The sequence below is a fragment of the Guyparkeria sp. SB14A genome, from assembly GCF_005096345.1.
Classification (GTDB): Bacteria; Pseudomonadota; Gammaproteobacteria; order Halothiobacillales; family Halothiobacillaceae; genus Guyparkeria; species Guyparkeria hydrothermalis.
Genome location: NZ_SWAW01000008.1, coordinates 22,228 through 77,679 on the forward strand (window position 1 = coordinate 22,228; position 55,452 = coordinate 77,679).

Annotated in this window: 55 protein-coding genes and 1 other RNA gene (1 of these 56 only partly in view); 23 read left to right on the forward strand and 33 right to left on the reverse strand. The window is 67.9% G+C overall.

The features are described from left to right. The 3 genes from hemA to FAZ79_RS04980 form a co-directional block, all read right to left on the reverse strand. Nucleotides 1-610 (reverse strand): glutamyl-tRNA reductase (gene hemA, locus FAZ79_RS04970; RefSeq protein WP_136866926.1); only part of this gene is annotated, 610 nt, incomplete at its 3' end. Between the two features lie 48 nt (nt 611-658). Further along, nucleotides 659-1,510 (reverse strand): phosphatase PAP2 family protein, encoded by an 852-nt coding sequence (locus tag FAZ79_RS04975; protein WP_136866878.1) that lies wholly within the window; start codon nt 1,508-1,510, stop codon nt 659-661. Next, complete coding sequence (locus tag FAZ79_RS04980; RefSeq protein WP_136866879.1) at nt 1,507-2,550, reverse strand: glycosyltransferase family 2 protein; 1,044 nt, start codon at nt 2,548-2,550, stop codon at nt 1,507-1,509. Before FAZ79_RS04980 ends, FAZ79_RS04975 begins: the two co-directional genes overlap by 4 nt. Before the next feature lie 430 nt (nt 2,551-2,980). Between FAZ79_RS04980 and FAZ79_RS04985 the strand changes: the two genes are divergently transcribed. Then, entirely contained in the window at nt 2,981-6,559 is a 3,579-nt protein-coding gene (locus FAZ79_RS04985) for an EAL domain-containing protein (RefSeq protein WP_136866880.1), read from the forward strand. Here the strand turns inward: FAZ79_RS04985 and FAZ79_RS11665 are convergent. Continuing rightward, nucleotides 6,556-6,942, reverse strand: a complete 387-nt coding sequence (locus FAZ79_RS11665; protein WP_247709496.1) for a hypothetical protein — start codon at nt 6,940-6,942, stop codon at nt 6,556-6,558. The genes FAZ79_RS04985 and FAZ79_RS11665 overlap by 4 nt on opposite strands. Nucleotides 6,943-6,999: 57 nt before the next feature. Between FAZ79_RS11665 and FAZ79_RS11670 the strand changes: the two genes are divergently transcribed. From FAZ79_RS11670 to FAZ79_RS05005, 3 genes are all read left to right on the forward strand, one after another. Next, on the forward strand, nt 7,000-7,182 hold the full coding sequence (locus FAZ79_RS11670; RefSeq protein WP_247709497.1) for a hypothetical protein: 183 nt from the start codon (nt 7,000-7,002) through the stop codon (nt 7,180-7,182). A gap of 544 nt (nt 7,183-7,726) precedes the next feature. Continuing rightward, a complete protein-coding gene (locus FAZ79_RS05000) occupies nt 7,727-8,170 on the forward strand; it encodes a DNA polymerase III subunit chi (RefSeq protein ID WP_169303589.1) in 444 nt (147 codons plus the stop codon). A gap of 74 nt (nt 8,171-8,244) precedes the next feature. Further along, nucleotides 8,245-11,097: a valine--tRNA ligase gene (locus FAZ79_RS05005; RefSeq protein WP_136866883.1), complete on the forward strand. Its 2,853-nt coding sequence runs from the start codon at nt 8,245-8,247 to the stop codon at nt 11,095-11,097. Between the two features lie 84 nt (nt 11,098-11,181). Here the strand turns inward: FAZ79_RS05005 and mnmC are convergent, their stop codons facing one another. Further along, complete coding sequence (gene mnmC / locus FAZ79_RS05010) at nt 11,182-13,143, reverse strand: FAD-dependent 5-carboxymethylaminomethyl-2-thiouridine(34) oxidoreductase MnmC (protein WP_136866884.1); 1,962 nt, start codon at nt 13,141-13,143, stop codon at nt 11,182-11,184. After that, a complete protein-coding gene (locus FAZ79_RS05015; protein ID WP_136866885.1) occupies nt 13,140-13,553 on the reverse strand; it encodes a secondary thiamine-phosphate synthase enzyme YjbQ in 414 nt (137 codons plus the stop codon). Before FAZ79_RS05015 ends, mnmC begins: the two co-directional genes overlap by 4 nt. A 126-nt stretch (nt 13,554-13,679) precedes the next feature. Here FAZ79_RS05015 and FAZ79_RS05020 point away from each other — a divergent pair, with 126 nt between their 5' ends. Both FAZ79_RS05020 and FAZ79_RS05025 read left to right on the forward strand, forming a co-directional pair. Further along, a complete protein-coding gene (locus tag FAZ79_RS05020; protein ID WP_136866886.1) occupies nt 13,680-14,051 on the forward strand; it encodes a PilZ domain-containing protein in 372 nt (123 codons plus the stop codon). A gap of 63 nt (nt 14,052-14,114) precedes the next feature. Further along, a complete protein-coding gene (locus tag FAZ79_RS05025) occupies nt 14,115-15,200 on the forward strand; it encodes a GGDEF domain-containing protein (RefSeq protein ID WP_136866887.1) in 1,086 nt (361 codons plus the stop codon). 5 nt (nt 15,201-15,205) lie between these two features. On the opposite strand, the gene FAZ79_RS11560 is transcribed toward FAZ79_RS05025, so the two are convergent. The 17 genes from FAZ79_RS11560 to FAZ79_RS05110 form a co-directional block, all read right to left on the reverse strand. Beyond that, nucleotides 15,206-15,706, reverse strand: coding sequence for a hypothetical protein (locus tag FAZ79_RS11560; protein WP_197039056.1), 501 nt, complete (start codon nt 15,704-15,706; stop codon nt 15,206-15,208). 71 nt (nt 15,707-15,777) lie between these two features. Next, on the reverse strand, nt 15,778-16,380 hold the full coding sequence (recR, locus tag FAZ79_RS05035) for a recombination mediator RecR (RefSeq protein WP_136866888.1): 603 nt from the start codon (nt 16,378-16,380) through the stop codon (nt 15,778-15,780). 69 nt (nt 16,381-16,449) lie between these two features. Further along, nucleotides 16,450-16,773 carry a YbaB/EbfC family nucleoid-associated protein gene (locus FAZ79_RS05040; protein WP_136866889.1) on the reverse strand — a complete coding sequence of 108 codons (324 nt, stop codon included), beginning with the start codon at nt 16,771-16,773 and terminating at the stop codon, nt 16,450-16,452. Between the two features lie 20 nt (nt 16,774-16,793). Then, nucleotides 16,794-18,719: a DNA polymerase III subunit gamma/tau gene (gene dnaX / locus FAZ79_RS11465; RefSeq protein ID WP_169303590.1), complete on the reverse strand. Its 1,926-nt coding sequence runs from the start codon at nt 18,717-18,719 to the stop codon at nt 16,794-16,796. 26 nt (nt 18,720-18,745) lie between these two features. After that, nucleotides 18,746-18,842: signal recognition particle sRNA small type (gene ffs / locus FAZ79_RS05050), an RNA gene on the reverse strand. Between the two features lie 276 nt (nt 18,843-19,118). Continuing rightward, complete coding sequence (gene hisC, locus FAZ79_RS05055) at nt 19,119-20,207, reverse strand: histidinol-phosphate transaminase (RefSeq protein ID WP_136866890.1); 1,089 nt, start codon at nt 20,205-20,207, stop codon at nt 19,119-19,121. Nucleotides 20,208-20,210: 3 nt separating this feature from the next. Next, complete coding sequence (hisD, locus tag FAZ79_RS05060; protein ID WP_136866891.1) at nt 20,211-21,512, reverse strand: histidinol dehydrogenase; 1,302 nt, start codon at nt 21,510-21,512, stop codon at nt 20,211-20,213. Then, nucleotides 21,512-22,153, reverse strand: coding sequence for an ATP phosphoribosyltransferase (gene hisG, locus FAZ79_RS05065; RefSeq protein ID WP_136866892.1), 642 nt, complete (start codon nt 22,151-22,153; stop codon nt 21,512-21,514). Before hisG ends, hisD begins: the two co-directional genes overlap by 1 nt. Before the next feature lie 5 nt (nt 22,154-22,158). After that, nucleotides 22,159-23,418: a UDP-N-acetylglucosamine 1-carboxyvinyltransferase gene (gene murA / locus FAZ79_RS05070; RefSeq protein WP_136866893.1), complete on the reverse strand. Its 1,260-nt coding sequence runs from the start codon at nt 23,416-23,418 to the stop codon at nt 22,159-22,161. Nucleotides 23,419-23,446: 28 nt separating this feature from the next. Then, complete coding sequence (locus tag FAZ79_RS05075; RefSeq protein WP_136866894.1) at nt 23,447-23,770, reverse strand: STAS domain-containing protein; 324 nt, start codon at nt 23,768-23,770, stop codon at nt 23,447-23,449. Next, on the reverse strand, nt 23,751-24,410 hold the full coding sequence (locus FAZ79_RS05080; protein WP_136866895.1) for an ABC transporter substrate-binding protein: 660 nt from the start codon (nt 24,408-24,410) through the stop codon (nt 23,751-23,753). Before FAZ79_RS05080 ends, FAZ79_RS05075 begins: the two co-directional genes overlap by 20 nt. A 45-nt stretch (nt 24,411-24,455) precedes the next feature. Beyond that, nucleotides 24,456-25,865, reverse strand: a complete 1,410-nt coding sequence (locus tag FAZ79_RS05085) for a TolC family protein (protein ID WP_136866896.1) — start codon at nt 25,863-25,865, stop codon at nt 24,456-24,458. After that, a complete protein-coding gene (gene mlaD, locus FAZ79_RS05090) occupies nt 25,862-26,320 on the reverse strand; it encodes an outer membrane lipid asymmetry maintenance protein MlaD (protein WP_136866897.1) in 459 nt (152 codons plus the stop codon). The genes FAZ79_RS05085 and mlaD overlap by 4 nt, the downstream gene beginning before the upstream one ends. Nucleotides 26,321-26,324: 4 nt before the next feature. Then, nucleotides 26,325-27,113, reverse strand: a complete 789-nt coding sequence (mlaE, locus tag FAZ79_RS05095) for a lipid asymmetry maintenance ABC transporter permease subunit MlaE (protein WP_136866898.1) — start codon at nt 27,111-27,113, stop codon at nt 26,325-26,327. Beyond that, nucleotides 27,110-27,910, reverse strand: coding sequence for an ATP-binding cassette domain-containing protein (locus FAZ79_RS05100; protein WP_136866927.1), 801 nt, complete (start codon nt 27,908-27,910; stop codon nt 27,110-27,112). Before FAZ79_RS05100 ends, mlaE begins: the two co-directional genes overlap by 4 nt. Before the next feature lie 23 nt (nt 27,911-27,933). Then, the gene (locus FAZ79_RS05105; RefSeq protein ID WP_136866899.1) at nt 27,934-28,422 is read right to left on the reverse strand and encodes a hypothetical protein; all 489 of its coding nucleotides are present in this window, start codon (nt 28,420-28,422) and stop codon (nt 27,934-27,936) included. A 121-nt stretch (nt 28,423-28,543) separates the two neighbouring features. Next, nucleotides 28,544-29,416, reverse strand: coding sequence for a formylglycine-generating enzyme family protein (locus tag FAZ79_RS05110; protein ID WP_136866900.1), 873 nt, complete (start codon nt 29,414-29,416; stop codon nt 28,544-28,546). 191 nt (nt 29,417-29,607) lie between these two features. Here FAZ79_RS05110 and FAZ79_RS05115 point away from each other — a divergent pair, with 191 nt between their 5' ends. From FAZ79_RS05115 to FAZ79_RS05175, 13 genes are all read left to right on the forward strand, one after another. Next, the gene (locus FAZ79_RS05115; RefSeq protein ID WP_136866901.1) at nt 29,608-30,594 is read left to right on the forward strand and encodes a KpsF/GutQ family sugar-phosphate isomerase; all 987 of its coding nucleotides are present in this window, start codon (nt 29,608-29,610) and stop codon (nt 30,592-30,594) included. Beyond that, nucleotides 30,594-31,127 carry an HAD-IIIA family hydrolase gene (locus FAZ79_RS05120; protein WP_136866902.1) on the forward strand — a complete coding sequence of 178 codons (534 nt, stop codon included), beginning with the start codon at nt 30,594-30,596 and terminating at the stop codon, nt 31,125-31,127. The genes FAZ79_RS05115 and FAZ79_RS05120 overlap by 1 nt, the downstream gene beginning before the upstream one ends. Then, nucleotides 31,097-31,750 (forward strand): LPS export ABC transporter periplasmic protein LptC, encoded by a 654-nt coding sequence (gene lptC / locus FAZ79_RS05125; RefSeq protein ID WP_169303591.1) that lies wholly within the window; start codon nt 31,097-31,099, stop codon nt 31,748-31,750. The genes FAZ79_RS05120 and lptC overlap by 31 nt, the downstream gene beginning before the upstream one ends. 128 nt (nt 31,751-31,878) lie before the next feature. Then, nucleotides 31,879-32,385 carry a lipopolysaccharide transport periplasmic protein LptA gene (gene lptA, locus FAZ79_RS05130; RefSeq protein WP_169303592.1) on the forward strand — a complete coding sequence of 169 codons (507 nt, stop codon included), beginning with the start codon at nt 31,879-31,881 and terminating at the stop codon, nt 32,383-32,385. After that, nucleotides 32,375-33,169 (forward strand): LPS export ABC transporter ATP-binding protein, encoded by a 795-nt coding sequence (lptB, locus tag FAZ79_RS05135; RefSeq protein ID WP_247709498.1) that lies wholly within the window; start codon nt 32,375-32,377, stop codon nt 33,167-33,169. Before lptA ends, lptB begins: the two co-directional genes overlap by 11 nt. Nucleotides 33,170-33,757: 588 nt before the next feature. Then, nucleotides 33,758-35,233, forward strand: coding sequence for an RNA polymerase factor sigma-54 (locus tag FAZ79_RS05140; RefSeq protein ID WP_136866929.1), 1,476 nt, complete (start codon nt 33,758-33,760; stop codon nt 35,231-35,233). Nucleotides 35,234-35,255: 22 nt separating this feature from the next. Next, on the forward strand, nt 35,256-35,549 hold the full coding sequence (gene raiA, locus FAZ79_RS05145; RefSeq protein ID WP_136866905.1) for a ribosome-associated translation inhibitor RaiA: 294 nt from the start codon (nt 35,256-35,258) through the stop codon (nt 35,547-35,549). Nucleotides 35,550-35,730: 181 nt separating this feature from the next. Next, nucleotides 35,731-36,213, forward strand: coding sequence for a PTS sugar transporter subunit IIA (locus FAZ79_RS05150; RefSeq protein WP_136866906.1), 483 nt, complete (start codon nt 35,731-35,733; stop codon nt 36,211-36,213). 313 nt (nt 36,214-36,526) lie between these two features. Beyond that, nucleotides 36,527-37,492 carry a hypothetical protein gene (locus tag FAZ79_RS05155; RefSeq protein WP_136866907.1) on the forward strand — a complete coding sequence of 322 codons (966 nt, stop codon included), beginning with the start codon at nt 36,527-36,529 and terminating at the stop codon, nt 37,490-37,492. Next, nucleotides 37,489-38,370, forward strand: coding sequence for an RNase adapter RapZ (rapZ, locus tag FAZ79_RS05160; RefSeq protein ID WP_136866908.1), 882 nt, complete (start codon nt 37,489-37,491; stop codon nt 38,368-38,370). Before FAZ79_RS05155 ends, rapZ begins: the two co-directional genes overlap by 4 nt. An 86-nt stretch (nt 38,371-38,456) precedes the next feature. Further along, nucleotides 38,457-38,858: a PTS fructose transporter subunit IIA gene (locus FAZ79_RS05165; RefSeq protein ID WP_136866909.1), complete on the forward strand. Its 402-nt coding sequence runs from the start codon at nt 38,457-38,459 to the stop codon at nt 38,856-38,858. After that, entirely contained in the window at nt 38,855-39,145 is a 291-nt protein-coding gene (locus tag FAZ79_RS05170) for an HPr family phosphocarrier protein (protein WP_136866910.1), read from the forward strand. The genes FAZ79_RS05165 and FAZ79_RS05170 overlap by 4 nt, the downstream gene beginning before the upstream one ends. A gap of 18 nt (nt 39,146-39,163) precedes the next feature. Next, entirely contained in the window at nt 39,164-39,493 is a 330-nt protein-coding gene (locus FAZ79_RS05175; protein ID WP_136866911.1) for a hypothetical protein, read from the forward strand. A gap of 123 nt (nt 39,494-39,616) precedes the next feature. Here the strand turns inward: FAZ79_RS05175 and hemL are convergent, their stop codons facing one another. The 8 genes from hemL to gatC form a co-directional block, all read right to left on the reverse strand. Continuing rightward, nucleotides 39,617-40,906 (reverse strand): glutamate-1-semialdehyde 2,1-aminomutase, encoded by a 1,290-nt coding sequence (gene hemL / locus FAZ79_RS05180; protein ID WP_136866912.1) that lies wholly within the window; start codon nt 40,904-40,906, stop codon nt 39,617-39,619. A gap of 72 nt (nt 40,907-40,978) precedes the next feature. Then, entirely contained in the window at nt 40,979-41,620 is a 642-nt protein-coding gene (thiE, locus tag FAZ79_RS05185) for a thiamine phosphate synthase (RefSeq protein ID WP_136866913.1), read from the reverse strand. Then, nucleotides 41,617-42,672, reverse strand: coding sequence for a glucokinase (locus FAZ79_RS05190; protein ID WP_211238796.1), 1,056 nt, complete (start codon nt 42,670-42,672; stop codon nt 41,617-41,619). The genes thiE and FAZ79_RS05190 overlap by 4 nt, the downstream gene beginning before the upstream one ends. Continuing rightward, nucleotides 42,669-45,935: a glycoside hydrolase family 15 protein gene (locus tag FAZ79_RS05195; RefSeq protein WP_136866914.1), complete on the reverse strand. Its 3,267-nt coding sequence runs from the start codon at nt 45,933-45,935 to the stop codon at nt 42,669-42,671. The genes FAZ79_RS05190 and FAZ79_RS05195 overlap by 4 nt, the downstream gene beginning before the upstream one ends. A 93-nt stretch (nt 45,936-46,028) precedes the next feature. After that, a complete protein-coding gene (locus FAZ79_RS05200) occupies nt 46,029-46,994 on the reverse strand; it encodes an Hsp33 family molecular chaperone HslO (protein ID WP_136866915.1) in 966 nt (321 codons plus the stop codon). Nucleotides 46,995-47,021: 27 nt separating this feature from the next. Then, a complete protein-coding gene (gene gatB, locus FAZ79_RS05205; protein WP_136866916.1) occupies nt 47,022-48,491 on the reverse strand; it encodes an Asp-tRNA(Asn)/Glu-tRNA(Gln) amidotransferase subunit GatB in 1,470 nt (489 codons plus the stop codon). Nucleotides 48,492-48,510: 19 nt separating this feature from the next. After that, entirely contained in the window at nt 48,511-49,947 is a 1,437-nt protein-coding gene (gatA, locus tag FAZ79_RS05210) for an Asp-tRNA(Asn)/Glu-tRNA(Gln) amidotransferase subunit GatA (protein WP_136866931.1), read from the reverse strand. A 124-nt stretch (nt 49,948-50,071) separates the two neighbouring features. After that, complete coding sequence (gene gatC / locus FAZ79_RS05215) at nt 50,072-50,359, reverse strand: Asp-tRNA(Asn)/Glu-tRNA(Gln) amidotransferase subunit GatC (RefSeq protein WP_136866917.1); 288 nt, start codon at nt 50,357-50,359, stop codon at nt 50,072-50,074. 457 nt (nt 50,360-50,816) lie between these two features. On the opposite strand from gatC, the gene FAZ79_RS05220 reads away from it, so the two are divergent. The 3 genes from FAZ79_RS05220 to mreD are packed head-to-tail and all read left to right on the forward strand — an operon-like array spanning nt 50,817 to nt 53,267. Next, nucleotides 50,817-51,854 carry a rod shape-determining protein gene (locus FAZ79_RS05220; RefSeq protein ID WP_136866918.1) on the forward strand — a complete coding sequence of 346 codons (1,038 nt, stop codon included), beginning with the start codon at nt 50,817-50,819 and terminating at the stop codon, nt 51,852-51,854. Nucleotides 51,855-51,865: 11 nt separating this feature from the next. Then, nucleotides 51,866-52,804, forward strand: a complete 939-nt coding sequence (gene mreC / locus FAZ79_RS05225; RefSeq protein ID WP_136866919.1) for a rod shape-determining protein MreC — start codon at nt 51,866-51,868, stop codon at nt 52,802-52,804. Further along, nucleotides 52,794-53,267 (forward strand): rod shape-determining protein MreD, encoded by a 474-nt coding sequence (gene mreD, locus FAZ79_RS05230; protein WP_169303593.1) that lies wholly within the window; start codon nt 52,794-52,796, stop codon nt 53,265-53,267. The genes mreC and mreD overlap by 11 nt, the downstream gene beginning before the upstream one ends. Nucleotides 53,268-53,302: 35 nt before the next feature. Here the strand turns inward: mreD and FAZ79_RS05235 are convergent, their stop codons facing one another. Both FAZ79_RS05235 and gcvH read right to left on the reverse strand, forming a co-directional pair. Further along, nucleotides 53,303-53,665, reverse strand: a complete 363-nt coding sequence (locus FAZ79_RS05235; protein WP_136866921.1) for a diacylglycerol kinase — start codon at nt 53,663-53,665, stop codon at nt 53,303-53,305. A 73-nt stretch (nt 53,666-53,738) separates the two neighbouring features. After that, complete coding sequence (gene gcvH / locus FAZ79_RS05240; RefSeq protein ID WP_136866922.1) at nt 53,739-54,119, reverse strand: glycine cleavage system protein GcvH; 381 nt, start codon at nt 54,117-54,119, stop codon at nt 53,739-53,741. A 239-nt stretch (nt 54,120-54,358) separates the two neighbouring features. Here gcvH and FAZ79_RS05245 point away from each other — a divergent pair, with 239 nt between their 5' ends. Beyond that, nucleotides 54,359-55,452, forward strand: the 5' portion of a protein-coding gene (locus tag FAZ79_RS05245) for a TonB-dependent receptor (RefSeq protein ID WP_169303594.1). Its footprint extends 949 nt past the window's final position; 1,094 of the gene's 2,043 nt are visible here — the first part of the coding sequence; the start codon lies at nt 54,359-54,361; the stop codon falls past the right edge of the window.

The window sequence follows — 55,452 nt, forward strand, 5'->3', positions numbered from 1 at the left end:
TCAGGCCGGCCGACTGCAGGTGGCGCGCGCACAGCTCGATCGTCTCGCCGGCACCGATCAGCAGCGCGGTCTTTTCCTCGAGCGAACCGAAGATCTGGCGCGCCAGGCTCACGGCGGCGAAGGCCACCGACACGGGGGAGGCACCGATCTGCGTGTCGGTGCGCACCTGCTTGGCCACGGCGAAGGTGTTCTGGAACAGGCGACCCAGGATCGGGCCCAGGGCATTGGCGTCCTGCGCGAGCGTGAACGCGTCCTTGATCTGGCCGAGGATCTGCGGCTCGCCCAGCACCATCGAGTCGAGCCCGCAGGCCACGCGCATCAGGTGGCGAATGGCCGATTCGTCGGTGTGGGCATAGACGTAAGGGGCCAGCGCCTCGGGCGACATCTGGTGGAACGTCGCCAGCCACTCGACCAGCTCGTCGGTGACGCACTCGGCGTGGGTGTAGATCTCGGTGCGGTTGCAGGTCGAGACGATCGCCGCCTCGCGCGCGCCGCCGTCGTCAAGCAATTCCTTGAGCGCGTTGTGCACGCGATCGGGGCCGAACGCGATCCGCTCGCGCACGTCCACCGGTGCGGTCTTGTGGTTAACCCCGAAGGCGATCAGTGACATGGCGGAATTATAGCCTCGCACACCCGAGTTTGACGATCCCCGCGGGCATCACCAGTTACCCCGCCGGCCGATACCGCCCAGCCGCCGGTCGAGCGACCGGCCCAGACGGCCGGGCCAGTAGCGCAGGGTACCGACGAACAGCGCCGCCACCCCGATCAGTGCGACCAGCCAGTTGGCCCACACGCCCTGCGGGTAACCCACGTCCACCCAGGGGGCCCCGAGCGCGCACACCGCGCAGACGAACACCGCGACCGGCACGGGCCAGCGGGCGTGACGCGCCGCCGGCCACCGATCGACCAGCCAGACCGCCGCGACCACCGACACCAGGCCGACGATCGCCCCGGCGAGCACGTCGGTCGGCCAGTGCACGCCGGCAACCATGCGCGAGATGCCCATGATCGAGGCCACCGCCAGCAGCAGCGCCACCCAGGGCCAGCGCGGCCGCAGCCCGAGGATCAGGAGGCCGGCAAAGGTAAACGCCGTCACGGTGTGACCGGAGGGAAACGCCTCGGAACGGATCGAATGCCCAATCAGGTGGAAGGCATCCGACCCGAGCACGCCGGGCGGGCGCAGGATGTCCAGGCCGGGTTTGAGCGTGTGGGTGATTGCCGTGGCGACGATCGCGGCGAACAGCATCAGGATCGCCAGGCGCGGGCGCCAGAGGACAAACGGCAACAACAGCCCGAGCGTGAGCCAGGTATCGGCCAGGGCGTTGATGCCGGCCCAGAACGGCTGGGTTGCCTCGACGCCCCCGAGCGCGTTGAAGACATGAAACAGCGACTCACGGGCACCCGGCCAGACGAACACGCCCGCCAGCAGCACGGCGGCGGTCAGCACGAACGCCCAGACCAGCTGGGTGGCCGTGTCCGGGTCGCGGGCCAACTGAGGCTGGTGGCTCATGCGGATTCCTCCCCGGCGGTTCGTTCCCCGCCCCGCTCGACCGCGTTGGGCATCCTGAAGGCATCGTTCTCGCCGGCGGCATCGAAGCGCGCCGGCAGGTGGTAGGTGCGCACATCACGTGACTCGTAGTAGGTCCGCGACAGCATCTCGGAGAGCACGCCGGTGGTCAGCATCTGCACCCCGATCAGGATGAACAGGATCGAGACCAGCAGCAGCGGCCGGTCGCCGATGTCGTGGCCGAGGATCTTCTCGATCAACAGGTAGAACATCCCCAGGCCGCCCAGCAGGCCGAACCCCGTGCCCAGCAGGCCGAAAAAGTGCGCCGGTCGCGCCGAGAAGCGCATGAAGAAGTAGACGCTGATCAGGTCGATGATCACGCGGAAGGTGCGCGACAGGCCGTACTTGGAGGTGCCCGCGGTGCGCGGGTGGTGGGTAACCACCTCCTCGGCGATCCGGCTCGGTGCCGTCTGGGTGGCCAGCCAGGCCGGAATGAAGCGGTGCATCTCGCCGTACAGGCGCACGCCCTTGATTACGTCGGCGCGGAACACCTTGAGGCTGCAGCCGTAGTCGTGGAGGTTGACGCCGGTCAGTCGACGGATCAGACGGTTGGCCAGCCACGAGGGCACCTTGCGTACCCAGTTGTCCTTGCGATCGCGCCGCCAGCCGGCAACCAGGTCAAGGTCCTCGCGCAGCAGCCGGTCGACCATGCGCGGGATGTCGATGGGGTCGTTCTGCAGATCGCCGTCCATCGTGACGATCACCTCGCCCCGGGCGAGATCGATCCCCGCCTGCATCGCCGCGGTCTGGCCGAAGTTGCGGGTGAGCGGGATCGGACGGACGTGCGAACCGAAGGCCTCCCGTGCCTCGCGAATGCGCGCGACCGTGGCGTCCGACGACCCGTCGTCGACCAACAACAACTCCCACGCTCCGGTATACTCGGCCAATGCCTCGTGCACCCGATCGACCAGTGGCGAGACGTTCTCCTGCTCGTTGAACATCGGCACGACGATGGAAAGCGGCGCGGCAAGTTGGGTTGTCATGGCGTGGGGCACCCCGTGGGAATGACTCGATGTCGGGTGGTGTGGTTGACGCATGTCCAATGCCGGGGCTCGGCGTCCCGGCATTGACCGGCGTGGCAGTCATCGCGCAAGCGAGACGAGACGGCACCCACGTCAAACCGCGGGGGCAGTGTACGGCAGGAACGCCAGCCACCGCCACCACCCGGGCGGGTGCCGAATCCCGATTGCCGTCGCTACCGACCCGTTTTTCCGCAACGATTCGCCCCGGGCACCGGGGGCGATCCGACTTGACCCAAATCCGTAACGGCTTGATCCTCCATCCACGCATGAGCCACGGCCTACCTTCTATTGAACTCGCCTTTTCCGACGCGTCGACCCCACTCGGGGAGGCGCCCTCACTGCTGTTCCGGCCCTACCCGGCCACGTGTCCGCTGATGAGTCCGTCACCACGATGAGCATCCCGGACACCACCCGCCGCATCGAGGCCCTCGCCCGATCGCTCGGCGAACGCCTGGCGCGTGACGAGGCAATCGCCGCCCTGCTCGAGACCATCGCCGCCTGTTACCCCACCCTGTCTCGCAGCGCCGTCTTTCTCAGCGAGGACGGACGGCTGCTCGCGGCAAGCAACGATTTCGACCGCTCCCTGATCCCGGACGCCACCGCCGCCGGCAACTCGGGACCGGGGATCGAGGACATCGAGGACCGCCTGTTTCTCCAGGCGCTCGGCCCGGAGAGCGATACCCCCGGCTACTGGGCGATCGAGACCCAAGCCCCCCTGCCCGAGCCGGACACGCTCTCCGCCCTGACGCGGTGCGTCGATCACCTGTTCGCCAGCCACCGTCCGGACGCCGCCGAACAAAAGCAGCGCCAACGCCAGCGCATCGAGCGGCTCGAGCGCGACCAGGCACTGATGCAGTCGCTGCTTGCCCAGATCGACACCCTGATCCTGGCGGACGACGAGCAGCGCATGCTGGAGGTGGTCTGCACCCAACTGGTGGAAACCGGCCTGTTTCTCGGCGCCTGGGTCGCACCAGCCGATCACGGCACGGCACCGATCGCCACCGGCGGGGCCAGCGAGGTCATCGACCGGCCGGACCCGCAGGTGCAGCGCACCATCGATGACGGGATACGGCGCGCCCATGCCCTGGTGGACGCCGGACGCCGGTTGGTGATCGACGAGCGCATCGCCGCGCCCTTTGCCGCGCTCAACTGGTTCGACACACCACCGCTTGCCGCGCTGGTCCCCCTGTCGCGAGGCGGACGGCTGTGGGCCTTCCTGGTGATCGTCGCCGCGGCCGAATCGGACCTCGACCAGCAGGTAACCGAGGTCCTGGTGCACCTGGGCGAACTGGTCAACCGCAGCCTGGAACAGCTCGACCTGCGCGACCGGCTCGACGAGGAACAGCAACGCAACACCTATCTCGCCTACCACGACCCGCTCACCAACCTGGCCAACCGGCGTGCCGTCGACGCCGAGCTGCCCAAAGCGCTGGCACGGGCCGACCGCCACAACCAGATGCTGGCCGTCGCCCTGCTCGACCTCGACGACTTCAAGCCGATCAACGACCGCTTCGGGCACGCCGCCGGCGACGAGATGCTGATGACGCTCGCCGCGCGCCTCAAGGGGGCGATCCGCGACACCGACACGGCCGCCCGGCTGGGCGGCGACGAATTCCTGCTGATACTCGAGGACATCGAGGACGATGCCGGCCTGACGCGGGTGCTCGACCGCGTCGCCACCACGATTCGTCGACCGATCTCGCTTGAGGACGGGCTCGAGGTGCATGCCAACGGCTCGATCGGCGTGACCCGCTACCCCCTCGACGACAGCGCGCCCGAGCAGTTGATCCGCAACGCCGATGCCGCGCTGTACGCCGCCAAGAACAGCAAGTCGATCCGCACGCAGGACTGGGTCATCTGGGAACGGGAAACCACGCAACGCCACTCGGACCTGCCCGAGATGTCGGAAACCATTCCCGCCTATGGACCGGCGGCCCGGATGTTGCTCGAGCGCATCCAGCCGGAGGTGAGCCGTCTCAGCGAGGATTTCATCGATCGCTTCTACGCCGAGCTCTCCCGGCAGGAATCGATCCGTACCGTGCTCGGTCACCTGTCCGCCCGTGAATACGACGGGCTCAAGCACCAGCAGGCCGAGCACCTGGCCTTTCTGCTCGCCCCGGACCTCGGCGAGGAGCAACACGCCAATCGCGCGCGTCAGATCGGCCACGTGCATGCCCTGGCGGGCGTGTCGCCCAGCGATCTCGTCCGGGCGATCACGGTCTACATGCACGAGTTCAACGAGACCTTCAACCGCGCCCACCTCAACCAGCGCCACCAGAATCGGCTCGAGCGGGTGTTCACCGAGCGGTTGAGCATGGAGCTTTCCCACCAGCTCGCCGCCGGCCAGGCCGTCGACGACGAGTTCCACGCCGCCCTGGTGGAGATCGACCAGCGCCGCCGCAACGAACACAACTGGCCGGACTTCAACGAGCACCTGCTCGATACCCTGACGGGCCTGCCCGGCATCACGGGCGTGGCGATTCTCTCACCCAATGCCGACGGCCGTTTCGTTGCCAACTACGCCGAGGGGGACGACCTGTTCGCCCGATCGAACGACCGGGCCGACACCCATCCCACCCTGGATCTCAAGCGCCCCGAGTCGGCCCATCCAGTTTCGGCCGCCTACCGCCAGGCGCGCGTGGTGCGCATGGACAACACCCTCGACGACCCAGCGGGCGCGCCCTGGGCCACGCGGGCCGACGCCGCGGGCATTCGCAGCACGGTCGCCGTGCCGATCCTCGACAACCGCGACCAGCCCATCGCCGTGATCTGCCTGCAGGGGCGCATCCCCGGCATGTTCGCCAGCGCCCGGCTGCAGGGGTTCGCCGGCCAGTTGATGGCCCTGGTCAGCCAGGCCTGGCGACAGATCCGCAGTCCGGCGGCCCTGCTCTATGCCAAGGGCGATTACGACCGCTGGCGTCAGGCCTTCTACGACGGCGGTTTGGAGATGATCTTCCAGCCGGTCATCGACGTGCAGACGGGTCGCCTGACCACGCTCGAGGCGCTGGCGCGCCTGTATCTGCCCAGTGGCGAGGTCATCCTGCCCAACATGTTCATCCCCTGGCTCAACGACGGCCAGGTGATGCGCCTGTTCGAGATCGGGCTGGACCAGTCACTCGCCTGCCTGCGCGACATCGAGGCCCGCCATGGCCCGTCGTTGTCGGTGGCGATCAACCTGCCGGTGGGGGTGTTGATGGACCCGGCCACGCCCGGGCACGTCCGGGCCGCGCTCGACCGCCACGGGGTCAGTCCCCAGCGAGTGACCCTCGAGTTGCTCGAGCAGGGCGACACCGGCTTCGAGCCGCGCGATCTCGCCCGCCCCATGCAGCGCCTCGGGGAACTGGGCATCAACCTCGCGATGGACGACCTGGGTTCCGGGTACAACAACCTCTTGCGCCTGCGCAGCCTGCCCTTCAACACGGTCAAGGTCGACCAGGGAATGGTGCGCGCCGCCCAGCACGAGCCGGGCCGCGTGCTCACCTTCATCGCCTCGATGATCCAGATGGCCCAGGCCCTGGAACTGCGCACGGTGGTCGAGGGCCTGGAAACGCCCGACCTGATCGAGGCCACCGCCCTGCTCGGCGGTCAGCTCGGCCAGGGCTACGCCATCGCCCGCCCCATGCGACGTACTGAGCTCGCCGGCTGGATGACGCGCTTCGACTTCGTCACCAACCCCGCTCGGCCGCGCACCGCACTGGGTGCCATGGCCGCGCTCTGGGGACTGCGCTCGCTGGGTCGAGCCCACCTGGAAAACTCCGACCGCCACCACCGCCTGCGCGCCGCGGCCGCCTGGTGGGCCACGGAGAACCTCGACCGGCACCGGCATCTCGCCACCGGCATCCTGGCGTTGCTCCAGGAGTTTCACGATTGCGGGATACCGGGGGCGACCTTCGAGGCCCGGTTGCAGGGGTTCATGAACACCCTCGACCAGCTGATCCGCGACACGGCGGCCGAGGAATCCGCCGACTAGTCGCCGCTCGGGGTCGCGGTACGCGTGGCGGTTGGGGCCGGACGAGAGATCAGCAGCGATAGCGTCGCGGCCAGTAGCGCCGTGCCCAGCACGAACAGATGCAGGTTGACCGCCGCGGCCAGCACGGTGCGGGGCTCGTCGACCAATGGCGCGATCAGCAGCGCCACCCCGGCCTCGTAGGTACCGAACCCGCCCGGGGCATGCACCGGCAATACCGTAGTCAGATCCCCGCCGATCGCTCCGAGCACCCCCGCGGCAAACCCGACCGGGGCGAACGCGGCCAGCACCCAGCCGAGCGCGGCAAGCTTGACCAGCCAGTTCGCCCAGGTCCAGAACAGCGTGGCGACAAACCGCCCCGGACGATCGGGCAGGCTGGCGAGCATCTCCGCCCCTTTCGCCGCGAAGCGGCCCTCGCGCCGGACCAGGAGACCATGCAAGCCATGGCGCAAGGCAAAGGCCCCGACGGGCGCGGCCAGCAACAGCGCCACCAGCCCCGCGAGCACGCCCCCCGACAGGCCCAGCAGGTGACCGCCGGCGCCAGACCGATCAGCAACACCACCTGCAGATCGAGCAGGCGAAACCACAACAGCACCGGCACGCTCTCCAGCGGCGAGAGCCGGTAGTAGCGCTGCATGAGCACCGGGAAGGCCACCTCGCCGGCGCGCATCGGCAGCAGGTTGTTCATCAGGTTGTGCCAGTTGGCCAGGCGGAACGCCGACCAGAACCGGCCGGACAATCGGTCCGGGAAGTAGCGCGTGATGCGCAGCGTGCGGATCACGTAGCTCGCCAGCATCAAGACCAGCGCCACCGCCAGGGCCCAGGGGTCGATCGACAGCCAGGGCGCGACCAGCCGGGCCGGCCCCACCCAGATGACCGCCGCCCCGAGCAGCGCCAGCACCGCCAGCCAGCTGACCACGGACAACGCACGGCCGGTGGTCGTGTTCACGATGCGCCCTCGGGGTTTCGATGGCACGTGCGGGCCACCGCCGTGCCGATTTCGACGGCATGCGCCTTGGGCGGCATGGGGTAATTGGGCATAATGTTCGTTTGCTCCGTGGCGTGGCCGGCGGCGGCCCGGGTATTCGAGCCTCAATGCGCAGGATACCGATCGGCGGCCGGCCTCGCAGCACCCACGGACCCGGACATCGAGCGCGCCCGACAACCGAGATGAGCGAGATCGTATTTCACCTGATCGACGACCCGGCCGAGGATGCCTTCTGGTACTTCGCCGCCGAACTCTGCGCCGAACAGGCCGAGGCCGAGCATCCCACCTACGTGGTCTGCGCCAACCTCGCCCACGTCGAGGGCTTCGACGACTATCTCTGGTCCTATCGCGGTGATCGCTTCGTGCCGCACACGGCCGACCCCGAGGACGCCGACCACGCGCCGATCTTCATCGGCTGCGACCCCGAGGCCGGCGGCTTTGCCCGCGTGATCAACCTCACCGGCGCGACGATCCCGCGCGCCGGCGAACGCGAGCGCATCGACGAGGTCATCCCGGCCGGCGACCAGCCCCGTGCCGATGCCCGCGACCGCTGGCGGCAGTACAAGGCCGCCGGCGTCGCCGTCGACCACAACCGCGTCGACTCGGTGCGCCCCGACGACGCCTGATCCCCCGACGAGACCCGGGCACGGCCGCCCCGACTCGAGCCCCCGACCCGACGACAAGCGAACCAGATAACCGCATGGACAAGACCTACGACCCCCGACAGATCGAACAGGACTGCTACACGCGCTGGATGGACGGCGACCGGTTCCGTCCCGACATGCAGGCCGAGGGCGCCTACTGCATCATGCTGCCGCCGCCGAACGTCACCGGCCGACTGCACATGGGCCATGCCTTCCAGGACACCCTGATGGACACGCTGACCCGCTGGCACCGCATGCGCGGCGAGGCCACCCTGTGGCAGCCGGGCACCGACCACGCGGGCATCGCCACGCAGATGGTGGTCGAGCGCCAGCTCGAGGGTCAGGGCATCTCGCGTCACGACATCGGCCGCGAGAAATTCCTCGAGAAGGTCTGGGAGTGGAAGGAACAGTCGGGCGGCTTCATCACCGAGCAGATGAAGCGCCTGGGCGCCTCCTGCGACTGGTCGCGCGAGCGCTTCACCATGGACGAGGGCCTGTCCGAGGCCGTGCGCGAGGTGTTCGTCCGCCTCTACGAGGACGGGTTGATCTACCGCGGCAAGCGCCTGGTCAACTGGGACCCGGTGCTGCGCACCGCCGTCTCCGATCTCGAGGTGGTCAGCGAGGAGGAAGCCGGCCACCTGTGGCACATGCGCTACCCGCTCTCCGACGGCAGCGGCTACCTGACCGTCGCCACCACCCGCCCGGAGACCATGCTCGGCGACACCGCCGTGGCCGTCCACCCGGACGACGAGCGTTACAACGGCCTGATCGGCCAGACCATCACCCTGCCGCTGGTCGGACGCAAGATCCCGATCATCGGCGACGACTACGTCGATCCGGAGTTCGGTTCCGGCTGCGTCAAGATCACCCCGGCGCACGATTTCAACGACTACGCCATCGGCCAGCGCCATGACCTGCCGATGCTCAACGTGCTCACCGAGACCGCCACCATCCGTGAGGCGGCCGAGTGCGTGGGCAAGGCGGCCGAGAACGCCGACACGCACCTGCCCGAGCGCTACCGCGGTCTCGACCGCTACGAGGCGCGCCGACAGATCGTGGCGGATCTCGAGGCCGAGGGGCTGCTGGTGCAGATCGACGACCACAAGCTGATGGTGCCGCGCGGGGATCGCAGCGGCACGGTGATCGAGCCACTGCTGACCGACCAGTGGTTCGTCGACCTGACCCGCGACGAGACGGCCAAGGGCACCCCGGGCGGGAAGAAGGCGATCACGGAGCCCGCGATCGACGCGGTGCGTTCGGGCGACATCCGCTTCGTGCCCGGCAACTGGGAGAACACCTACTTCCAGTGGCTGGAGAACATCCAGGACTGGTGCATCAGCCGCCAGCTGTGGTGGGGCCACCGCATCCCGGCCTGGTTCGACGCCGACGGCAACATCTTCGTCGGTCGCGACGAGGACGAGGTGCGCAAGAAGTACGACATCGCCGCGGACGTCGCATTGAACCAGGACGAGGACGTGCTCGACACCTGGTTCTCCTCGGCTCTGTGGCCGTTCTCCACGCTGGGCTGGCCCGAGCAGACCCCCGAGCTCGAGCGCTTCTACCCCACCAGCGTGCTGGTCACCGGCTTCGACATCATCTTCTTCTGGGTCGCCCGGATGGTGATGATGGGCAAGTACTTTGGCGGCGACGTGCCCTTCCGCGAGGTCTACGTGCATGGCCTGGTGCGAGACGCCCACGGCCAGAAGATGTCGAAATCCAAGGGCAACGTGCTCGACCCGATCGACATCATCGACGGCATCGATCTCGAATCGCTGGTGGCAAAGCGCACCACCGGCCTGATGCAGCCGAAGAAGGCGAAACAGATCGAGAAGCAGACCCGCGAGGAATTCCCCGACGGCATCGAGGAACACGGCACCGACGCGCTGCGCTTCACCTTCGCCGCCCAGGCGACCACCGGGCGGGACATCAGCTTCGACCTCGAGCGGGTCAAGGGCTACCGCAACTTCTGCAACAAGCTCTGGAACGCCAGTCGCTTCGTGCTGATGCAGTGCGAGGGCGAGGACACCGGTCTCGGTGACGATCCGGTCACGTTGGGCACCGCGGATCGCTGGATCATCGGCGAACTGCAGACCTGCGAGGCGACGGTCACCAAGCACCTGGAGACCTACCGCTTCGATCTGGCCGCGCAGACGCTCTACGACTTCACCTGGAGCACCTACTGCGACTGGTACCTCGAGCTGACCAAGCCGGCCATCAAGCACGGCGACGAGGCCGCCAAGCGCGGCACCCGCCGCACCCTGGTGCGCGTGCTCGAGACCCTGCTGCGCCTGCTCCACCCGTTCATCCCGTTCATCACCGAGACCATCTGGCAACGGGTCGCCCCGCTGGCCGGCACCCGGCGCGCGGCCGACGACAGCATCATGACCGCCCCGTTCCCGGTCGCCGACGAGTCGAAAATCGACGCCGAGGCCGGCGAAGCGATCGAGTGGCTGCAGGGCTTTATCCTCGGCGTGCGCCGCATCCGCGCGGAGATGGACATCGCCCCGGGCAAGCCGCTGCCGGTACTGGTGACCGAGGCCAACGACAGCGACCGGGCACGGATCCGCGAGCTCGAACCGCTGCTGACCACCGTCGCGCGGATCGAGTCGATCGAGGAGCTTGACGGTGAATTGCCGGAATCGGCGATGGCCTTGGTGGGCAAGATGCAGGTGCACATCCCGCTGGCCGGCCTGATCGACGTGACCGCGGAACTCGAGCGACTGAACAAGGCAGTCGAGGGCATCGAGAAGCAGATCGAGAAGGCGCGCGGCAAACTGTCGAACGCCAACTTCGTCGAGCGCGCCCCGGAGGTGGTGGTCAACCAGGAGCGCGAGCGACTGGCCGGCTTCGAGGCCGAGCTCGAGGAACTGGCGGCCCAGCGCGAGCGGATTCGCCGCCTGGCCGACTGACGCCCCGGCGCTCGGCGGCGTTCAGCGGCCCTGAACGATCGTCGTCGGCTAGCCCGGATATTTCATGAAATATCGGGGCTAGGTTCAGCCGCTCCGCCCCCGGTTTGACCGCGCCGCCTTGCGGGCCGCCCGCTCATCGAAGCGCGCGGGCTTGAGGCCCTCGGCCAGATCCCGCGGCAATGGCGAGGGGGTGTCCTCGATGCAGGAGGCGAGGTACTCGGCCAGCCAGGCCGACCAGGTCAGCCCGCGCGCCCCGTGACCGGTCGACACCCACAGCCCGTCGGCGAGCCGACCGACAATCGGTAGCCGATCCGGCGTGGTTGCTCGCAGGGAGGCACGTCCCTGCAGGGCGATCGTAGAGACCCCATCGGCCAGCGACGGGGCAATGGATGCCAGCCGTTGACGGTTTTCCTCGTGCTCGGCCTCCCGTTCCTCGAGGGCCCGATCACCGGGAAGAAAGCTCGCGCCGAACAGGCGTTCGCCACTCGGCAGGTCGAGCGAGTATCCCTCGCGCATCAGGGGCCGGCCGCGCGTCGGCCCGCCGGCCCGGTCGGCATCGACCCGCCCCCAGCTGACCTGTCCGCGGCAGGGCTCGATCCAGCGTGACAACGACGCGATCAACCCGCCGGACGCCGGACCCGCCGCCACCACCACCTCGCCGAACGGGCCATGGGTTGCGCCGTCCGATGTCCGCAACCGCCAACCGCCCGCCTGGTCCACGATGCCGGTCACGGGGCGGTCGAGGCGCGTCTCGATGCCCGGTTCGGCCAGCCAACGGGCAATCACCCATCGTGGGCGCAACCAGCCGGCGGTCGGGAACCACCACCCCGGGGCATCGACGTCGGCCACGCCGCTCAGTGCGGCCAGGGAATCGGCCTCGCACCACTGGGCAAACCCCGGGTCGGGCTGCAGGGCCGCGGCGATCCCCGCCTGCTTGATGGCGTGTCGCTCGCCGCGGGCCAGCTTGATCACCCCGTTGAAGGCCGCCGTCTCGCCATCGACCAGCCCATCCAGCTCCGCGCGCATGAAGCCCATCCCGGTCGCGGTCAGTTGCGACAGTCGGTTCCAGTCGCGACTGATCACCGGGGCCACCAGACCCGCCGGGTTGCCGGAGCCGCCGCCCGCCGGTTCGTCGCCGGCCTCGAACACCACCACGTCCCGCCCCCGCCGTGCCAGGGCCCTGGCCACGGTGGTGCCGGCCATGCCGGCCCCCAGCACGGCAACGGGTCCCACGCCCGGACCGCTTTTCTTCCTGGGCGCGCCGAATGCAGCCGGATCGCGTCGGGCGCAGAGCATGTCGCGCTTGCGCCCGAAGCCGGGGCGCTTCTCCGTGACGAACCCGGCCGCGGCCAATGCCTCGCGCACCCGGCGGGCGGCGGAAAAGGTGGCAGCCGTCGCGCCCGGCGCGGCACGGCGCGCGAGCTCCGCGATCAACGCCTCCTGCCATAACTCGGGATTGCGGTCGGGGGCGAAACCGTCCAGGTAAAAGGCGTCGAACCGGCCGTCGATGCGTGGCAACTGGTCGGTGGCATCGCCCCAGATAACCGTCAGCCGGATTCGCCCACCGGCCAGAAACCGTCGGTGAAACCCGGGCACGGGGTCGGGCCATTGCGCGTGCAGCGCGGATTGCAGGTCGTGGAATCGGGCCTCGGCCCCGGCGGCGAATCCCGGGTGGCCGGCGAGCCAATCGCTTGCGAGGCGCCGTTGGGCATGGGCCAGGCGCGGCAGATCGTCGCGGGCCACGGGATGCTTTTCCAGGCTGACGAAGTCGAGCGAGGCGTCGGCCGGTGCGAGTTCGAGGAACAGCAACGCGGTGGCCAGAAAGTTTCGGCCGGTACCGAAACCGGTCTCGAGGATGCGCGTGCCCTCCCCCGCGGCGAACCGGGTAGGCAGCTCGTTGCCGGCCAGGAACACATGCTCACTTTCGCCAAAGCCGCCGGCACGAGAGAAATAGACGTCGCCGAACGCCTCGCTGCGCGGCGTCTCGTCGTCGTTCCAGGTCAGCGCGGCCGGCTCGAGTGGCCAGCCGCTGGCAGGTGCGGTCATTGCCGCTCGGGAAGCTGGGTGATCACGAGGCGCCGTCGATGCGGATGGGTCCGGTGCTCCCACAAGAACACGCCTTGCCAGGTTCCCAGCATTAGGCGGCCGTCGGCCATGGGCAGCGACAGCTCGTGACCGGCCAGCAAGGTGCGAAAGTGGGCGGCCATGTCATCCGGGCCCTCGTCGTCATGGCGATAGGCCGGATCGCCGTCCGGCGCGGCCCGACTGATCAGGGTCTCGAGGTCGGTTCGCACCTCCGGCGACACGTTCTCCGTCAGGATCAGCGAAGCGCTGGTGTGCTGCAGGAACAAATGGCACAGGCCGCTGCCCTCCAGCTCGGCCTGGACCTGGCTGGTGATGTTGGTAAAGCCCCGCCCGGGGGTGCGAATTTCGATCACTGTCGGCATGCGCGGCATTCTAGCAGCTGATCCTGGCCATTCACGTCACGCCAGGGATTTGCGGTGGCGCCCTGGGCAGTAAGGCAGTATCCTCTAGCCAGTGCGGTTCACTGCGCCCAGTTCGTCCAGGAGTATTACAACGGAATGATCACGCAACGCCGCTTTGCCCGTGTCGAAATCCCGCTGCCGGTGCGCGTGCGCTGCCCGGCAAAGACCCTGCGCGGCACCATTCTGGACGTCTCGCTCAAGGGCATCCTGATCGAGCTCGAAACGGCCGGCAGCCTGACCGACGATTGCGTGGCCGAACCGCTGAACATCGAGATTCTCTCCGACCCGGACCAGACGGTCCTGGTCGAACTCACCGCGCGCATCATTCGCGAATCCAACCGCTGCGTTGCCCTCGCCTGGTCGAGCATCGAGCTGGATGCGCTGACCCATTTGCGCGAGTTGCTGCAGGCAAACGGCGTCGAGGAGCATCAGCTCTCGCGCGAATTGTCCGAACTGCTGGACGATTGAAGCGTCGCACGGGCCGGGCGGTCCGGCGCGAGCCCGGCAAGACATAACCAACCGGAACGTCACATGTTCGACTACACCCACGACCGCGGCCAGGCCAGTGAAATCATGCGGATGGTGCTTTCCCAGCTCGCCGAGCTGGGACTGCCGCCGACCCCGGTCTACATCACGCTGTTCTACGAGCGCGCCCTCAAGCGCGACGCCAGTCTCACCAAGGACATGGACGACGCGATCAACAGCAGCAAGGGCCTGACCCAGGAAATTGCGCAGGACCTGTTCGACACCCACGTGCTCAACGGCGCGCTCAAGCAGATGACGCGTGCCCAGGACATCATGCTGCGCGTGATGCGCAACATGATGTTGCAGATGCTCAATACCGGCAATGAATTCTCGAACTTCGCCTCGACGCTGGGCGATTTCGTCCGCCAGATCGATCGCAGCGAATCGGTCGAGGCCCTGCGGGCACTGACCGAGGAAGTGATGGAAGATACCCGTCACGTCGAGAAGAGCGCGCTGGAATCCTCCGACCAGATGAACAGCGCCGGCGACCAGATCGCCAAGCTCCGCAAGGAGCTGGAAAACGCCCGTCGTGATGCCCGCACCGACCCGTTGACCGGCCTGCCCAACCGTCGCGGCCTCAACGACCTCCTGCAGAAGCAGATCACGGCCGCGCTCTCGGCCGGTGAGCCCGGCGCGTTTCTGCTCGCCGACATCGATCACTTCAAGCAGATCAACGACAACTACGGCCATCTGGTCGGCGACAAGATCCTGCGTTTCATCGCGCGCACGCTCAAGGAGCACGTCAAGGGCCAGGATCAGGTGCTGCGTTACGGCGGCGAGGAGTTCGCCATCGTCCTGCCCGACACGCCCACCGACGGGGCCATGGCCGTGGCCAACAAGCTGCGCAACATCATTTCCCAATCGAAGTTGCGCCTGGCCGAGAGCGGCCGCGAACTCGGCGAGCTGACCATCTCGATCGGCCTGACCAACGTGATCCCGCAGGATTACGCCGACAGCATCATCCAACGCGCCGACGACGCGTTGCTGGCCGCCAAGCGCAAAGGACGCGACCGGGTCATCCACAACCCCGCCGACCCCGACGCCACCGGCCCGGACACGCTGATCGACGAGCAGAACAACACCACGATCTAGCCCCGCTAGAACGCGTTCCGCACGTCCTCTTCACTGCACAGGTCCTCGCGGCCAACCACCGTGCCCCGCTCGATGCGATAGAGGACCAGGCAGTCGGTCTCGGTCACCAGGGGCTCGGACACCCCCTCCTCGCGTATCAGCACCACCGGATAACGCCGGTCGCGCAGCGCCGGCAGCGCGAACAGGCGGCTGATCAGCCCCGGCATCCGGCTGATGTCCGAGAGGTAGACGACCGTCCCATCGATCAATCGCGCACCGACCACGTCGTCGAGTACCGGCGACAACGACTCGTCGGCCTGCTTGGAACGCGAAAACACGATCGCCTCGGTGGACTGACCGGGCAGCTGGTGGGTCTTGCCGTGCTGGTCATCGAGTTCCCAGCGTGGAAACGGGTCGCCGGCCTCGATGCCAATTGGCGTGGCCATCTCGGTTGCGATGGCGTTTGTCGTGAAGAGCGGGACGCTGAACAGTAACGTCGCGACGAATGCCGCAAAGGGACGGGGCATGGCCGTTTCTCCGAATGAACCAGGAGAAACTTATACTACATCCACATCTCTTATGACGTGAGGGGCTCGTCTCAGGACTCGGCCTCGCGACGGCCCTTGAGCGCCAAACTCAGCGTGCTTGCGTCGATGTACTCTAGCTCGCCACCCATGGGCACGCCCTGCGCGAGGCGCGTCACCCGAAGACCACGTGCGCGTGCAAGCTCGGTGACGTACCCGGCCGTCGCCTCGCCCTCGATCGTTGCGCTGGTCGCGAGGATCACCTCCTCGATCCCGGGTTGGTCGAGTCGATCGGCGAGCTGGTCGAGTTTCAGCTCGTCCGGGCCGATCCCGTCGAGCGGCGAGAGCCGCCCGAGCAGCAGGAAGTAGCGTCCCTGGTAGGCACCCGAGGACTCGATCGCGATCCAGTCGGCCGGCGACTCGACCACGCACAGCAGCCGGTCGTCGCGCTGGCTGTCGGCGCAGATCGGGCAGATCTCACCCTCGGTGAACACCCGGCAGGAACGGCAGTGACCCAGCTTCTCCAGCGCCTCGCCGATGGCCTCGGCAAGATGGCCCGCGCCGGCGCGATCGCGTTCGAGCAGGTGCAATGCCATGCGTTGCGCGGTCTTCTGTCCCACCGTGGGCAGGCAACGCAGCGCGTCGATCAGTTGCTGGAAACTGGGCGAAAATTGCACGGGCGACACTCCGTAACGAGAAACGCCCGAACCGCAATGGATCGGGCGATGAGATCAGGTCAGGCCGATTCAGAACGGCATCTTGAAGCCCGGCGGCAGGTTCATGCCGGCCGTCATACCCGACATCTTCTCCTGCTGCTCCTGCTCGATGCGCCGGGAGGCGTCGTTGATCGCCGCGGCAATCAGGTCCTCTAGCATGTCCTTGTCGTCTTCCAGCAGGCTCGGATCGATCGAGACACGCCGCGCCTCGTGCTTGCCGGTCATGGTCACCTTGACCATGCCGCCACCGGACTGGCCTTCGACTTCCATCTTGGCCACTTCTTCCTGCATGCGCTGCATGTTTTCCTGCATCGCCTGCGCCTGCTTCATCAGGTTGCCGATTCCACCTTTCATTTGCGGATGTCTCCTGCTCGCTAACGTTCGTTGACGGTGCCGTGTCCACCCAACGGGCGCACGGACTCCTGGATCAGTTGGGCCCCGGCACGCTCGGCCAGGACCTGGGCCGCCGGGTGCTCGCGCAGCGACGTCACGCGCGCCTGGGCCTCGGCACGCTCGTTGCGCTCACGCACCTCGGCCGGGGTTTCCATCGCGCCCGACGGCGCTGGGGCCGGCTGCCCGGCTTGGCCGCCGAGATCGTCCCCGACATGGCCGTTGCGTTGCGGTTGCCCTGCGGGGTCGGGCTGGCCGTGGGCCGGTGATGAATCGGCCGGCTCGGTCGGTTCGGCGTTAGCCGAGGCATGCACGGTGGGTGGCACCGGGGCCGACACCGCCGAGGTCTCGCCCACCATGAACCGCACCGGCTGGGTCACGCCCAGCCGTTCGAGCTGCGCGACCAGCCGTTCCTGTGTCGCCTTGGAGGCCATCGAGCGGAACCCCGGGTCGATCACCAGCACGACCGTGTCGTCCTCGTTGGTCGCGTGGCAGCGTTCGGCCAGGCTGCGGGCGGGCATGGAAAGCTGGCCGACGATCTCGAACCAGTTCTCCGGCGTGATCGAGCGCCCGCCGGCCGCTCGCGCCGGGGGCGGCGTCGGAGCGTCGGCCACGCCCTCCCCGGCCATCGACTTCACCGGCGCTTGAGTTGACTGAGCCGAAGCCGCTGCCGGGTCATTGACCGCACGCGCCGCCTCATAGGGCGCGGACGGACGGTCCGAGACCATGGTTGGAACCTCGCCGGGCGGCTGCATCGCGGTGGGCGACGACGTCGCGGGCGCCGGTGCCGAGGCGGACGACGGCCGCCTCGTGTCCGTGCCCTGGGTGGACGATGCGCCTTTCGTGCCGCTCCCCGGCTCCACGCCGGGCTCGAAGGCGAGCATGCGCAGCAGGGTCATCTCCAGCCCGATCCGCGGCGACGGCGCCCAGCCGATATCCCGGCGACCGGAAAGCGCGATCTGATACCAGAGTTGCAGGGTGGCCGCATCGACGTTCACCGTCGGGACGTCGGTCGGCAGCCATTGCGCCAGGGCCGACTGGTGCACTGCCTCGGCGAGCTCGGCCAACAGGCGAGCCGGGTCCACCGAACGCTCCAGCGCCTGATCGACCAGGCCGAACACGCCATCGGCATCGCCCGCGGCCAGGCGTTCGAGCAGGCCATGCAGCAGGCGACGGTCGGTGACGCCCAGCATGTCGGCGACTGCCTCGGTTTCGAGGCGCCCGTCGCAGAAGCCGATCGCTTGATCGACCAGGCTCAAGGCATCGCGCATGGAGCCGCCGGCGGCGTCACTGACCAGTCGCAGCGCTTCCGGGTCGGCCTCGAGGCCTTCCCGGTTGAGGATATCGGCGAGGTAGGTCTGGATATGCGCCTCGGGCAGCGCGCGCAGATTGAACTGCAGGCAGCGGGACAGCACCGTGACCGGCAGCTTCTGCGGATCGGTGGTCGCGAGCAGGAACTTGACGTGTTCGGGCGGCTCCTCGAGCGTCTTCAACAGGGCGTTGAAGCTCGCTTGCGAGAACATGTGCACTTCGTCGATCAGGTAGATCTTGAAGCGCCCCTTGACCGGCAGGTAGACGACGTTTTCCAGCAGTTCGCGGGTGTCGTCGACCTTGGTACGGGAGGCGGCATCGACCTCGATCAGGTCGACGAAGCGACCCGAGTCGATCTCGCGGCAGGCGGCACACTCGCCGCAGGGCTGGCTGGAGACGCCCTGCTCGCAGTTGAGTGCCTTGGCAAAGATGCGGGCGACCGTCGTCTTGCCCACCCCGCGGGTGCCGGTGAACAGGTAGGCGTGGTGGAGACGATCGCGATCCAGCGCGTTGGTGAGGGCCTGGAGCACGTGACCCTGGCCGACCATGTCGTCGAAACGCCGGGGGCGCCACTTGCGTGCCAGTACCAGATAACTCATAGCGCGGGATCCAATTGGGTGGCACCCTGCATCCGCCGGTCTCCGGCGCCCGGATCGACCGCTACCGTTGCTCCCTTCCGGGCCTGGCGGGATTCACGGAGATCCGTCGCGAAGGGACGAACACAGGGCACCATTGGGTGGCGCCGCGGCCAGATCGACTGGCCAAAACGCGGACGAAGAATAACACGCGTACCAGTCCGAAAACAGGCCATCAGGGAAGCCCTACACGAATCAGATACCACTCTGCGCGTCTTGAAGCCGGCAAATGCACGGTATTCGTCCGCCGCGGAAGAGTCATCCTCGTTCCAAGGACGACAACGCCGCCGGTGCGGGCTCAAGGCACGCCCTTCGGAGCTCGGCAGAGCGGCATCCGATTCGTTCAGCGCTGCCCTAAGCAAATCATCCGCCGGCCAGCACCTCGTCGAGCGCCGTGAGCAATGCCGCGTTCTGCGACTCGTTGCCGATGGTGATGCGCAGGTGATCACCGATGCGCGGCCGGTCGAAATGGCGCACGATCACGCGTCGCTCGCGCAGCCCGGCGGCCAGCTCGGCGCCCGCTCGACTGGCATGGCGCGCCAGCACGAAATTCGCCGCCGAAGGCAGCACCTCGAAACCCCGTGCCTCGAGATCGGCCGTCAGCTGCTCGCGCATGCTCACCACCGCATCGCGCGTGTCGCGGAAATAGGCCTCGTCGGCAAACGCGGCGATAGCGCCGGCGCTGGCCAACCGGTCGACCGGATAAGAATTAAAGCTGTCCTTGACCCGGGTCAGACCTTCGATCAGACCGGAGTCGCCGATGGCGAAACCCACGCGCAAGCCCGCCAGCGAGCGCGACTTGGACAGGGTTTGGGTGACCAGCAGATTGGGATAGCTGTCCACCAGTCCCACGGCGGACTCCCCACCGAAGTCGACGTAGGCCTCGTCGATGACCACCGCGCAATCGCAAAAATGCGCCGCGAGGCGCTCGACCTGGTCGATGGCGAGAAGCCGGCCGGTCGGGGCATTCGGATTGGGCAGGATCACGCCGCCGACGGATGCCGGGTCGACGGCGCACATCGCCTCGACGTCCACGGCCAGCTCGTCATCCAACGGAACGATCTGCGGCTCGATGCCGAACAGCCGACAATAGACCGGGTAGAACGAGTAGGTGATGTCGGGGAAGACGATCGGTCGGCCACGCTGGAACAGCGCCCGGAACAGGAACCCAAGCACCTCGTCCGATCCGTTGCCGACGAACACCTGTGCGCCGGTCACGCCGTGGTACTCGGCGATGGCCTCACGCAGCGCCTGACTGCTCGGGTCCGGATACAGGCGCAACCCGGCATCGGCCGCCTCGCGGATCGCCTCGATCACGCACGGCGACGGGGGGAACGGGTTTTCGTTGGTGTTGAGCTTGACCAGGTCGTCGATCTTGGGCTGCTCGCCCGGCACGTACGGGCTCAGCGTTGCCAGATCGTCGGACCAGAATCGCCCTGCCGGCTCGCTCATGACCTACCCCTCGGACTCGCGACGATAGTCGGCCGATTGCGCGTGCGCCTCGAGGCCTTCGGCCCGGGCCAGGCAGGCGGCCGTCACGCCCAGTTCGGCGGCCCCGTCGGCCGAGCAGTGGATGATGCTCGACCGTTTCTGGAAGTCGTACACGCCCAGCGGCGACGAAAATCGCGCCGTGCCCGAGGTGGGCAGCACGTGGTTGGGGCCCGCGCAGTAGTCACCCAAAGCCTCGGCGGTGTAGCGCCCGACGAAGATCGCCCCGGCGTTGCGGATCTCGCCCAGGCGATCCTCGGCCCCCTCGAAGGACAACTCGAGGTGCTCGGGGGCGATGCGGTTGACCAGCTCGATGGCGTGATCGATGTCGGCCACCTCGATCAGCGCGCCGCGGGACTCCAGCGCCTTGGCGATGATTTCCGCGCGCGGCTGCTGGGGCAACAGACGCTCGATCGAGGCCGTGACCGTGTCGAGAAAGTCCGGATCGTGGGCGAGCAGAATCGACTGGGCCTGTTCGTCGTGCTCGGCCTGCGAGAAGAGGTCCATCGCGATCCAGTCGGGATCGGTGTGCCCGTCGCAGACGATCAGGATTTCCGACGGCCCGGCGATCATGTCGATGCCGACCCGGCCGAAGACCTCGCGCTTGGCCGCGGCGACGAAGATGTTGCCCGGGCCGACGATCTTGTCGACCGCGGGGATCGTCTCCGTGCCATACGCCAGTGCGCCGACCGCCTGCGCCCCGCCGACGGTGAACACGCGATCCACGCCCGCGATGCGGGCGGCCGCCAGCACCGTGTCGTTGACCACGCCATGCGGCGTCGGCACGACCATGACGACCTGCGCCACCCCGGCGACCTTGGCGGGGATGGCGTTCATCAGTACAGACGAGGGATAGGCGGCCTTGCCGCCGGGCACGTACAGGCCCACCCGGTCGAGCGGCGTGACCTGCTGGCCCAGCACGTTGCCGTTCGCCTCGGTGTAGCTCCAGCTCTCGCCCTTCTGGCGCTGGGCGTAGGCGCGCAGCCGTTCGGCGGCCAGCTCGAGCGCCTCGCGCACCTCGGCGGGGATCGCCGCGAGCGCGGTATCGAGCCGTTCGGCCGAGAGTTCCAGCGCACCGGCCGAGTCCACCTCGAGGCGATCAAGGCGGCGGGTGTGTTCGACCACGGCGGCGTCACCGCGCTTGCGCACGTCCGCGAGGATGTCGCGCACGATGGTCTCGACACGATCGTCGGCCACGCCGGACCAGTCGAGCAGCTCGTCGAGCTGGCGATCGAAACCCGCGGCGCGGGCGTTCATGCGACGGATCATCACTTGCCCTCCAGGTACTGCTCCACCCGCTCGACGAAATCGCTCACCCGTGCATGCTTGAGCTTCTGCGCCGCGCGATTGACGATCAGTCGCGAGGAAATCTCGGCGATGTGCTCGAGCGGTTCCAGGCCATTGGCGCGCAAGGTGTTGCCGGTGTCGACCACGTCGACGATGCAGTCGCCGAGATCGACCAGCGGCGCGAGCTCCATCGAGCCGTACAGCTTGATCAGCTCGATCTGGCGGCCACGGTCGGCGAAATAGGACTCGGCCGAGCGGGTGTACTTGGTCGCCACGCGAATGCGCCCGGCCCGATCGAGCGCGCCGGGCTTGCCGGCGACCATCAGCTTGCACTGGGCGATCTTGAGGTCGACCAGCTCGAACAGCCCCTCACCACCGTGCTCCATCAGCACGTCCTTGCCGGCGACACCGATATCGGCAGCGCCGTGCTGGACATAGGTGGGCACGTCCGAGGCGCGCAGGATCAACAGGCGCACGCTCGGATCGCTGGTCTCGAGGATCAGCTTGCGGCTCTTGTCCGGGTCCTCGAGCGGCTCGATGCCCACGGACGCCAGCAGCGGCAGGGTTTCCTTGAAGATGCGCCCCTTGGAGAGCGCGACGACGATCTGGTCGGATTGGGACATGGCGATCAGCTCGTGATCCGTTGGATATTGGCGCCGAGGCGGGAGAGTTTCTCCTCGATGGACTCGTAGCCCCGGTCGATGTGGTAGATGCGATTGACTAGCGTTTCGCCACGGGCCACCAGGCCAGCCAGCACCAGGCTGGCCGAGGCACGCAGGTCGGTCGCCATGATGGGCGCGCCGGAGAGGGCCTCGACCCCGCGGATGACCGCGGTGTTGCCCTCGATGTGGATATCCGCGCCCATGCGCTGGATCTCCTGGACGTGCATGAAGCGGTTCTCGAAGATGGTCTCGACCACCGTCGAGGTGCCCTCGGCCACCGCGTTCATGGCGACGAACTGCGCCTGCATGTCGGTGGGAAAGCCCGGATGCGGCGCGGTGCGGATGTCGACCGCCTTGGGCCGACGACCGTGCATGTCGAGACGAATCCAGTCCTCGCCGACCTCGATCTCCGCACCGGCCTTCTCCAACTTCGCCAGCACCGCGTCGAGCAGTTCGGGACGGGTATCGCGCACCAGGATGCGCCCGCGGGTCATGGCCGCGGCGACGAGATAGGTGCCGGTCTCGATCCGGTCGGGAAGCACGCGGTAGCGCACGCCCTGCAGGCGCTCGACCCCGTGGATGCGGATCACGTCGCTGCCCGCCCCGCGCACGTCCGCGCCCATGGCGTTGAGGAAGTTGGCGAGATCGACCACCTCGGGTTCGCGGGCGGCGTTCTCGAGCACCGTCTCGCCCTTGGCGAACACGGCGGCCATCATCAGGTTCTCGGTACCGGTGACCGTGACCTGGTCGAGCACGATGCGCGCCCCGACCAACTGCTCGGCGGCCGTTTCGATGTAGCCACCCTCGACACGGACGTCGGCGCCCAGCGCCTCGAGGCCCTTGAGGTGGATATCCACCGGCCGCGTGCCGATGGCACAGCCGCCCGGCAGGGAGACGCGCGCCTTCTTGAACCGGGCCAGCATCGGCCCGAGCGTCAGGATCGACGCGCGCATGGTGCGGACCAGGTCGTAGGGTGCCTCGAGGGTGTCGACCGTGGTGGTGTCGACCTCGACACTCATCTGGTCGCCCACCGTCAGCGTCGCGCCCATGCGACCGAGCAGCTCCATGGTGGTAGTCACGTCCTGCAGGTGCGGGACGTTCTCGATGGTCACCGGCGAGTCGGCCAGGAGCGAGGCGGCCATCATCGGCAGCACCGCGTTCTTGGCGCCGGAAATGCGAATCTCGCCGTCAAGTGGCGTGCCGCCGCGGATCAGGAGCTTGTTCATGTAATCGGATCGGGTCTCGGGCCGTGGGCTAATCCAGGCCGGTCTCAAGCGGCATCAAGCCCTCGAGACCGTACACCGCCATCATCTGGCGCATGGCCTGGGGCGCGTGAGTGTATCGCAGACGGATGCCTTTTGCCTCGGCCTGGGCCTGAATGGCGGCCAGCCAGGCCAGTCCCGCGGTGTCGATCCGCTTGACCTGGCCGAGGTGCACGTCCACCGCCGGACCGACGACGTCACCGGGCAGATCGACCGATTGGCGATCGAACCCCGCGCGCAGCAAGGCCCCGCTCAGGCGAATGACGCCCGGTTCGACCCGCAGGGACCAGCCGCGTTCAGTTCCGGCCGTCTTCATTCTGCTCCCGCAGGGTGCTGATCAGCCCGTCGATGCCGTCACGCTGGATCTTCTGCGCGAAGCTGCCACGGTAGTTGTTGACCAGGCTGATGCCGTCGACCACGACGTCGTAGGACTTCCACTCGCCGTCGACCGGCGCCATGCGGTAGGCCACGGGCACGGTTCCCAGATCACCCCCGGAGACCTCGGACTCGACCACCAGCTCGTCGTCCGCCCCGCCCGGCTTGGTGCCGACGATCTCGATCTCCTGGTTGCCGAGCGCCGAGAGGGGGCCCGCGTAGGTGCGCACCAGCAGACGCTGGAACTCCTTGTTGAACTGGGCGCGCTGGGAGGCGGTGGCCTGGCGGTAGTAGCGCCCCAGGACCAGACGGGTCATGCGCTCGGAATCGACGTGCGGCAACAGCAGCCGGTCGACGATCTCCAGCAACGCCTCGGGGTCGGCCTCGACCGCCGCCTGGTTGTCACGGATCTCGCTGATCACCGCCTCGGCCGTGGATTCCACCAGCTCGCGGGCATCCGCCTCGGTGGGTTCGGCGCGCGCCGTCACGCTCAGACCGGCCAGCAACAGGCCGATCAACCCAAGGCTGGGAAACGATACGCGCGAGTGTCGGGCAAACGGGGACAGGGCAATGCTCATCATGGATTTTTGGTCTTCTTTGCGGATGGTGTCCAGGGGCGATCGCGCTTATTGCGGATAATCGCCGGTCGCGATCGCCAGCTGGGCGACGCTCATGTTGAAGTCGTTGATGGCGCGGAAGTAGTCCGCCTGTGCCTCGGTGTTGGCCTTGACCGCCTCGGCCAGTTCCTCGCCGCCGACCAGGCCGGCCTGATAGTCCATGAAGGTCGAGACCATCCACTTGCGCGTGTTGCCCTTGGCGGCATCGAGCGCGCGGATCTGGCGCTCCAGCCCGTGGGCGGTGTGGTAGGCCTCGGCCACCTGGAAGGGAATGCCCTGGCGGGCGAGCTGGGCCTTGGCCACCACGCCCTGCAGCTGCGCCTCGGCATCGCTCACGTTGGCGCGCATCACGCCGGGGTTGAAATCCCACTGCAGGCCAACGACGGGCGCGGCGTAGGCCTGGTTGAGCGGCTGGTTAATGTAGGGGTTGTTCAAGCGATCCCGTCCCGGGGTGTACGTCGCCCCGGCGATCACGCCGGCATACAGGTTCGGATAGCGCTCGCTCTTGCGCGCCGCGACGTAGTTGCGCATCGCCGCCTGGCCGTTCTCGGCCATGGCCATTTCCGGGCGCTGGGCCAGGGCGCGGTCGGCCAGCTCGGCCAGTCCGCCCTCGGGCAAGGTCACCGGCTCGATGCGTGGGTCGGCCACCTCGATGCTCGAGGTGATCGGCACGCCGATGATGGTCTTCAGGCCGTCGATCGCGATGGCCTCGACGCTGCCCGCCTCGGCGAGATACCGCTCGAGCTGGGCCGCGCCGCTCTCCAGCGCGTAGAGCTGGCTCATCGGCACCTCGCCGGCCTGGGCATCCTCGCGCATGTCCTCGCGCGTGCGGTCGACCTGTCGCTTGACGCCCTCGAGCATGCGCCGCGTATCGCGCGCGGCCAGATAACCCCAGTAGGCACGACGAACGGTCAGCCAGGTCTCGCCGCGGGCCAGGGCCACCTCGGATGCCTTCACGTCGCGGTTGAGCCGCGCGGCGTTGCCATAGTTCTCCAGCTTGCCGAAGGTGTAGAGCGGCTGGATGATCGAGGCGGTCAGGCCGCTGGTGACGGTCAAGCCCTCGTCGAGCTCGTTGCCGTCGTCACGCAGGGTGCAGGACTCGCCCGCCGGACAGGTATTCGTGCCATTGGTGAAGATGCCGTCCTCGGCCTTCGGCGCGAGCCCCATGAACAGGTTGGCCGAAACGCGCACCCCGCCCTCGCCCTTGACGCGCTCGATCAGCGCCTGGGCGCGCGCAACGTTGGCCCGCTGCTCCTCGATGCGCGGATCGGCGTGCAGGGCCATGTCGGTGGCCTGTTCGAGGGTAATCGGCTCGCCCGGTGGTGTCTCGGCCCGCACCGTGGTGGAGGCCAGCCCCGCCAGGGCCGCCGTCAGGAGCAGCGCACCGCCCCACTCAATGAATCCATCTCGCTTGTTCATTCTTTTGCCTTGTCGAACAGGAACTTGGAAACCACGCTCTCGAGGATGATGGCCGACTGGGTCATCGTGATCCGGTCGCCGTCCTCCAGCGATTCGATTGCCCCGCCGGGGGAAATCTCGACGTATTGCGCCCCGAGCAACCCGGCAGTGTAGATGTTGGCGAAGGAATCGGTCGGCAGGTTGTCGTACTTGTCGTCGATCACCATGCGCACCTCCGCCTGGAACGTCTCCGGATGGATCTCGATCGAATCCACCCGGCCGATGGTCAGGCCGGCCAGCTTGACCGGCGACTGCACGGTCAGCCCGCCGACGTTGTCGAAACGGGCCGTGACCTCGTAACCGCTGACGCGACTGGCGCCGAAATTACTCCACTGCAGGGCCATCACCATCAGTGCGGCGATCCCGGCGAGCACGAACAGCCCGACGACCAGCTCGACTCCACGTTGCACATTCATTCCATCACGCCCCAAACATGAAAGCCGTCATTACAAAATCCAGTCCCAGCACGGCGAGCGAGCTCAAGACCACGGTCTGCGTGGTCGCGCGCGCCATGCCGCTCGCCGTGGGCTCGGCCCGGTATCCCTCATAGACCGAGATCAGCGCAATCACCGCACCGAAGGCCAGCGACTTGATCGCCCCGCCGCCAACGTCGTCCCAGGCCTCCATCTGCTCTCGAATCTGGCCCCAGTATGAGGCCTGGTCGACGCCCAGCACCACGACCCCGATCAAGTAGCCGCCGACGATACCCACCAGCGAGAACAGCGCGGCCAGCAACGGCACCGAGATCATCGCCCCCCAGAACCGCGGGCCGATCACGCGACGCAGCGGATCGACCGCCATCATCTCCAGCGCGGCGAGTTGCTCGGTGGTCTTCATCAGGGCGATCTCGGCGGTGATCGCCGAGCCGGCCCGCCCGGCGAACAGCAAGGCGGCGACCACGGGCCCCAGCTCGCGCACCAGCGACAGGGCCACCATCACACCCAGCGATTCGCTCGCGTTGAAGTTCGACAGGATGTTGTAGCCCTGCAACCCCAGCACCAGCCCGACGAATCCGCCGGCGACCAGGATGATCACCAGCGAGAGCACGCCGGCGGCATAGACCTGCTGCAGGATGTCCCGCGGCCGGGTCCAGGTGGGAATGAGCACCCAGGCAAGCTCGACGGCGAACAGTGCCATCGACCCCGCGTGCTGCACCCCGTCCAGGAACAGCCGCCCGAGCCGGGCGATCGCGTCGACAACCGCTTTCATCGATCGCCTCCCAGCCCGAGGTCCGCCGCCAACGGCGCCTCGTCCTCGGCGGCGTTGAGCGGCCCCTCGGCCGCCCCGTCCAAGAACTGCGCCAGGGCCGGTTCGTGCTCGCGCTGGGCGCGCACCTCCTCGGGCGTGCCCCGGCCGATCACCCGCCCGCCGGCAATCACGATCACCTGGTCGGCGATGCTCAGTGCCTCGCTGACATCGTGGGTGACGACAATGCTGGTCAACCCGAGCGCGTCGTTGAGACGACGGATCAGGCGCAGCAACACGCCCATGCTCACCGGGTCCTGCCCGGCGAACGGTTCGTCGTAGAGCATGATCTCGGGATCCAGCGCCATCGCTCGAGCCAGGGCCGCGCGGCGTGCCATGCCGCCGGAAAGCTCGGCCGGGTACTTCTCACGCGCCGAACGCAGGCCGACCGCCTCGAGTTTGAACAGCACGATGCGTTCGATCAGTGCCTCGTCGAGTCGCGAATGGGCCCGCAGGGGAAAGGCGACGTTCTCTCCCACGGTGAGATCCGTGAACAGGGCGCCATTCTGGAACAGCACGCCCATGCGCCGACGCAGCGCATACAGCGCCTTGCGGCGGACACGCGAGACCTCGATGCCGTCGACCAGCACCCGGCCGTGGGCCGGACGGACCTGCCCGCCGATCAGGCGCAGCAACGTGGTCTTGCCGGTCCCCGACGGCCCCAGCACTGCCGTGACCTGCCCGCGCGGAAACCGCATGTCGACGTCATCGAAGATCACCTGCTCGCCGCGGGCAAATCGCACCCCGTCAAGCTCGATCATCGCGGCCGTGTCGCGCCGCTCGCTCACCGTCCCATCAACTCCACCAGGGTCCGCAGGCGGTCGACCGTGGCGACCGAAGGCGGCTCGCCCTCGACGAACAGGGCCGCCTCGGCGGGCGCCTGGTCGAGGAAGGCCGAGAGCCAGGCATGCAGGTCCGCCGGCTGGTCGCTTGCCGGCACCAGGCCGACCACGGCCGGTTGATCGCCCCCCTCGGGGCGCCAGACCGGGGTGTCGTCACCCAGGCGGACGATGGCATGGCGACCGGCGTCGGCCAGCGACTGCCAGGCTGCCGACCAGGCGGCGTCTTCGACCACGACGAATACCGCGTTGGGCGAGTCGTCCAGCTCGGCGAGCACGGTCTCGACATCCGGGTCGTCACCGGCCACCCACAGGGCGTCCTGCTCGTTGAGCAGGTAGGCCACCCGCCATTCGGCCGGCATCTCGGGATCGAAGAAACTCGACTCGAGTGCCGGCGAACGCCGCTGGCGCAGACCCAGATGTATCGCCTTCATCGCCGTTGCCTACCTCGGGAATTCATTCGACGCACCCGCTCCGAGCGCCCTCGGCTGGGCCGTTCGGGATGCGGGACACGTCGTTCGGATCACATGCGTGACCGCGCATGATACACGGCGCTCAGGCCTCGATCTCGCGCACCAGGCGAAATCCGAGGTTGAGGTCGAATTCGTCCTGATGGCGACGCGCCCGCGAGCCGCTGCGACATGCCCCCGGCGGGTCGAACCACGAACCGCCGCGCACCGCGCGCAGGTGACGGTATTTGCGGTCGATGCTCCGGTACGGGCGGTCGCCGGGACGCGGCCCGCCGGGATAGGCGTCGTGCCAATGATCCTGGGTGAATTCCTGCACGTTGCCGTGGACCTCGTAGAGCCCCCAGGCGTTGGGCGGCAGGCTACCCACCCGCACCGGCTTGCCGATCCCGCAAAGAAACAGCCCGCGAGTGCAGTGCAGGCCGCCGGCACAATTGACTTCCTCGCGACGAATCCGGTCTCCGAAGCAGAACATGGTGTCGGTGCCGGCGCGCGCCGCGTATTCCCACTCGGCCTCCGTGGGCAGCCGATAGCGTTGCCCGGTCGCCTCGCTCAACCAGCGCGCGTAGGCCTCGGCATCGTGGGCCGAGACGTTGTACATGGGAAACTCGGGGTCGTTCCAGCTGTAGGGACGCGGGCGGCGATGCCCACTCGCCTGCAGGAAGGCCAGGTATTCGCGGCGACGGATGGCACCGCGGGTAATCGCGAACGCGCGATCGAGGTAGACCTCGTGGCGTGGCTGCTCGAAGGCCCGCGCCCCGTGCTCGGTCACGCGGCTGCCCATCCAGAACCCGCCGGCCGGGATCACCGCCACCTCGGGGGCCGGCTCGCCGCCGGCCTCGCCGTCCCGGAAGAACACCTCAAGACCAAGGCGATGGGCCGTCTCGCGCTGCCGCTCGATCACCTTGTCGACAGGATCCACCTCGATGGTCCGTTCGCTCGCCGTGGCTATCGGCTGCATGCGCTCACCTCCAGGACGTTGGGATTGACCGGCGCGGGAACCGACGAGGCCCGGCCGGAGTCGACAGACAGCCGCCAACGAGTGGGCAACGCCGAGCAGGACGCCGGCAGCGATACGCTACGGGCCGCCCGTCCGCAGCGGACTGATATACTCCGAAACCCGAAAATCTTAGCATGCCAACCGGATACCCCATGGAGCCCAACGCCCTGCATCCCGACAACCTGCTGCGCATGGCCCGCGAGGTGATCGACATCGAATGCCAGGCCATCGACGCGCTCCCCGCGCGGCTCGACCAGGCGTTCGTCGACGCCTGCCGCCTGATGATCGACTGCGAAGGCCGCGTGATCGTTACCGGCATGGGCAAGTCGGGGCATATCGGCGGCAAGATCGCCGCCACCCTGGCGAGCACGGGCACCCCGGCGTTCTTCGTCCACCCGGGCGAGGCGAGCCACGGCGACCTGGGCATGATCACCGATCGCGACGTGGTCATCGCCCTGTCGAATTCCGGCGAGACCGGCGAGATGCTGGCCATCCTGCCCGTCATCAAGCGCCTCGGCGTCGGCCTGGTCGCCATGACCGGCCGGCCGGACTCGACCCTGGCCCAGGCTGCCGACGTGCACCTCGACGTCGGCGTCGACCGGGAGGCCTGCCCGCTTAACCTGGCCCCCACCGCCAGCACCACCGCGACCCTGGTGATGGGCGATGCGCTGGCCGTGGCCCTGCTCGACGCGCGCGGGTTCCAGCCCGAGGATTTCGCCCTCTCCCACCCCGGCGGCTCGCTGGGCCGCCGCCTGCTGCTGCACGTGCGGGACGTGATGCACACCGGCAAGCAGTTGCCGCGCGTGGGTCCGCGCCAGAGCGTCAAGCAGGCCCTGCTGGTGATGTCCTCGGGCGGACTCGGCATGGCGGCCGTGGTCGACGAGGGCGACCATCTGCTGGGACTGTTCACCGACGGCGACCTGCGTCGCCTGCTCGATCGCAGCGACTTCGACCTCGACTGCCCGATCGAGAAGGTCATGACACCCGATCCGCGCACCTGTCCGGCCAACGTGCTCGCCGCCGAGGCCATGGCGATGATGGAGCGCGACAAGATCAATGGCCTGCTGGTCGTCGACGAGCAGAAGCGCCTCGTCGGCGCACTGAACATGCACGACCTGTTGCGGGCGGGGGTGGCGTGATGTCGGACAAGAACGACACCTGGATCGAGCGGGCCCGCCGGGTCCGCCTGCTGGTACTCGACGTCGACGGCGTGATGACCGACGGCCGCCTGCACCTGACCGAGGACGGCGAGGAACACAAGATATTCCACAGCCGTGACGGCCACGGCATCAAGGTGATCCAGGAACTGGGCGTGGACGTGGCGATCATTACCGGGCGGTCCTCGCCGGCGGTCAGCCGACGGGCCAAGTCGCTGGGCATCCAGCACGTGGTGCTCGGCGCGACCGACAAGGGCCAGGCGATCGAGGAACTGGCCCAGTTGCTCGAGATCGAGCTCGACGAGATTGCGGCGATGGGCGACGACGTCCTCGACCTGCCCATGCTCAACCGGGCCGGCCTGTCGGCGACGGTCAGCGATGCGCCGATGGTAATCCGCAGCCGCGTCGACTGGATCAGCCCGGTGCCCGGCGGCTGTGGCGCGGTCCGGGCATTGATCGACACCTTGATCGACGCGCGCGACCAGTGGGCCGACGTGCTGGCACGGTACCGCTGATCGTGCGCTGGTCGGCCTCGTCTCGCCTCAACCGTGTCTTCCTGGGCGTTGCCGGGCTTGGGGTGCTCGCCTGGCTGGCCTGGCACAACCTGGCGGACGAGCTGGTCCCACCCAGCGACGATGGCGGTGGCTACGCCCAGCGTCTCGATCAGGCCAGCAGCTGGCAATACGACGAGCAGGGGCGGCTCGCCTACCGACTCGACACGCCGCAGGCCATCCAGCTGGATCGGGCCGATGGCGACCGCTACGAAATGGACGCCCCCACCGCCACGCTGATCGACGAGGCACCCAATGCGCCGCCATGGACACTGCGCGCCGATGCCGGCACGGTGAGCGAGCGCGGCGAGACGATCGAGATGACCGGTTCGGTCCACGCGCAGCGCGCGCCCTACCAGGAACGCGGGCGCCTCGAGCTGACCACCGAGCAGCTCTGGCTCCACCCCGCCGAGCGCCAGGCACGCACCGACGTCCCGGGGCGCCTGAGCGAAACCGCCCCGGACGGGTCGCCGCGCTGGCACAGCGACGCCGACCGGCTTGCCCTCGACTGGGGCAACGAGGTTCTGACCCAGACCGGGCAGATCCGCGACGAAATCCAGCCCGGCTCGACCGGGAACACCGACTAGGCCGGCCCGTCGGGCACGGTTGCCCCGAGACGGCCGGAAGGCAGGAAGGACACACCATGCAGATCACAGCGACATCCCTCCACGCATCACGGGCTCGCTCCCCTCGGCTGACCGCCCGAGCCAATCGAGTGGCCATTGGGCTGGCCATCGGACTGTCCATGGGGCTGGGCTCGTCGACGGCACTGGCCGCCCAGGCCGACCGCAACCAACCGGTCAAGGTCCAGGCGGACAAGAAGGTGACCAAGTACCAGGAAGGCACCAGCGTCTACACCGGCGACGTGGTGATCGATCAGGGCAGCCTGCACGCCACGGGCCAGCGCGCCACGCTCTACCTCGAGGACGGCGAGCTGGTGCGCGCGGTGCTCGAGGGGCGCCCCGCCACCTTCCGCGAACGCGACGAGGAAGGGAACTGGGTCGAAGGCGAGGCGCTCCAGGCGGACTACCGCACCGCCGAGGGCACGGTCGTGCTGACCGACGAGGCCTGGCTCAAGCGCAGCGGCGACGAGATCCGTTCGGATCGCATCACCTACGATCTCGCCACCGAGGTGGTCGAGGCCGGCGAGGAAGGCGGCAAATCGCGGGTCGAAATGACCCTGCAACCGCGCAACAAGGAAGGCGGCAACGGTGGCGACTGAGGCATCCATGTATCACGCCGAGACGCGCACAGAGTCCCCGGCCACCGGACAGCCGCGCACGGCCCTGCTCGAGGCGCGCAGCCTGTCGAAGAGCTACGGCGCCCGTCCCGTGGTGCGCGATGTCTCGCTGCACGTCGAGGCCGGCGAGATCGTGGGGCTGCTGGGGCCAAACGGCGCCGGCAAGACCACCAGCTTCTACATGATCGTCGGCCTGGTCGGGGTCGACCAGGGGGCGGTCTTCCTCGATGGCCGCGACATCACGCACACGCCCATCGACCGACGCGCCCACCTCGGGCTGGGCTACCTGCCGCAGGAACCGTCGGTGTTCCGCAAGCTGTCGGTGCGCGAGAACATCCTCGCCATCCTCGAGCTGCGCCGCGATCTCGACCGGGCCACGCGTCGACAGGCGCTCGACGAGTTGCTCGAGGAACTCAACATCACCCACATCGCCGACTCGAAGGGCCAGTCGCTCTCGGGTGGCGAGCGACGCCGGGTGGAGATCGCCCGCGCGCTGGCGGCCAATCCCCGCGCCATGCTGCTCGACGAACCGTTTGCCGGCATCGATCCCATTTCGGTGATCGACATCCAGCGCATCATCGAGCACTTGCGGGACCGCGGCATCGGCGTGCTGATCACCGACCACAACGTCCGCGAGACCCTCGGCGTGTGCAAGCGGGCCTACATCGTCTCCGACGGCAGCATCCTGGCACACGGCACGGCCGACGAGCTCCTCGCCAACCAGTCGGTGCGCGACGTCTACCTCGGCCAGGACTTCACCCTCTAGGGAAACTCTGCACGATTCGATGACGTCTCTGCGGGACCTCCAAGGGTCCAGATGCAAGGCGCAGTCCGCCGTAAAGGGCCGTCGCCCTTTACAAGGGCTGAACCGGATCGGCAGGACGCCGATCCGGCCGGCGCAAGCCGGCCCGAAGGGCGGGGTTCATGGACGAACCCCGCGACGCCGCAGATGGGCCCTTGAAGGCCCGCCCGGACGGGGCGCGCGGGATTTGCCCGCACTCGTCGTTGCCGTCCCTCGACGGGCAGCAAGCCCGTCTTCGGATCGGCGCCTCGATTGCGAACAAACCCGCGAGCCAGAGATGCCATCGAATCGTGCAGAGTTTCCCCAGGGAAACCCTGCACCGGACCATTCGTTCGAAATGGCGATCCGCTCGACCGACGAGCGGCGCGGCGGATCGGGCAAAACCGTTGGCACAGTGCGGTATCGATCGGCTAAACTCGACGCCATGCAAATTGCGTGCGCACGTCACCCTTACCCCCCGGCTCCGACCTGGCTTCCCGCCCGGTTTGCCGCTTCCACGATTCGTCCCCACCCTACCCTCGTTTTGACCCCCGGAGGCGCGACATGGCCGGCATGAAGGCAGGTCTCGAGCTTCGCCTGGGCCAGTCGCTGGCCATGACGCCGCAGTTGCAGCAGTCCATCCGCCTGCTGCAGCTCTCCACGCTGGAGCTGAGCCTGGAGATCCAGCAGGCGCTGGACAGCAACCCGCTCCTGGAAGTGGCCGAGGACGAGCGCGAGGAGGACGAGGCGACCGAGGCGACCACCGCCGAGGAACAGGACCCCGGCGCCCAGGCCGGCGAGGAACTGCTCGAGGATCGCAAGGACAAGTCGGCCGACGAGGACCTGGTGGTCGATTCTTCCTGGGACGACTACTACGAGTCCGACGGCAGCACCGCCCTGAGCGCCAGCGCCCCGGGCGAGGACTACGACCCCTTTGCCACGCAATCGACGGGTGAGGACAACCTCCGCGACCATCTGCTCAGCCAGGTCCATCTCGCCTCCCTCTCGGACACCGACCGTCGCATCGCCACCGCGCTGATCGAGTCGCTTGAGCCCTCCGGCTATCTCGAGGAACCGCTGGACGAGATCGTGGCCATGCTCGCCGAGGACCTGCCGGGAATCGACACCGAGGAGGTGGAGGCCACGCTCCATTACATTCAGCAGCTCGACCCGGTCGGGGTGGCGGCGCGATCGCTGGCCGAATGCCTGACCATCCAGATCGACCAGCATCACGCCGACGACCCGGCGGCCGACGATGCCCGCGCCCTGCTCCAGGACGACTGGCTCGAGGCCATCGCCCGGCGCGAGCTGCCGCAGGTGATCAAGGGGCTGGGTATCAGCCGCGAGCGGCTCGAGGCCGCCCTCCGCCTGATCCAGGTGCTCGATCCCCGCCCGGGGCTGTCGATCGGCGACACCGCCGCCGACTACATCAAGCCGGACGTGATCGTCACCCACCGCGAGGATGGCTGGCATGTCGACCTCAACCCCGAAATCGCCCCGCGCCTGCGCGTGAACCAGACCTACGCCAGCCTCATCGACCGCTCCAGCCGCGGCAAGGACGCGACCTACATCCGCAACCACCTCCAGGAGGCCCGCTGGTTCATCAAGAGCCTGAGGAGCCGCAACGAGTCGTTGCTGAACGTGGCGCGGGAGATCGTGCGGCGCCAGATCGAGTTCTTCGAGCAGGGCGAGATCGCGATGAAACCGCTGGTGCTGCGCGAGATCGCCGAGACACTCGAACTGCACGAATCGACGGTCAGCCGGGTCACCACCAACAAGTACATGCTCACCCCGCGGGGCGTGTTCGAATTCAAGTATTTCTTCTCCAGCCACGTCGGCACCAGTGACGGGGGCGAATGTTCGGCCACCGCCATCCGCGCCCGCATCAAGAAGCTCGTCGAGGAAGAAAATCCCAAGAAGCCCTTGAGCGACGCCAAGATTGCGACCATGCTTGGAGACGAGGGGATCGACGTCGCGCGACGCACGATCGCCAAGTACCGCGAGGCGATGGGAATTGCCTCGTCAACAGACCGCAAGCGACTGATATAACGCACTTATTAAGGAGCGGCACATGCAGATAGACATCACCGGTCATCACGTCGACGTCACCGAGGCACTCAAGGCCCACGTCCACGACAAGTTCACGCGCCTCGAGCGTCACTTCGACAAGCTGGTGGATATCCACGTCATCCTGACTATCGAGCGCAAGGAAGCCCAGAAGGCCGAGGCCAACCTCCATGTCAGCGGGCAGGACATGCACGCCGAGGCCGTCACCGACGACATGTATGCCTCCATCGACGCCATGATCAACAAGCTCGACCGGCAGATCGTCAAGCACAAGGAAAAGCTGACCAGCCACCGCTGAGCTGGCCCCGCCGGCATGATCGCCGGCGGGCTGACGGAAGGAAGCCGACCGACAACGGCCTCCGTCTCGTCCGGATCGGTGTTGCACCGCAGGCGCAACACGCTATGATGCGCGCCGATTCAACCATTCCCGCCCCGACCCGCGAGCGATCCTCGCGGACCGTCGACCGACAGGGTGCTTAATGAATACTGCCGAGCTGTTTCCGATCCACCACATCCGGATCGACGAGCTGTACCAGAGCCGCAAGCGGGTTCTGGAGGTGCTCTCCGGCCTGCTCGCCGACGACGAACTCGGTGGCCAACAGGCCACCCGCATCTTCGAGGCGCTGGTCGCCCGCGAACGGCTGGGCTGCACGGCAATCGGTCATGGCATCGCCGTCCCCCACGGCCGGGTCGACGACATCCTGACCCCGCGTGGCGCATTGATCCGGCTGCGCGAAGGCGTCGATTTCGGTGCCCCCGATGGCGCACCGGTCACCCTGGTCATCGGCCTGGTCATCCCCGAGGATTGCCCGGAGCAACACCTGGAGATTCTCGGCCGCCTGGCACGCCACCTCAACGATGCCGACGAGCGCGACACCCTCATGGAGGCGCAGAGCGCCGAGCGTGTCCAGGCACTGATGGTAGAGTGGCTCAAGGACAGCGCGGAAGCGACCGCGAGCTAAGGGAAGGTCTGCACGAATCCGATACCGCTCTGCGCGCCTTGGGTCGGGCAGATACAAGGCGACCGTCCGCCGCGGAAGAGTTATTCTCTCTCCAAGGACGGCAACACCGCAGGTGCCCGACCCAAGGCGCGCAGAGCGGGGCTTGTCGAGCCGCCCGTGCTCCGCGTTACGATGTCTTGACGTGACCACCGGTACGCCGGCGACATCGCGCCTCGATCACGAACGGCTCGCCAAGCCAGAGTGGCATCGGATTCGCGCAGACCTTCCCTAAGCCGGGCCCAGGCCCGACCATCGGCTCTCGAACGGGCAGGCCATGATCCCGAGTTTCACCTACCAACACCTCCCCTCCAATGCGGGTGACGCCGACTGGCAGCAGGCACTGCCGGCCGACTGGGACGCCCCGGTCGCCGACGATCAGCGCCTGCTCGGCCCGGCCAACCCGTGGATCCCAACGCGCGTCGCGTTGATTTCACCTTCGCTACGCCACTACCTGCAATGTGGCGAGGAATGCCTCGAGCGCGCCAACGGTCCAGTCTCGGCGATCAGCGCCCCCCGGGTGATCATCCTCAGCCAGGCCCACGCCGACGTGCTGACCGACTGGCTCGACCGCCACGCCGCCGCGCCGAGCACGACGGCCGAAATCCACATCCTGAGCACGCACGAGGACGACGAGACGATTGCCCGTCGCCTGCGTCGCCTCTGCGGCCGCACCGACGAGGACTGGCGTCACGGAGTGTTCATGGAGATCAGCGGGCTGGGTGTATTGATCCGGGGGGCGGCCGGCATCGGCAAGAGCGAGGTGGCACTCGAGCTGCTCAGCCGCGGGCATCGGCTGGTGGCGGACGACGCCCCCTGTTTCATGGCCCACGGCGAGGAAGTGACCGGCTCCTGCCCCGATCGCCTGTTCGGCCTGCTGGAGGTGCGTGGCATCGGCATCGTGGATATCGGCGAGCTGTTCGGCAGCAACGCGCTCAAGGCACGCAAGTACCTGCGCCTGATCGTCGACCTATACCCCGCCGATGCCGGCCGGCGCATCGGCGCCGACGAACGGTTGTTCGGCGACCGGGGCAACGAGCGGGTCGCCGGACAAAGCATCCCGGTGTGGCGGCTGCCGGTGGCCCCGGGTCGCAACCTCGCCGTGCTGCTGGAGACGATCGTGCGCCAGCGCAACCTCGAACGCCAACGTGGCGGCCAGCCGACCAGCCCGCGGATCGCCAAGCTGTTCGCCGGGGGCGTGATCCCCGCCCGGCCCGATGAAAAGCCGGAGCCCTGGTCATGAACCGTGCCGTGCCCCGGCTGATACTCGTGACGGGCCAGTCCGGTTCCGGCAAGTCCGTGGCACTGGCCGCGCTCGAGGACAGCGGCTTCTACTGCATCGACAACCTGCCGCCCGACCTGCTCGATCACCTGGCCGAGAGTTACCTCGAAGGCGGCATCGTCGCCCGCGGCATCGCGATCAGCATCGATGCCCGCGCCCCCGAAAAGTCGCTCGCGAACCTGCCCGACCGGATCGACCGCCTCAAGGAGCGTCTGCCGCAACTCGAGATCAGCAGCCTCTTCCTCGAGGCCGACCGGCAACGCCTGATCACCCGGTTTTCCGAGACCCGGCGGCGCCACCCGCTCTCCTACCAGATCGAGAACCTGGTCGAGGCGATCGCGCGCGAGGGACAGCTGTTGATGCCGATTCGCGCCTACGCGGACCTGGTCATCGACACCAGCCTGACCACGGTCCACCAGCTGCGCGAGGACGTGCGCTCTCGTCTGATCGGCGAGAAGGAGGCCGGGCCCCGAATCCTGATCCAGTCGTTCGGCTTCAAGTTCGGCATCCCGCTGGATTCGGACTTTCTCTTCGACGTGCGCTTTTTGCCCAACCCGCACTGGGACACCTCGCTCAGACCGCACAGCGGGCTCGACCAGGCCGTGGTGGAATACCTGGAGCAACACCCGGTCACCCACGAGACGCGCACCCGCATCGGTGAATTCCTCGCCCACATGCTCACCCAGGCAAGTCGCAGCGATCGCAGCTATCTGACCTGCTCGATCGGCTGCACGGGCGGCAAGCATCGCTCGGTCTACCTGGTCGAGCAGATCGCTCGCGACCTGCGACCGGCGTTCGCCAACCTGGTGGTTCGACACCGTGATCTCGGCAACCACTGAGGCCATGCGGTCAGCCGCCCTGCCCCGCGCCGGTTTTTCGGTATGATGCACGCTTTGCCGAGCGCGATTGAGGAATCACTCCCGCAATGACCGTCGGAATCCTGCTGATTTGTCACAACGATATCGGGGGCCAGTTGATCGAGACGGCCACCGACATGCTCGAACGTCTGCCCACCCGGCTCGAGCACCTCGACGTGCGTCAGGACGACGACCCGATCGACCTGCTGAATGCCGCGCGTCGCCGCGTCACCGACCTCGACAGCGGCGAGGGGGTGCTGGTGATGACCGACATGTACGGCTCGACACCGTCGAACATCGCCCACCGGCTGCTGGACCAGCACGAGGTGCAGGTGCTCTCGGGCGTGAACCTTCCCATGCTCGTCCGCGCCCTGAACTATCCGCGCCTGCCGCTCGACGAGATGACGGCGAAGGCCTGCAGCGGCGGGCGCGAGGGCATCATCCAGGAAGGAGCGACCGACCGGCCATGAGCGAGAGCGATCCGACCGCAATCACGCGGGATCTGACCCTGCGCAACCGCCGGGGCCTGCACGCCCGGGCCGCGGCCCGATTTGCCGCCACGGCCGAGCAGTTCGAGAGCGACGTCGAGGTCGAATTCAACGACCGTCGCGTCAACGGCAAGTCCATCATGGGCCTGATGATGCTGGCCGCCGCCTGTGGCAAGACGATCACCGTCACCGCCACCGGCGACGATGCCGCCCGGGCCATCGAGGGCATCGCCGACCTGGTCGATGCCCGTTTCCACGAATCCGAATGACAGAGCACGGAGTAAAACATGCAGCGTAGAGGCAACTCAGCGAAAGACGGCTACGTCGGGATCGACAACGATCGCGACGGGGGCATGACGTTCCACGGTCGCCTGGTGCTCGACGCACGCGTCTTCGGCCTGATCCCGGAAGACGAGACCTGCGAGGGCTGGGAACTTGGCCGCCTGCAGGGCCTGGCCGACCGCGTCAATGCCGAATGGGACAAGCACGGCGGCGGCATCCCGAGCCTGCTGCCCGACGACCTGCGAAAGCGCCACGCCGAAATCTACGAGCGTCAGATGCAAAAGGCCCACGAAGCGGGCTGGGATCCGGACGCCAATCTCGAAGACGAGCAGTAAAACGACCGGGTTCCCGTCGCCCGCGACGGCCCCATAAATGTCAAAAGGCCGCCGGAATCCATGATTCCGGCGGCCTTTTTGCGTCTTGCGCGCCCACCCCGCGAGGGGGCGGGATCGGCGCGATCAGCCCGCCATGCGGGCCAGAACGCGTTCGGCGGCGGCGATGGTGGCGTCGATCTCCGCCTCGCCGTGGGCCATCGAGACAAACCCGGCCTCGAAGGAGGACGGCGCGAAGTAGACCCCCTCGTCGAGCATGCCGTGGAAGAAGGTCTTGAAGGCCTCCTTGTCACAGGCGGTCGCGTCGTTGAAGTTGGCCACGCGGTCCTTGTCGGTGAAGAACAGGCCGAACATGCCGCCGACGTTCTGGGTGATCATCGGAATGCCGTGCTCCCTGGCCGCCGCGGACAGGCCATCGCAGAGCGCCTGGGTGCGACGCGCGAGCACGTCGAAGAACCCGGGCACGCGGATCAGCTCGAGCGTCTTCACGCCCGCGGCCATCGCCATCGGGTTCCCCGAGAGCGTGCCGGCGTGATAGACCGGCCCCATCGGCGAGATCATCTCCATGATCTCGCGGCGACCACCGAAGGCGCCCACCGGCATGCCGCCGCCGATCACCTTGCCCATCGTGGTCAGGTCCGGCTTGATGCCGTAATGCGCTTGCGCCCCGCCCAACGCGACGCGGAACCCGGTCATCACCTCGTCGAAGATCAGCACGGCACCGTAGTCGTCGCAGACCTGGCGCAGGCCCTCGAGGAAGCCCGGCTCCGGCGGGATGCAGTTCATGTTGCCGACCACCGGCTCGACGATGATCGCGGCGACCTCGTCACCCACTTCCTCGAAGACCTTCTTCACCTGGTCGAGGTTGTTGTACTCGACCGTGGTGGTCAGGTCGGCGAACGCCTTCGGCACGCCCGGCGAGCTCGGCACGCCATGGGTGAGCGCCCCGGAGCCGGCCTCGACCAGCAGCGAATCGGAATGGCCGTGGTAGTTGCCCTGGAACTTGACGATGCGGTCGCGGCCGGTAAAGCCGCGCGCGAGGCGAATGGCGCTCATGGTCGCCTCGGTGCCCGAGGACGTCAGGCGCACCATGTCCATCGACGGCACCAGCTCGCAGAGCAGATCGGCCATGCGCGTCTCGCTGACCGTCGGCGCCCCGAACGACAGGCCGCTCTTGGCCGCCTCGCGGACCGCGTCGATCACCTCGGGATGCGCGTGACCCAGGATCATCGGCCCCCAGGAACCGACGTAGTCGATGTAGGCCTGGTCGTGCTCGTCGAAAAAGCGTGCGCCCTCGGCGCGCTTGACGAAGACGGGATCGCCGCCGACCGAACCGAAGGCACGCACCGGCGAATTCACCCCACCGGGGATGTGGGCCTGGGCGCGTTCGAACAGCTCGTGGTTGGATGCGGTCATCTGGGGATTCTCCGGATCGTGATGAGTTCTTGAAACCTAGGAAATGGGGACACGGCGTTTGCGGGTGTCGGATCAGGCCGCCACCATGGCCCGCGTCAGCGACTCGGCGGCGGTGCGGATATCGGAGGCGGCAAACACCTCGCTGATTACCGCGATCATGTCGGGGCGATGCACCATCAAGTCCGCCACGTTGCTCGCCGTGATGCCGCCGATGCCACACACGGGGCGGCCGAGGGTCTCCCGGGCCCAGCCGAGTACGTCGGCGGGCGCCCCGGGGGCATGCGGCTTGGTCGGCGACGGGAACATGGCCCCGAAGGCCAGGTAGTCGGCCCCTTCCGCCGCGGCACGCTCGGCCCGAAGCCGGTCAGCATAGCAAGACACGCCGATGATCGCATCGAGCCCGGCGGCCTCGAAACGCGCCCGCGTGTCCATCAGCGCGTCGTCGTCACGCCCGAGGTGCACGCCGTCGGCCCCGACCTCGATCGCCAGGGACACGTCGTCGTTGACGATGAACACCCGGCCGTGACGACGACACAGCTCGGCAAGCGCCGCGGCCTCGTCTCGGCGTCGAGCGACCTCATCGCTCTTGTCGCGGTACTGGACGATGCGCGCCCCGCCCTCGATCGCCTCGGCCACCGCGCTGACGAGCGCCTCGCGCTGGAACCGGGTGGTGTCGGTGATCACGTACAGTCCGCTCAGGTCGTCACGGCTCATCGTTCATCCCGTGTGTGGTTGATTTGCTGCTCCGCCAGCCGCCTGGCCCCGGTGATTCCCAGTTCCCCGTCGGCGACCACCCACAGCGGCAAACGGCCCAGCATGGTCGCAAACCGGCCCTTGTCGAGAAAGCCCTCGAGCGTGTACTCGCGCAGAAACGGCAGGACATGCCCCACCAACCCGCCGGCGATGAACACCCCGCCCGTCGGCAAGGCCTTGAGGGCGATATTGCCGGCCTCCGCGCCGAGGATGCGCGCGAACAACCGACAGGCGATCACCGCGCACTCATCCGACCCGTCGCGTGCCCAGGCCGTGATCCGGGCATTGGGATCGGCGGCGGCCGCGAGCTGCTCGTCGGCATCCGTGGCGCAGCGCCCCAACTGGGCGTGACGGGCGAAGGCGTACAGCGACGAAAACCCATCCCCGCTGAGGATGCGCTCGTAGCTGACGTGCCCACCGAAACGCCCGCGCAGATAGGCCAACAGCGCGGTCTCGCGCTCGTCATTGGGGGCAAAGTCACAGTGCCCGCCCTCGCTGGGCATGGGGTGATGACGACTGCCGTCATGGAAGAACAGGGCCTCGCCCAGGCCGGTGCCCGGTGCGATCACGGCGGCATGGCCCTGTGCATGGCCGTGGGCATCCCCGATCGCGGCTTCCGGGTTGAGGTTGACGCGCGTGTCGACCGGGCTGGCGAGCGCACCCAGCCCGACGGCAATCAGGTCATTGACCAACCGCACGGGACAGCCACCCAGCTGCTCGCCGATGGCCGCAGCGGAAAGGGTCCAGGGCAGATTGGTCGCCCGCACACGCGCCTCGGCCCCCTCACCATCGACGGGCCCGGCCACACCGAACGCCGCGGCCTCGATGGTCCGCCCTTGCGCCCCCCTCCGTTGGCCGGCGAGGTCGAGAAAGGCCGCAAGCAGGGTGGCGAAATCCGCGTGGTCACGACTGGGCAGCGTGCGCACGAAGCACGCCGTTGCCGCCCCGGGCTCGAACAACGCCAGGCGCGCCCGTGTGCCGCCGATATCTCCGGCCAGGATCATCCGGTTCATTCCTTCGCCTCCCTCTGCATCCCGGCACCGCCGGCCGCCCCGGCCTGCCCGGCGGCATCCGCGGTCAACAGGTAATCCAGCGCCTTGCCCACCCAGTGGGCGACGGCCCGTGGCGACCGGCGGTAGAACGCCTGCCAGGCATCCGCCCTCGCGTCGTCGTAACGACCGGCATCGTCGGGGTGCTCGGCCATCCAGGCCAGCCGCACGGCGTGGCCGATCACCACGTCGAGCACCAGCGGTTCCTCGATCACCAGATCCTCGCCGGCCGTCAGGATCTCGATCAACGCGACGATCGCCTCGACCGTCAGCTCGCGGTACTCGGGCGCCTCGATCCGGTTGAGTCGATGCTCGACGGCCAGCGCGAAATTGTGTTCCCTCGCCGTCGACTGCCCCCGGTAGACCTGGCTGTCTAGGACGTTGCGCGAATCGTAGCGGTTGCCGATCACCAGCGCCGGGACGTGGCCCAACAATTCCCAGACCCCCTCGTAGAACCGTTCCGGCAAGCGACTCATCGCTCCGCCGATCTGGCGCTGGTGATACCAGTCGACCCCGCGTTCATTGGCTTCGCCCACGTCGTGCGCGAGCGGCCGGTCGACCAGCGGCGGGCACGGCGTCTCGCCCGACGGCGAATCGCTCGCCACACCGCCACCATCGCGTCGATGCAACGCCTCGAGCCGTTCGGGCCGATCACGCCAGTCGATCGCCTCGCGCAGCCGCTGCCGCAATTCCTGTGGTGCCATGGACACGAGCTCGTCCAGCGCCTGCGCCGGTGAGGTGCCGGACTCACGCGCCCGCAAGGCGACCAGGATCTGCAGCAACGGCCCCGTGCGCAGCGTGAGCACGTGATCAAACAGCTCCGGCGAGGCCCGCAGCCAGGCCCCCAGGTGGATGACCAGTTCCTGCGTCAAGGCCCGTTCACGGGCATCGTCACCGCAGTAGGCGTGGATCCGGCGCAGGATCTCGCGGTTGGAAATCGGCGCGTCGATCACCGCCCGTCGGCTGTAGGAACGCCCCACGGCCACGCGCTTTTGTCGCACCACGAGATCCATGAGGGCCACCTCGAGAAACCCGTCGACCACCCCGACGAGATCGGCGGCCAGTCGCATCACGCGCCACGCCGCCACGCGTTGGGCCAGGCGCAACAGCGCCATGCCGTGCGCGTGCCAGTCACCCACCCGGCCATCGATATCGGCAAACCGCCGCTCGGACGACACATCGGCGGCGCGCAGCCAACGGAGCAAGGCGAGCCGCTCGTCGAGCGCGACGGCCTCGCCGAAGGCGGCCGTCAGCGCATCGACCGACGGCGATTCGCCCAGCGACGCGGCCAGACCGTCGACGTCGCCCCCCCACTCCCAGCGGCCGGGAACGAACGGCTCGGCCGGCCGAGCCGGCGGCAGCTCGCCAGGCAACACCCACCGTGACGCGGACTCGACCAGGGTATCCAGGTGAGCGAGCGTCACCGGCATCCCGTCCAACGCCCCGTTCTCCAGTTCGCGGCAGAAGGACAGCACGGCCTCGCCTCCCGCACCATCGAGCATCCACTCGTCCACCGGGATCACCCAGATCGGGTGGCTTGCCCCATTCGCGTGCCGGGCAAGGTAGGCCAGGCTGGTCCGGATCTCGTGGACCAGCAACTCGGCATCCCGGCCGAGCAGGAAGGTGTCGCTATCGAACAGCGCCGGCAGCACGGCGGTCTCGCCACGGTCGGTTGCGACGACCCGGGCCGCCGACAGACCCAGCAGGCGCCGGGCCGGACGGCCGGTCAGCGCCAGGTGGCCATTGGCCCCGAACGAGGCAAGGCGCTCGACCAGGGTGTCGGCGGTGATCACCGACGTGCGTTGCCGGCCCTCACGCGTCACATGGCTCACGCCCGCCGCCGCGAGTCGATCGGCGACCGTCTCGGTCCGTGCCAGCAGCGCCACGCCGATCTCCTGCGTGGTCGGTCGCTCGGCACCACGATGCCGCCCGATCGGGTCGATGTCCGCCGGGCGGATGCACCCGGCAAGCAGCAACCGCCCGACCACCCACAGGCTCTGTGCCCAGACGAGTGGTCGGTTCTCGTTTGCCAATCGGTTGACCGAACCGGGCCGCTTCCGCTCGGCCTCGATGGAATCGGCCGGCACGAAGTAGAGCTCGGGCAACACCGGGGCCCCGCCCTCGCAGACCGCCACGGACTCGATCTGGCGGTGGACGGCCCGGGCCGACGCCAGGTCGCCGGCGAAACAGGCGTTGATCAACCGGTAGGTGAAAAACAGCGGCCACTCGCACTCGATGCGGGCGAATGCCTCGAGCTCCTCCGGCTCGTAATGCAGCTTGGATTCGTCCTCGATCGCCGTCTGATGGCCGTCGCGCAGAAAGCGCTTGTAGCCGTAGCATCCCGCCAGGCGGGTGTCGATGCGCTCGATCACCTCGGCGGCCTTCTCACCGGCGGCAAAGGCGGGAAAGCCGGTCACGGCGAGCAAGGCCGAGTCGATTTCCTTGGAGGCCGACTCGCGGGGCAGGATCGAGTCCAGACACTGCCTCACCCGGGCGATGTCGTCCGGCACGACCAGCAACCGGCTACGCGCATCGCCATTGGCGCCGAACAGGTCGAAGCCGTCGGCGGCCTCCAGCGCGGCCAGCACCAGGCCGAGCGAACTGGCGTTGAGTTCCCGTACGCCGTGGTTGATCTTGTTGCCGCGTTCCCAGATGCCGTAATCGGGCACCACGTAGGCGCGCGAGAGGTACCAGACCAGGTTCTGGACGAAATCGACCTCGTCGCGTCCCTGCACGATGGTCAGACCGGAGGCGGTCATCTGCACCAGCATCAACAGGTACAGCGAGGTGGCGTCCAGTTGCAGGTGCCCCCAGTCCTCGTCACCCACCACGGCCTCGCCGGTCGCCGTGTCGTACTTGGCATGCAGCGCATCGATGGGGTCGAGGCTTGCCTTGAATCGCTCGACCCGATCGGCCTGCCGCATCATGGCCATCAGCAGGCCGCGCATGTTGCGCACCACCGCCTGCTCCAGCTCGAAGGCACGCGACGTCTCACCGGCACGCCGGCAGGCGATGCCCAGTGTCCAGGGGCCGAGGATGCTGTAGACGTTGTCCCGTACCCAGGCATCGGTGTAGTCGCCGTGGGCGGTCACCGCGGTGCTCGCGGGCAGGAGGCCCGAGATCGGGTGCTGGCGATCGAGGATGTGACGACGGACCTCGACGAACAGCGCATCGAGCGACACGCCGTCCTCGGCAGGTGAACTGGGCAGGGCGTGACCGGACGTCATGCGATACACCGGGTGGTCGTTATGGACAGGCCGGGAAACGCATCCAGTATGGCCGCGTTCACGACGACCGGCCAGCGCTCGACAACATCGGCGTCAGTGACGGGTGGACTCGGGCGGCTCGACGCTGTCGCTGGTGAGCAGCTGCTCGACGTCGACCCGATCGAAGCGATACAGGCTGCCGCAGAAGTCGCAACGGATCTCGATGACGTCCGGCGTTTCCTCGCTGTCCAGCGTGGCCTCGAGTTCCTTGCGGCCGAGACTGGTCAGCATCTGGCCGACGCCCTCGCGAGTGCAACCGCAGTTGAACGCCACGCGGGCCACGTCGTGGATGCGCAGCGCCTCCTGGTGGAACAGCCGGTGCAGCAACTCCGGTGCCGAGACCTGTCGCATCTCGCGACGTCCCTGGTCACCGAGCAGGGTGTCCACGAGCTTGCCGACATGCTCGAACCCGCGGGCCGCCGCGCCGGCCGTCGGCACGATCCCGCCGGTCTCGGGCATCTGCTGGATCAGCATGCCGGCGGTCACCTCGTCATCCGCGGCCAGGACCAGCCGGGTGGGGAGTTGCTCGGACTGCTGGAAATAACCCTCGATGGCGTTTTCCAGGCCGGCGCCCGCGATCGGAACCAGCGACTGATAGCGCGCGCCGTCCTCGGGTTCGATCGTCAGCACCAGCTGACCGCGGCCCAGTTGCTCCTCGAGGTGATCGCCCGCCTCGGCGAGGCGCTCGTCGTCCCACTTGGCCATGCAGCGAAAGCGCCGGTCGGAGGTGACCTGCACCACCAGCAGGCTGATCGGGCCGCGGCCGGCAAACTGGAGCACCAGCCGCCCCTCGAACTTGAGGCTGGCCACCATCAGCACGGCCCCGGCCACCGCCTGGCCGAGCAGGCTGGCCACCGCCGGCGGGTAATCGTGGTTCTCGATCGCCGCCTGCCAGGTGGTCTCCAGGCGCAGCGAGACGCCCCGCACCCGCCCGTCCTCGAAGGAAAAGCGGAACAGCTCGTCGCCCTGCGGCAAACGCTGCCAGTCGATCGATTCGGCCTTGCCGGTCATTTCGCTCATGAGACTCTCCGGTTGGCGTGCGTCGGCTCAGTCGCCGTCCAGGCGGCGCTTGAGCACCTCGTTGACCGCCTGCGGGTTGGCCTTGCCCTTGGCGGCCTTCATCACCTGGCCGACGAAGAAGCCGAACAGCTTGTCCTTGCCGCCGCGGTAGGCCTCGACCTGGCCGGGGTTGGCGGCGATCACCTCGTCGACCATCGCCTCGATCGCGCCGGTGTCGGAGATCTGCTTCAAGCCGCGCGCCTCGATGATCGCGTCGACCGAGCCGCCCTCCTCGGCCAGGGCCTCGAAGACCTCGCGCCCGAGCTTGTTCGAGAGGGTGCCGTCGCCGATCCGCTCGAGCAGGTCGGCCAGCTTGTCGGCCGGGACCGGGCAGTCGCCGATCTCGAGCTCGAGGCGGTTGAGCAGTGCGGCGACCTCGCCCATCACCCAGTTCGCGGCCAGCTTGGGATCGGCACCGTCGCGCGCAATCACCGCCTCGAAGTACTCGGCGGTCGCACGGCTGGCGGTCAGCACGCCGGCGTCGTAGGCACTCAGGCCGTACTCGGACTGGTAGCGGCCGGCCTTGGCGTCCGGCAGCTCGGGCAGCTGGGCGCGCCAGGACTCGATCGTCGCCTCGTCCAGCACCACCGGCAGCAGGTCCGGACAGGGGAAGTAGCGGTAGTCGTCCGCGTCTTCCTTGGTGCGCATCAGGCGGGTCTCGTCGCGGTCCGGATCGTACAGGCGCGTGCACTGGACCACCTCGCCGCCGGTCTCCAGCAGGTCCACCTGGCGCTCGATCTCGAACTCGATCGCCCGCTGCAGGAAACGGAAGGAGTTGACGTTCTTGATCTCCGCGCGGGTGCCGAAGGCCGTCTCGCCCTCGGGGCGCACCGAGACGTTGGCATCGACGCGGAACGAGCCTTCCTGCATGTTGCCGTCGCAGATACCCAGGTACTGCACGATCGCGTGGATCTTGCGGGCGTAGGCGACCGCCTGCTCGGGGGTGCGCATGTCCGGCTCGGAGACGATCTCGATCAGCGGGGTGCCGGCCCGGTTGAGATCGATGCCGGTCATGCCGTGGAAATCCTCGTGCAGCGACTTGCCGGCGTCTTCCTCGAGGTGGGCGCGGGTGACGTTGATGGTGTGCTCGCGCGCCTGCTTGCCCTCGCCGGTGGTGACCGTCACCTGGCCGCCGACGACGATTGGCCGGGCCAGCTGCGTGGTCTGGTAACCCTTGGGCAGGTCCGGGTAGAAGTAGTTCTTGCGGTCGAAGCTCGAGACGCGCGAGATCTCGGCGTCGATGGCCAGGCCGAACAGCGAGGCCATGCGGACCGCGCCCTCGTTGAGCACGGGCAGAACGCCCGGCAGCCCGAGGTCGACGGCGCAGGCCTGGGCGTTGGGCTCGGCGCCGAAGGCGGTCGACGCGCCGGAGAAGATCTTGGAACGGGTGGCCAGCTGGGCGTGGATTTCCAGCCCGATGACCGCTTCCCAGCCCGAAGGGATGACGTAGTCAGACATGTCGTTTTCTGCCCTTCGCTTAGTGGTTGGAGGAATCGCCGCCCAGCGTCGGCATGCGGGTGTGCCAATCGACACGCTGCTGGTACTGGTGGGCGACGTTGAGCAGGCGCGCCTCGTCGAAGTGACGGCCGATCAGTTGCAGACCGACCGGGCGCCCCGCGACGAAACCGGCGGGCACCGACATGCCCGGCAGTCCGGCCAGGTTCACCGGAATGGTGAAGATGTCCTCGAGGTACATCTTGGCCGGGTCGTCGCTGTGCGCGCCGCGGTCGAATGCCGGGGTGGGCGTGACCGGCCCGGCGATGACGTCGCACTGTTCGAAGGCACGCTGGAAGTGATCGGTCACCAGGCGGCGGGCCTTCTGCGCGCGGCGGTAGAAGGCGTCGTAGTAGCCGGCGGACAGCGCGTAGGTGCCCACCAGGATGCGGCGCTTGACCTCCGCGCCGAAGCCCTCGGAGCGGCTGCGCTCGTAGAGATCCTGCAGGTCCTTCGGATCCTCGCAGCGATAGCCGAAGCGCACGCCGTCGAAGCGCGACAGGTTCGAGGAGGCCTCGGCCGGGGCGAGCAGGTAGTAGGCGGCCAGCGCGATGTCGGCGTCCGGCAGGTCGATCTCGACCGTTTCGGCACCGGCGGCGCGCAGCTCGTCGATCGCCGCCGTCACGGCGTCACCCACGGCCGGGTCGAGCGCCTCGGAGAACCATTGCCTGGGGATGCCGACGCGCAGGCCGGCGATCGAGTCGTTCAACGTGGCGGCGTAGTCGGGCACCTCGCGGTCGGCGGAGGTCGAATCCCGCTCGTCGAACCCGGCCATCTCGCCGAGCACCGTGGCGCAATCCTCGGCGGACTTCGCGATCACCCCGCCCTGATCGAAGCTCGAGGCGTAGGCGATCATCCCGTAACGCGAGACGCGGCCGTAGGTGGGCTTGATACCGGTCACGCCGCAGAAGGCGGCCGGCTGGCGGATCGAGCCGCCCGTGTCGGTGCCGGTGGCGAACGGCACCAGCCGCGCGGCGACGGCCGCGGCCGACCCACCCGACGAGCCACCCGGTACCGCGTTCGTGTCCCAGGGGTTGGCGACCGCGCCGAAGTGACTGTTCTCGTTGGACGAGCCCATGGCGAACTCGTCCATGTTCGCCTTGCCCAGCAGCACGGCACCGCTCCGGGTCAGGCGTTCGTGGACGGTCGAGTCGTAGGGCGCGACCCAGTCGGCCAGCATGCGCGAACCGCAGGTGGTGCGCGTGCCCTTGGCACAGAAGATGTCCTTGTGCACGTAGGGGATACCGGCCAGGCGACCGGTCTCCGAGGCGGGCTCGACCGGCTCGGCCCGACTGACCAGGCTATTGAGCGACGGATCGATCGTCTCGATGCGTGCGGCGAATGCCGCGGACAGGTCGGCGGCGGTGTACTCGCCGGCGGCCAGTCCCGCGCGCAACTCGGCGATCGAGGCATTGATCAGGGCGGCATCCCCGCCACGATGCGGAATATCACTGGTGGACACGAAAACTAATCCCCTTGCAGGCAATGTGGGTCGTTGTCGGCATACATGACGACCGGGCCGGGCGCGGCCGGCCGGGTTCGACTCATTCGATGACCTTGGGCACCAAAAACAGGCCGTTTTCCTGTGCCGGGGCGGCGGCCATCAGGGTCTCGCGGTCGTCGGTCTCGGTGACCTCGTCGGGGCGCAGCCGCTGCACTTGGTCGAGCGGATGGGCCATCGGCTCGAGGTCGTTCAGCCTCGGGTCGTCAAGGCGGTCGGCCTGCTCGAGGATCCCGTTGATATCCGAGCGCAGCGCCTCGGCCCAGTCCGGCTCGACGGCGATCCGGGCGAGGTGCGCCACCGCTTGCAGTTGATCGTTGGTCAACGACATGGTCGTCATCCCTCAAGGAACGTGATTGGCGTGTAACGTGAAATTGGTGAGATTGGCACGTAACGTGGCTTGACGTATCCGCCCCCACCCGGCCGCGCGGCCGTTCGCCAAGGCATTCGCCCGACGGCGATGGGAACCCGCCGGCGGGTCGCCTGTCGAAAGGCGCGTGCCGGCGGGTGGAAATCCGGCGCGAAGCCTACCACAGCCGCGCCTGCCTGCCGAGTTCGGCACTTGCCTGAAAGCGCGCATGTTGCTACCGTAACCGCTTATTTTTCGCGGCTCATCGCGGTCGGTCGACGGACCGATACCGAGGGAGGTTGCCTGCCGGCCAGGCAGGTCCATCGCGCCGCGCGAACGGGAAAGGACTCAGGCGCTGCCGTCTCGCCGCGGCAGCGCGCTCACGAACCGCTCCCCGGTTCGACCACATAACAATAGACATCATTCGGTTATATCCCCCATGTTCAAAGGCTTCCGCGGCATCTTCTCCACCGACCTGTCCATCGACCTGGGCACGGCAAACACCCTGATCTACGTGTCCGGCAAGGGCATCGTCCTCGACGAGCCCTCGGTGGTCGCCCTGCGGAACGATGGCGGTCAGACCGTGATCCAGGCCTACGGCAACGAGGCCAAGCAGATGGTCGGCCGCACGCCGAAGTCGATTCACGCCGTGCGCCCCCTGCGCGACGGGGTGATCGCCGACTTCCACGTCACCGAGAAGATGCTGCAGCACTTCATCAAGAAGGTGCACTCCTCGCACTGGTTCCGCCCCAGCCCGCGCGTGCTGGTCTGCGTGCCGGTGGGCGCGACCCAGGTCGAGCGCCGCGCGATCCGCGAATCCGTGCTTTCGGCCGGCGCCCGCCGCGCCTTCATCATCGAGGAACCGATGGCCGCGGCGATCGGCGCCGGGGTCGACGTCGACGAGCCGCGCGGCTCGATGGTCGTCGACATTGGTGGCGGTACCTCCGAGGTGGGCGTCATCTCGCTTGACGGCATCGTCTACTCCTCCTCCGTACGCATCGGTGGCGACAAGTTCGACGAATCCATCATCGCCTTCGTCCGTCGCCACTACGGCATCCTGATCGGCGAGGCGACCGCCGAGCGGATCAAGAAGGAAATCGGCTCGGCCTACCCGGGCAAGGAACTGCGCGAGATCGACGTCAAGGGCCGCAACCTGGCCGAGGGCGTGCCGCGCAGCTTCACCCTCAACTCCAACGAGATCCTCGAGGCGCTGCAAGAGCCGCTGTTCGGCATCGTCCAGGCCGTGCGCGCCGCCCTCGAGCAGACGCCGCCGGAACTGGGTGCCGACATCGCCGAGCGCGGCATCGTGCTGACCGGTGGCGGGGCCCTGCTGCGGGATCTCGACAAGCTGATCATGGAAGAGACCGGTCTGCCGGTGGTGGTCGCCGAGAACCCGCTCACCTGCGTGGCGCGCGGCGGCGGCAAGGTGCTCGAGCTGATCGACCAGCGCAACAACACCCTCTTCGCTGACGAGTAACGGCGCCGGTCATGGCGCTTTTCGATTCCCACCGCCCCGGACTCAACCTGCTCCTGGTGCTGGTGGTGGTATCGATCGCCCTGATGAGCCTCGACCGGATCGGCACCCGCTGGGTCGGTCAGCTCGATCAGGGGCTGGGCGGGGCGACCGACGGCATCATCAAGACCATCCACCAGCCGGTGGTCATGGCCCGCGGCATCGGGCAATGGTTCGTGGAACGCCGCGAGCTGCACGCCGAGGTCGAGCGCCTGCGCGAGGAGAACACGCTGCTACGCGGCCAGATGCAGCAGTTCGTGGCCCTGCAACGCGAGGTAGACGAGCTCCGCGCCATGCTCGACGGCGAGGCGAGCACGATTCCGGGCGTACTGCTCGCCCGGCGCATCGGTCACCCGCCCAGCCTGCGGGGCAATCTCTTCACCATCGGACGCGGCTTTGGCGATGACGTGCGCCCCGGCGACCCGGTCATCGACGCCCACGGGGTGGTCGGCCAGATCCTGCGCAGTACGCGCTTTGGGGCGACCGTCATCCAGCTGACCTCTCGCGACCACATGCTCTCGGTCATCCTCGGCGATACCGGCCGCAGTGCCCTGCTCCGGGGCACCGGCGACCGGCAACTGGTCGTTGAACGCGTGCCCGAGCGCACCGCGATCGAACCGGGCGACCTGCTGACCACCTCCGGCATCGACACCGCCTTCCCGCGCGGCTACCCGGTCGCCCGCGTGTCCACCATCGAGATGGACGAGGCCCAGGGCTTCATCCGGCTGATTGCCGAACCGGTCGCCGACCTCGAACGTCTCGATCACGTGCTGGTGATTACCGAGCCCCCGGATGCCCCGGATGCCTCGCCCAAGGCAGGCGGAACACCCGGGGAGACTCTCGAGCGCCCGGCCGTCGCGCCGGCACCAGACGAGTCCGCCACGACGGCTACGGGGGAGAGCGATGACGACTAGCTGGTTCGCGATTCTCCTGACGAGCATTGCGGCGCTGGCACTGACCCTGCTGCCGCTGCCGGCGGCCGTGCAGGTGCACAACCCGCAATGGCTGCTGCTCACGGTGATCTTCTGGTCGCTCTACCGCCCGGCTCAGGCCGGACTGATCTATGCCTGGATCGCCGGGCTGATGCTCGACGTGGCCACCAACGGGCTGCTGGGACTCAACGCCCTGCTGTTCACCCTGACGGTCTTCCTCGTCCTGTCCCTGCGACAACGCCTCAGCGTGGCCCCACTGCTCTCCCAGGCGCTGCTGATCGCGGCATTCACCCTGGTGTTCCTGATGGTGGCCCTGTGGGTCGAGGGCGTGGCCAACGATCTGGTCTCCATGGCCACCTACCTCTCGCGGGCGCTGAGCAACCTGGCGGCCTGGCCGGTGGTGTTCTTCCTGCTCAGCCGACTGGCACGCATCTCGGAGCGTTGACCCGGAGCTCGGGCCTCCTCGGGCCCGGGACCACGTCAGTCGAACAACAACACGCCCCAGACCACGGCGGCGATCACGATCGCCATCAACACGGCCGCCGAGCCGACGTCCTTGGCGCGTCCGGACAGCTTGTGCGGATCGTGTCCGATACGATCGACCACCGCCTCGATTCCGGTGTTGATCAGCTCGACCATCAGCACCTGCAGCACGACCGCGATCAGCAGCGCGCGCTCGAGCGCGGTGTCGCCGAGGAACCACGCCGCCGGCACGGCCCCCAGCGCCACCACGATCTCCTGACGGAACGCCTCCTCCTTGTGCCATGCCGCGCGTAACCCTTGCAGGGAATAGCGCAACGCAAACCACACGCGCCGGAGCCCGTAATTCTGTTCGGATGCCATCGGCCTCTCTCCGGCTTGGTATCGAGCCTGTCTTTCATCCGTGGCGGCCAGTCGGTGAAACGCACCGCCGCGGTCAGTCGGTCGCCTCGAGCATGCGCCCGTACTCGTCGGGGCTCATCCAGTCGGCCGGTTCGCCCTCCATGCGGATCTTGAGGATCCAGCCCTCGTCGAGCGGATCGTCGTTGATCAGTTCGGGACTGTCCTCGAGTGCCTCGTTGATCTCGAGCACCTCGCCATCGACCGGGCAAAGCACGTCCGATGCCGCCTTGACCGACTCGAGCGTGGCGCAAGGCGCGCCCTCGGAAACCGCCTGCCCGACGTCCGGCAGGTCGGCGAACACCACGTCGCCCAGCATCTCCTGACCCTGCTCGGTCACGCCCACGGTGATTACGTCGTCCTCGACGGTGTACCACTCGTGGGTTTCGCCGTAGCGCCGATCCTGCCGAATTTCCATGGGCGACTCCTTACATCAGGTTAAGCGGGTAAACAGGCCCGCGATTCTGGCACAAACCACGGCCCTTCTCGATTACCGGCCTCGCCACACCGCGGCATTTGCCGCACCGCATGGGCCACCTGCCACGGATTGCCTCCCTCGGACAACGACAAATCAATGGGTTATCGATGGCCCGGTTTCTGCAAACCAGAGGGGAACCAATCGTGACGTATAACGAACCATCGAGGGATGACCACCGCATGACCGTCTGCCGCCCCCTGCATCGACCCACCCTGCTGCGCGCCTCGATCCTCGCCGGCCTGATGACCACTTGCCAGGCCGCTGAGGCCGAGGGCCTGGAGACGATCCTGATCACCGCCGCCGAACCGCCGGCGATCGATGAACCGACCACCCTGACGGGCGAGGAAACCGCGCCCAGGGCCGACCTGGCCGAAACACTGCGCGAGATCAGCGGGGTGGAGGCCGGCAGGATGTCGGGGCACGGGCTCGATCCGATCATTCGCGGGCAACGGGAACACCAGCTCAATGTGCTCCTCGACGGCGCGGGCATCGCCAACGCCTGCCCCAACCGCATGGACCCGCCGACGAGCTTCGGCAATCTGGCCGGCTTTGATGCCGTCGAGGTACACAAGGGGGTGACCTCCCTCACCCGGGGCCCGGGCGGCAGCGGCGGCCGCATCGAGCTCACCCGCAACACCGTCGAGCGTGCCGCCGAGGCCGGCATGCAGTCACGCCTCGGTTTTGCCACCAGCAGCAACGGCCTGGCCGACCAGACCAGCGCGGACGTGCTACTCAGCGACGGCAACGCCTACGGCCGCGTGATCGGCCAGATCGGCAACGGCGAGAACTACGAGGACGGTGACGGCAACGAAGTGCCCTCGTCGTTCAAGCAGCGCAGCGGCACGATCATCGGCGGCTACCGCGTGTCGGAGGCGACCGGTATCGAGGTGTCCATCGATCGCAACCGGATGCTCGATACCCGCTACGCCGGTTCCGGCATGGATTCGGTGTTCGACAACGCCACCATCTATCGCCTCGACGGCCGTCTCGGCGATCTCGAGGGTCCGGTCGATGCCCTGCGGCTCGAGGTCTCGCGCGCGAATGTCGATCACCTGATGGACAACTACAGCCTGCGCGAGCTTACCGCCCCGATGCCCATGGAAGCGCCGGCCGAATCGCACACCACCACCGCGCGCCTGACCGCGTCTTCCCGCATCCACCAGGTCGAGCTCGATTACGGCCTCGATTTCCAGCGCGTCGAACAGGATGCCCAAGCGTTCAATGGGATGACCGACATGCTGATGTTCCGCCAATGGCCCGAAGGCCGGACCGA

Excerpts from the sequence above, each read along its gene's own strand:
- FAZ79_RS04975 (WP_136866878.1), bottom strand. The coding sequence starts at position 1,510 with ATGAGCCACCAGCCTCAGTTGGCCCGCGACCCGGACACGGCCACCCAG.
- FAZ79_RS04980 (WP_136866879.1), bottom strand. The coding sequence starts at position 2,550 with ATGACAACCCAACTTGCCGCGCCGCTTTCCATCGTCGTGCCGATGTTC.
- FAZ79_RS04985 (WP_136866880.1), top strand. The coding sequence starts at position 2,981 with ATGAGCATCCCGGACACCACCCGCCGCATCGAGGCCCTCGCCCGATCG.
- FAZ79_RS11665 (WP_247709496.1), bottom strand. The coding sequence starts at position 6,942 with ATGCTCGCCAGCCTGCCCGATCGTCCGGGGCGGTTTGTCGCCACGCTG.
- FAZ79_RS11670 (WP_247709497.1), top strand. The coding sequence starts at position 7,000 with ATGGCGCAAGGCAAAGGCCCCGACGGGCGCGGCCAGCAACAGCGCCAC.
- FAZ79_RS05000 (WP_169303589.1), top strand. The coding sequence starts at position 7,727 with ATGAGCGAGATCGTATTTCACCTGATCGACGACCCGGCCGAGGATGCC.
- FAZ79_RS05005 (WP_136866883.1), top strand. The coding sequence starts at position 8,245 with ATGGACAAGACCTACGACCCCCGACAGATCGAACAGGACTGCTACACG.
- mnmC (WP_136866884.1), bottom strand. The coding sequence starts at position 13,143 with ATGACCGCACCTGCCAGCGGCTGGCCACTCGAGCCGGCCGCGCTGACC.
- FAZ79_RS05015 (WP_136866885.1), bottom strand. The coding sequence starts at position 13,553 with ATGCCGCGCATGCCGACAGTGATCGAAATTCGCACCCCCGGGCGGGGC.
- FAZ79_RS05020 (WP_136866886.1), top strand. The coding sequence starts at position 13,680 with ATGATCACGCAACGCCGCTTTGCCCGTGTCGAAATCCCGCTGCCGGTG.
- FAZ79_RS05025 (WP_136866887.1), top strand. The coding sequence starts at position 14,115 with ATGTTCGACTACACCCACGACCGCGGCCAGGCCAGTGAAATCATGCGG.
- FAZ79_RS11560 (WP_197039056.1), bottom strand. The coding sequence starts at position 15,706 with ATGCCCCGTCCCTTTGCGGCATTCGTCGCGACGTTACTGTTCAGCGTC.
- FAZ79_RS05040 (WP_136866889.1), bottom strand. The coding sequence starts at position 16,773 with ATGAAAGGTGGAATCGGCAACCTGATGAAGCAGGCGCAGGCGATGCAG.
- dnaX (WP_169303590.1), bottom strand. The coding sequence starts at position 18,719 with ATGAGTTATCTGGTACTGGCACGCAAGTGGCGCCCCCGGCGTTTCGAC.
- hisC (WP_136866890.1), bottom strand. The coding sequence starts at position 20,207 with ATGAGCGAGCCGGCAGGGCGATTCTGGTCCGACGATCTGGCAACGCTG.
- hisD (WP_136866891.1), bottom strand. The coding sequence starts at position 21,512 with ATGATCCGTCGCATGAACGCCCGCGCCGCGGGTTTCGATCGCCAGCTC.
- hisG (WP_136866892.1), bottom strand. The coding sequence starts at position 22,153 with ATGTCCCAATCCGACCAGATCGTCGTCGCGCTCTCCAAGGGGCGCATC.
- murA (WP_136866893.1), bottom strand. The coding sequence starts at position 23,418 with ATGAACAAGCTCCTGATCCGCGGCGGCACGCCACTTGACGGCGAGATT.
- FAZ79_RS05075 (WP_136866894.1), bottom strand. The coding sequence starts at position 23,770 with ATGAAGACGGCCGGAACTGAACGCGGCTGGTCCCTGCGGGTCGAACCG.
- FAZ79_RS05080 (WP_136866895.1), bottom strand. The coding sequence starts at position 24,410 with ATGATGAGCATTGCCCTGTCCCCGTTTGCCCGACACTCGCGCGTATCG.
- FAZ79_RS05085 (WP_136866896.1), bottom strand. The coding sequence starts at position 25,865 with ATGAACAAGCGAGATGGATTCATTGAGTGGGGCGGTGCGCTGCTCCTG.
- mlaD (WP_136866897.1), bottom strand. The coding sequence starts at position 26,320 with ATGAATGTGCAACGTGGAGTCGAGCTGGTCGTCGGGCTGTTCGTGCTC.
- mlaE (WP_136866898.1), bottom strand. The coding sequence starts at position 27,113 with ATGAAAGCGGTTGTCGACGCGATCGCCCGGCTCGGGCGGCTGTTCCTG.
- FAZ79_RS05100 (WP_136866927.1), bottom strand. The coding sequence starts at position 27,910 with ATGATCGAGCTTGACGGGGTGCGATTTGCCCGCGGCGAGCAGGTGATC.
- FAZ79_RS05105 (WP_136866899.1), bottom strand. The coding sequence starts at position 28,422 with ATGAAGGCGATACATCTGGGTCTGCGCCAGCGGCGTTCGCCGGCACTC.
- FAZ79_RS05110 (WP_136866900.1), bottom strand. The coding sequence starts at position 29,416 with ATGCAGCCGATAGCCACGGCGAGCGAACGGACCATCGAGGTGGATCCT.
- FAZ79_RS05115 (WP_136866901.1), top strand. The coding sequence starts at position 29,608 with ATGGAGCCCAACGCCCTGCATCCCGACAACCTGCTGCGCATGGCCCGC.
- FAZ79_RS05120 (WP_136866902.1), top strand. The coding sequence starts at position 30,594 with ATGTCGGACAAGAACGACACCTGGATCGAGCGGGCCCGCCGGGTCCGC.
- FAZ79_RS05140 (WP_136866929.1), top strand. The coding sequence starts at position 33,758 with ATGAAGGCAGGTCTCGAGCTTCGCCTGGGCCAGTCGCTGGCCATGACG.
- raiA (WP_136866905.1), top strand. The coding sequence starts at position 35,256 with ATGCAGATAGACATCACCGGTCATCACGTCGACGTCACCGAGGCACTC.
- FAZ79_RS05150 (WP_136866906.1), top strand. The coding sequence starts at position 35,731 with ATGAATACTGCCGAGCTGTTTCCGATCCACCACATCCGGATCGACGAG.
- FAZ79_RS05155 (WP_136866907.1), top strand. The coding sequence starts at position 36,527 with ATGATCCCGAGTTTCACCTACCAACACCTCCCCTCCAATGCGGGTGAC.
- rapZ (WP_136866908.1), top strand. The coding sequence starts at position 37,489 with ATGAACCGTGCCGTGCCCCGGCTGATACTCGTGACGGGCCAGTCCGGT.
- FAZ79_RS05165 (WP_136866909.1), top strand. The coding sequence starts at position 38,457 with ATGACCGTCGGAATCCTGCTGATTTGTCACAACGATATCGGGGGCCAG.
- FAZ79_RS05170 (WP_136866910.1), top strand. The coding sequence starts at position 38,855 with ATGAGCGAGAGCGATCCGACCGCAATCACGCGGGATCTGACCCTGCGC.
- FAZ79_RS05175 (WP_136866911.1), top strand. The coding sequence starts at position 39,164 with ATGCAGCGTAGAGGCAACTCAGCGAAAGACGGCTACGTCGGGATCGAC.
- hemL (WP_136866912.1), bottom strand. The coding sequence starts at position 40,906 with ATGACCGCATCCAACCACGAGCTGTTCGAACGCGCCCAGGCCCACATC.
- thiE (WP_136866913.1), bottom strand. The coding sequence starts at position 41,620 with ATGAGCCGTGACGACCTGAGCGGACTGTACGTGATCACCGACACCACC.
- FAZ79_RS05190 (WP_211238796.1), bottom strand. The coding sequence starts at position 42,672 with ATGAACCGGATGATCCTGGCCGGAGATATCGGCGGCACACGGGCGCGC.
- FAZ79_RS05195 (WP_136866914.1), bottom strand. The coding sequence starts at position 45,935 with ATGACGTCCGGTCACGCCCTGCCCAGTTCACCTGCCGAGGACGGCGTG.
- FAZ79_RS05200 (WP_136866915.1), bottom strand. The coding sequence starts at position 46,994 with ATGAGCGAAATGACCGGCAAGGCCGAATCGATCGACTGGCAGCGTTTG.
- gatB (WP_136866916.1), bottom strand. The coding sequence starts at position 48,491 with ATGTCTGACTACGTCATCCCTTCGGGCTGGGAAGCGGTCATCGGGCTG.
- gatC (WP_136866917.1), bottom strand. The coding sequence starts at position 50,359 with ATGTCGTTGACCAACGATCAACTGCAAGCGGTGGCGCACCTCGCCCGG.
- FAZ79_RS05220 (WP_136866918.1), top strand. The coding sequence starts at position 50,817 with ATGTTCAAAGGCTTCCGCGGCATCTTCTCCACCGACCTGTCCATCGAC.
- mreC (WP_136866919.1), top strand. The coding sequence starts at position 51,866 with ATGGCGCTTTTCGATTCCCACCGCCCCGGACTCAACCTGCTCCTGGTG.
- mreD (WP_169303593.1), top strand. The coding sequence starts at position 52,794 with ATGACGACTAGCTGGTTCGCGATTCTCCTGACGAGCATTGCGGCGCTG.
- FAZ79_RS05235 (WP_136866921.1), bottom strand. The coding sequence starts at position 53,665 with ATGGCATCCGAACAGAATTACGGGCTCCGGCGCGTGTGGTTTGCGTTG.
- gcvH (WP_136866922.1), bottom strand. The coding sequence starts at position 54,119 with ATGGAAATTCGGCAGGATCGGCGCTACGGCGAAACCCACGAGTGGTAC.